Source organism: Desulfobulbus sp. (assembly GCF_030824455.1).
In the GTDB taxonomy this organism is placed as follows: domain Bacteria; phylum Desulfobacterota; class Desulfobulbia; order Desulfobulbales; family Desulfobulbaceae; genus Desulfobulbus.
Genome location: NZ_JAVBXR010000028.1, coordinates 1 through 54,508 on the forward strand (window position 1 = coordinate 1; position 54,508 = coordinate 54,508).

General features: G+C 57.8%; 50 protein-coding genes. 24 read left to right on the forward strand and 26 right to left on the reverse strand.

What is annotated here, in order from left to right; translation table 11 throughout:
- Positions 1-49: 49 nt before the first annotated feature.
- The 8 genes from RCH93_RS04675 to RCH93_RS04710 form a co-directional block, all read right to left on the reverse strand.
- Positions 50-724: a hypothetical protein gene (locus RCH93_RS04675; protein ID WP_306547159.1), complete on the reverse strand. Its 675-nt coding sequence runs from the start codon at positions 722-724 to the stop codon at positions 50-52.
- A 45-nt stretch (positions 725-769) separates the two neighbouring features.
- Positions 770-901, reverse strand: coding sequence for an NAD(P)H-dependent oxidoreductase (locus RCH93_RS04680; protein ID WP_306547160.1), 132 nt, complete (start codon positions 899-901; stop codon positions 770-772).
- Between the two features lie 120 nt (positions 902-1,021).
- Positions 1,022-1,444, reverse strand: coding sequence for a PaaI family thioesterase (locus tag RCH93_RS04685; RefSeq protein ID WP_306547161.1), 423 nt, complete (start codon positions 1,442-1,444; stop codon positions 1,022-1,024).
- A gap of 284 nt (positions 1,445-1,728) precedes the next feature.
- On the reverse strand, positions 1,729-1,989 hold the full coding sequence (locus RCH93_RS04690) for a Txe/YoeB family addiction module toxin (protein ID WP_306547211.1): 261 nt from the start codon (positions 1,987-1,989) through the stop codon (positions 1,729-1,731).
- Positions 1,989-2,231, reverse strand: a complete 243-nt coding sequence (locus RCH93_RS04695) for a type II toxin-antitoxin system Phd/YefM family antitoxin (protein WP_306547162.1) — start codon at positions 2,229-2,231, stop codon at positions 1,989-1,991. Before RCH93_RS04695 ends, RCH93_RS04690 begins: the two co-directional genes overlap by 1 nt.
- Before the next feature lie 216 nt (positions 2,232-2,447).
- Entirely contained in the window at positions 2,448-3,233 is a 786-nt protein-coding gene (locus RCH93_RS04700; protein ID WP_306547163.1) for an ABC transporter permease, read from the reverse strand.
- A gap of 103 nt (positions 3,234-3,336) precedes the next feature.
- Positions 3,337-4,272: an ATP-binding cassette domain-containing protein gene (locus RCH93_RS04705; protein ID WP_306547164.1), complete on the reverse strand. Its 936-nt coding sequence runs from the start codon at positions 4,270-4,272 to the stop codon at positions 3,337-3,339.
- 11 nt (positions 4,273-4,283) lie between these two features.
- Positions 4,284-5,330: an acyl-CoA thioesterase gene (locus RCH93_RS04710; protein ID WP_306547165.1), complete on the reverse strand. Its 1,047-nt coding sequence runs from the start codon at positions 5,328-5,330 to the stop codon at positions 4,284-4,286.
- Positions 5,331-5,823: 493 nt separating this feature from the next.
- Between RCH93_RS04710 and RCH93_RS04715 the strand changes: the two genes are divergently transcribed.
- The 3 genes from RCH93_RS04715 (at position 5,824) to RCH93_RS04725 (ending at position 14,611) form a co-directional block, all read left to right on the forward strand.
- Positions 5,824-11,028, forward strand: a complete 5,205-nt coding sequence (locus RCH93_RS04715; RefSeq protein WP_306547166.1) for a RecQ family ATP-dependent DNA helicase — start codon at positions 5,824-5,826, stop codon at positions 11,026-11,028.
- A 304-nt stretch (positions 11,029-11,332) separates the two neighbouring features.
- Entirely contained in the window at positions 11,333-11,938 is a 606-nt protein-coding gene (locus tag RCH93_RS04720) for a superoxide dismutase (protein WP_306547167.1), read from the forward strand.
- A gap of 258 nt (positions 11,939-12,196) precedes the next feature.
- Positions 12,197-14,611, forward strand: a complete 2,415-nt coding sequence (locus RCH93_RS04725; protein WP_306547168.1) for a diguanylate cyclase — start codon at positions 12,197-12,199, stop codon at positions 14,609-14,611.
- 243 nt (positions 14,612-14,854) lie between these two features.
- Here the strand turns inward: RCH93_RS04725 and RCH93_RS04730 are convergent, their stop codons facing one another.
- From RCH93_RS04730 to RCH93_RS04745, 4 genes are all read right to left on the reverse strand, one after another.
- On the reverse strand, positions 14,855-16,309 hold the full coding sequence (locus RCH93_RS04730) for a GGDEF domain-containing protein (protein ID WP_306547169.1): 1,455 nt from the start codon (positions 16,307-16,309) through the stop codon (positions 14,855-14,857).
- A gap of 202 nt (positions 16,310-16,511) precedes the next feature.
- Positions 16,512-17,420 (reverse strand): hypothetical protein, encoded by a 909-nt coding sequence (locus RCH93_RS04735; protein ID WP_306547170.1) that lies wholly within the window; start codon positions 17,418-17,420, stop codon positions 16,512-16,514.
- A complete protein-coding gene (locus RCH93_RS04740; protein ID WP_306547171.1) occupies positions 17,318-18,712 on the reverse strand; it encodes a DUF3999 domain-containing protein in 1,395 nt (464 codons plus the stop codon). Before RCH93_RS04740 ends, RCH93_RS04735 begins: the two co-directional genes overlap by 103 nt.
- Positions 18,709-21,441 (reverse strand): DUF2339 domain-containing protein, encoded by a 2,733-nt coding sequence (locus RCH93_RS04745; protein WP_306547172.1) that lies wholly within the window; start codon positions 21,439-21,441, stop codon positions 18,709-18,711. Before RCH93_RS04745 ends, RCH93_RS04740 begins: the two co-directional genes overlap by 4 nt.
- Before the next feature lie 244 nt (positions 21,442-21,685).
- Between RCH93_RS04745 and RCH93_RS04750 the strand changes: the two genes are divergently transcribed.
- From RCH93_RS04750 to RCH93_RS04775, 6 genes are all read left to right on the forward strand, one after another.
- On the forward strand, positions 21,686-22,762 hold the full coding sequence (locus RCH93_RS04750) for a DUF2157 domain-containing protein (RefSeq protein ID WP_306547173.1): 1,077 nt from the start codon (positions 21,686-21,688) through the stop codon (positions 22,760-22,762).
- Positions 22,759-23,604 (forward strand): DUF4824 family protein, encoded by an 846-nt coding sequence (locus RCH93_RS04755; protein ID WP_306547174.1) that lies wholly within the window; start codon positions 22,759-22,761, stop codon positions 23,602-23,604. The genes RCH93_RS04750 and RCH93_RS04755 overlap by 4 nt, the downstream gene beginning before the upstream one ends.
- Before the next feature lie 63 nt (positions 23,605-23,667).
- Positions 23,668-24,306 (forward strand): LysE family translocator, encoded by a 639-nt coding sequence (locus RCH93_RS04760; RefSeq protein WP_373693257.1) that lies wholly within the window; start codon positions 23,668-23,670, stop codon positions 24,304-24,306.
- Positions 24,307-24,386: 80 nt separating this feature from the next.
- Positions 24,387-24,962: a flavodoxin family protein gene (locus tag RCH93_RS04765; protein WP_306547176.1), complete on the forward strand. Its 576-nt coding sequence runs from the start codon at positions 24,387-24,389 to the stop codon at positions 24,960-24,962.
- 242 nt (positions 24,963-25,204) lie between these two features.
- Complete coding sequence (locus tag RCH93_RS04770; RefSeq protein ID WP_306547177.1) at positions 25,205-25,387, forward strand: zinc-ribbon domain-containing protein; 183 nt, start codon at positions 25,205-25,207, stop codon at positions 25,385-25,387.
- A 98-nt stretch (positions 25,388-25,485) separates the two neighbouring features.
- A complete protein-coding gene (locus RCH93_RS04775; RefSeq protein ID WP_306547178.1) occupies positions 25,486-26,097 on the forward strand; it encodes a hypothetical protein in 612 nt (203 codons plus the stop codon).
- 76 nt (positions 26,098-26,173) lie between these two features.
- On the opposite strand, the gene rlmN is transcribed toward RCH93_RS04775, so the two are convergent.
- Both rlmN and RCH93_RS04785 read right to left on the reverse strand, forming a co-directional pair.
- Complete coding sequence (rlmN, locus tag RCH93_RS04780; RefSeq protein WP_306547179.1) at positions 26,174-27,274, reverse strand: 23S rRNA (adenine(2503)-C(2))-methyltransferase RlmN; 1,101 nt, start codon at positions 27,272-27,274, stop codon at positions 26,174-26,176.
- A 71-nt stretch (positions 27,275-27,345) separates the two neighbouring features.
- Positions 27,346-28,215 carry a radical SAM protein gene (locus RCH93_RS04785; RefSeq protein WP_306547180.1) on the reverse strand — a complete coding sequence of 290 codons (870 nt, stop codon included), beginning with the start codon at positions 28,213-28,215 and terminating at the stop codon, positions 27,346-27,348.
- Between the two features lie 429 nt (positions 28,216-28,644).
- Here RCH93_RS04785 and RCH93_RS04790 point away from each other — a divergent pair, with 429 nt between their 5' ends.
- Entirely contained in the window at positions 28,645-29,652 is a 1,008-nt protein-coding gene (locus tag RCH93_RS04790) for a DUF4268 domain-containing protein (protein WP_306547181.1), read from the forward strand.
- A 286-nt stretch (positions 29,653-29,938) separates the two neighbouring features.
- On the opposite strand, the gene serC is transcribed toward RCH93_RS04790, so the two are convergent.
- On the reverse strand, positions 29,939-31,021 hold the full coding sequence (gene serC, locus RCH93_RS04795; protein ID WP_306547182.1) for a 3-phosphoserine/phosphohydroxythreonine transaminase: 1,083 nt from the start codon (positions 31,019-31,021) through the stop codon (positions 29,939-29,941).
- 49 nt (positions 31,022-31,070) lie between these two features.
- Complete coding sequence (locus tag RCH93_RS04800; protein WP_306547183.1) at positions 31,071-31,535, reverse strand: tRNA (cytidine(34)-2'-O)-methyltransferase; 465 nt, start codon at positions 31,533-31,535, stop codon at positions 31,071-31,073.
- Positions 31,536-31,823: 288 nt separating this feature from the next.
- Here RCH93_RS04800 and RCH93_RS04805 point away from each other — a divergent pair, with 288 nt between their 5' ends.
- The 11 genes from RCH93_RS04805 (at position 31,824) to RCH93_RS04855 (ending at position 43,170) form a co-directional block, all read left to right on the forward strand.
- A complete protein-coding gene (locus RCH93_RS04805; RefSeq protein ID WP_306547184.1) occupies positions 31,824-33,065 on the forward strand; it encodes an aspartate kinase in 1,242 nt (413 codons plus the stop codon).
- Between the two features lie 4 nt (positions 33,066-33,069).
- Complete coding sequence (gene cimA / locus RCH93_RS04810; RefSeq protein WP_306547186.1) at positions 33,070-34,665, forward strand: citramalate synthase; 1,596 nt, start codon at positions 33,070-33,072, stop codon at positions 34,663-34,665.
- Positions 34,646-35,173, forward strand: a complete 528-nt coding sequence (locus RCH93_RS04815; protein ID WP_306547187.1) for a helix-hairpin-helix domain-containing protein — start codon at positions 34,646-34,648, stop codon at positions 35,171-35,173. Before cimA ends, RCH93_RS04815 begins: the two co-directional genes overlap by 20 nt.
- Positions 35,170-36,123 (forward strand): tRNA (adenosine(37)-N6)-dimethylallyltransferase MiaA, encoded by a 954-nt coding sequence (gene miaA, locus RCH93_RS04820; RefSeq protein ID WP_306547188.1) that lies wholly within the window; start codon positions 35,170-35,172, stop codon positions 36,121-36,123. The genes RCH93_RS04815 and miaA overlap by 4 nt, the downstream gene beginning before the upstream one ends.
- Complete coding sequence (gene recJ, locus RCH93_RS04825; RefSeq protein ID WP_306547189.1) at positions 36,086-37,900, forward strand: single-stranded-DNA-specific exonuclease RecJ; 1,815 nt, start codon at positions 36,086-36,088, stop codon at positions 37,898-37,900. The genes miaA and recJ overlap by 38 nt, the downstream gene beginning before the upstream one ends.
- Positions 37,901-38,086: 186 nt before the next feature.
- On the forward strand, positions 38,087-39,529 hold the full coding sequence (gene purB / locus RCH93_RS04830) for an adenylosuccinate lyase (protein ID WP_373693258.1): 1,443 nt from the start codon (positions 38,087-38,089) through the stop codon (positions 39,527-39,529).
- Positions 39,529-39,798, forward strand: coding sequence for a DUF4911 domain-containing protein (locus tag RCH93_RS04835; RefSeq protein ID WP_306547192.1), 270 nt, complete (start codon positions 39,529-39,531; stop codon positions 39,796-39,798). Before purB ends, RCH93_RS04835 begins: the two co-directional genes overlap by 1 nt.
- Positions 39,799-39,826: 28 nt before the next feature.
- On the forward strand, positions 39,827-41,188 hold the full coding sequence (miaB, locus tag RCH93_RS04840) for a tRNA (N6-isopentenyl adenosine(37)-C2)-methylthiotransferase MiaB (RefSeq protein ID WP_373693256.1): 1,362 nt from the start codon (positions 39,827-39,829) through the stop codon (positions 41,186-41,188).
- A 30-nt stretch (positions 41,189-41,218) separates the two neighbouring features.
- Positions 41,219-41,875 (forward strand): histidinol phosphate phosphatase domain-containing protein, encoded by a 657-nt coding sequence (locus RCH93_RS04845; RefSeq protein ID WP_373693259.1) that lies wholly within the window; start codon positions 41,219-41,221, stop codon positions 41,873-41,875.
- Between the two features lie 26 nt (positions 41,876-41,901).
- Positions 41,902-42,771, forward strand: coding sequence for a radical SAM protein (locus RCH93_RS04850; RefSeq protein ID WP_306547196.1), 870 nt, complete (start codon positions 41,902-41,904; stop codon positions 42,769-42,771).
- A gap of 132 nt (positions 42,772-42,903) precedes the next feature.
- Entirely contained in the window at positions 42,904-43,170 is a 267-nt protein-coding gene (locus RCH93_RS04855) for an RNA-binding S4 domain-containing protein (protein ID WP_306547197.1), read from the forward strand.
- Positions 43,171-43,186: 16 nt separating this feature from the next.
- On the opposite strand, the gene RCH93_RS04860 is transcribed toward RCH93_RS04855, so the two are convergent.
- Positions 43,187-44,080, reverse strand: a complete 894-nt coding sequence (locus RCH93_RS04860; RefSeq protein WP_306547198.1) for a phosphoribosylaminoimidazolesuccinocarboxamide synthase — start codon at positions 44,078-44,080, stop codon at positions 43,187-43,189.
- Between the two features lie 172 nt (positions 44,081-44,252).
- Here RCH93_RS04860 and RCH93_RS04865 point away from each other — a divergent pair, with 172 nt between their 5' ends.
- Complete coding sequence (locus tag RCH93_RS04865) at positions 44,253-44,711, forward strand: Hsp20/alpha crystallin family protein (protein WP_306547199.1); 459 nt, start codon at positions 44,253-44,255, stop codon at positions 44,709-44,711.
- Between the two features lie 11 nt (positions 44,712-44,722).
- Positions 44,723-45,121, forward strand: coding sequence for an Hsp20/alpha crystallin family protein (locus RCH93_RS04870; protein ID WP_306547200.1), 399 nt, complete (start codon positions 44,723-44,725; stop codon positions 45,119-45,121).
- Between the two features lie 7 nt (positions 45,122-45,128).
- On the opposite strand, the gene RCH93_RS04875 is transcribed toward RCH93_RS04870, so the two are convergent.
- The 9 genes from RCH93_RS04875 to RCH93_RS04915 form a co-directional block, all read right to left on the reverse strand.
- The gene (locus RCH93_RS04875) at positions 45,129-45,989 is read right to left on the reverse strand and encodes a DUF3108 domain-containing protein (protein WP_306547201.1); all 861 of its coding nucleotides are present in this window, start codon (positions 45,987-45,989) and stop codon (positions 45,129-45,131) included.
- Between the two features lies 1 nt (position 45,990).
- Entirely contained in the window at positions 45,991-46,848 is an 858-nt protein-coding gene (locus RCH93_RS04880; protein ID WP_306547202.1) for a UbiA-like polyprenyltransferase, read from the reverse strand.
- A gap of 2 nt (positions 46,849-46,850) precedes the next feature.
- Positions 46,851-47,423 (reverse strand): UbiX family flavin prenyltransferase, encoded by a 573-nt coding sequence (locus tag RCH93_RS04885; protein WP_306547203.1) that lies wholly within the window; start codon positions 47,421-47,423, stop codon positions 46,851-46,853.
- A 1-nt stretch (position 47,424) separates the two neighbouring features.
- Positions 47,425-48,144, reverse strand: a complete 720-nt coding sequence (locus RCH93_RS04890) for a ubiquinone/menaquinone biosynthesis methyltransferase (protein ID WP_306547204.1) — start codon at positions 48,142-48,144, stop codon at positions 47,425-47,427.
- Positions 48,145-48,188: 44 nt separating this feature from the next.
- Entirely contained in the window at positions 48,189-49,013 is an 825-nt protein-coding gene (locus RCH93_RS04895; protein WP_306547205.1) for a menaquinone biosynthesis protein, read from the reverse strand.
- Positions 49,014-49,029: 16 nt separating this feature from the next.
- Positions 49,030-50,256: an amidohydrolase family protein gene (locus tag RCH93_RS04900; protein ID WP_306547206.1), complete on the reverse strand. Its 1,227-nt coding sequence runs from the start codon at positions 50,254-50,256 to the stop codon at positions 49,030-49,032.
- Positions 50,256-51,314, reverse strand: a complete 1,059-nt coding sequence (gene mqnC / locus RCH93_RS04905) for a cyclic dehypoxanthinyl futalosine synthase (protein WP_306547207.1) — start codon at positions 51,312-51,314, stop codon at positions 50,256-50,258. Before mqnC ends, RCH93_RS04900 begins: the two co-directional genes overlap by 1 nt.
- 9 nt (positions 51,315-51,323) lie before the next feature.
- Entirely contained in the window at positions 51,324-52,418 is a 1,095-nt protein-coding gene (gene mqnE, locus RCH93_RS04910) for an aminofutalosine synthase MqnE (protein WP_306547208.1), read from the reverse strand.
- Between the two features lie 81 nt (positions 52,419-52,499).
- Entirely contained in the window at positions 52,500-53,819 is a 1,320-nt protein-coding gene (locus RCH93_RS04915) for a sigma-70 family RNA polymerase sigma factor (protein WP_306547209.1), read from the reverse strand.
- A 248-nt stretch (positions 53,820-54,067) separates the two neighbouring features.
- Here RCH93_RS04915 and RCH93_RS04920 point away from each other — a divergent pair.
- A partial coding sequence (locus tag RCH93_RS04920) for a 4-alpha-glucanotransferase (RefSeq protein ID WP_306547210.1) occupies positions 54,068-54,508 on the forward strand: 441 nt, incomplete at its 3' end.

A 54,508-nucleotide genomic window follows, 5' to 3' on the forward strand; every position in this document is an offset into this window, starting at 1 on the left:
AGACGCCAATGTCGCCGTAGCGTGCGGGTCATGCCAACTTCGGGAGTTGTCACTCCCTGAAAAACGACTTAACCGAACCATAAAAGGGAAATCCGGCCAAGACTGTCACTGATTCAGGTTTTATTATTTCCTCTAGCAAGTTCCCTGGCTTAGTAGTCAAATGACCTCCATTCACATCTTGGCATAATTTATACATTTCTGTTACTAAGTCATACTCTGCAAAATTTTTTGTGTTTTCTGGTCTGCCTGGTTTGAGAGTAGCTAAGTGAGCACCACATACGAAACTTATACTCTTTAATTCTTTAAGGACTTTCAGTGATGCTGACGGTTGTGTCGGATCTTTAGCAAGGCTAAAACTGTATTCTGCGCCAAAGTGCTTTTCGGCCATATTCAAAAAAAAGTGCTGCAATTTAGGTTCTTTTAGAATCTCTAATAATGAATCAGATTTTTCTTTAATCAGCTTAAATTTTTTGTTTAATTCTCCAATAGATAGTTCTCCGAAGTATTGTTTTTTAACACAGTAAATTGTTGCTATTGCGTTTACGCGATTAAAGTTCTCTTCGCCTAACAATTTAATAATGCTTTCCTCGTCTTCAGTGGAGAACTCAAAATCAATTGATCCGTTAAAACCACGTGGCCAAGTCAATTGTGAGCCAGATTGTGGTTTGCGAGTTTTTTGATCGCCAAAAGTTAGCGTGATTGTAGAAATATTTTTTTTAACCATCGATAACTGACTAAATGTAGTTCAAGATTTGTATCATACCTATTTTTAAGGCATTTCATACAGGTCGGAAGTCTTCACCTCATGCCCTGCTCCGGCAAGCGTCTCACAAGCAGTGCGAAACATAGCGCTGTTGAAACTTTGGGGCTCTGGATGCCAATAAACCACGAATACTTTCATAAACAACCTCCTTGTTTTGTTGTCTAACGTACCGCGATGAGCGCGCAAGGTCCGGCCTAACGGTGCGATAACAGCCCGGCCGAGGGACTACCCACCTTTTAAGAACGCGGCATTGGCTTGTTATGCTGTTCTTGTAGAAACCCTATCCAGAACTAATTGGGTCTGGGTTACCACCGCGCAAAGTTTTCCTTCATTGTTGCGGATTGTGGTTTGCCAAACCATAGTAGTGCGGCCTCGATGTAAGGCAACACTTTCTCCGGTTATTTTGGTGTTAACTTTTGCAGGTGCAATGAATTTTGTGCTTGAATCAGTAGTTGCTTGGCGCTTGCCTTTGTTGAGATTTAGCCCCGTTCCAACTGCACCAAGAGTGTCAGCGAAGGCCATATATGCGCCACCATGGAGGATTCCTTCTGAAGTACAGAGGTCAGGACGAACTTCAAGCTCTGCTGTAACTCGATTTACTGCAAGTTCGACAAAATGAATTCCCATCAGGCCCGGAAAAAGTGGGGCAAGAAGTTCATGGAGAGCGGCGATGTCTAGCATACGATTCCTCTGGGAAGCATAACGTTTGAATTCACCGGCCTACGCGGCTTTTGGCGCAAGAAGTGGCTCAGTTCGTTCGGGCAGTTTTCTCTTTTTTTAAGTGGAGTCGGGTATGACCAATCAATGGCTCAAGTGTCAAGGTTTGCGGTCTGTCAAAGATCTGCGGGTAAACATCCATGGCCCGGCTACGGCTCGGTAGCTTTGGGGAACCACCTGGTGCGGACCCGCATGCCAGGTGGTGTGGGGGCTGAGGGAGAGATTCCCCCGGCTACCCGATTATGTCGTTATTCGTAGTGAGTCCAAAGTCTTAACACTTTGACAGCATGCTCTTCTTCAATGATTTGGTAGACTAGCCGATGTTGGATATTGATGCGACGAGAGTATGTGCCAGCCAAATCACCTACCAATTTTTCGTAGGGTGGTGGTGTTTGAAATGGATCAACTTTTAATATTTCAAGCAAGCTTTCCGCTTTGCCCTTGAGACCAGTCGCTTTTAATTTTTTCCCGTCTTTCTGGGCCTGTTTCGTGAAATACAGCGTCCACATCACCAATCAAGTTCCTTGGAACACTCATCAAGGTTTTGGGTGAGCCCTTCTTTTATAGATTCTCTCATTCCAGGCACAGACAAAAGGTAGAGAGTTTCATTAATAGCGCTCCAGTCTTCTTCAGACAGGAGTACCGCATTGTATCTTTTCCCAGTAATAACAATTGGTTGATGCGTCTCTGCGGCTTGGTCAATCAGGTTGTAAAGTTTGGCGCGTGCTTCCGTAGCGTTTAATGTAGTCATTTTACTACCTCCGTGGATTAAACGTACGCTATTTCGTACTTGTGATCAAGGCTGAATTTGAGACATAACGTTGAGCTCAAATGCCGCCGAGCGTAGCGAGGGAACTTGGAGCGTAAGCGACAAGAGGTCAGCTGAAGCGATTGGTTCTGAATTATTTGACCCGTGGAACAAGGTCCGCTTGCATGTAAACCGCCCCCAGTCCCGCCCGTTGCCGCTTCACTTGATCAGCCGACGACGCATGGTGGTCAGCCCCAGCACCAGAAAGCAGAGGGTGAACACAATCAGGTAGCCCAGGCTGAGGAGCGGGTTGGTTTCCACCAGCCCCAGGCAGCAGGCGCGGGACAGTTCCACCAAATGATACAGCGGGAAGATTAGGGCTGCGGTCTGCGCCCATTCGGGCAGCCCGGAAACCGGGAAAAAGGTGCCGCTAAAAAGGAACATCGGGGTGATGAAGAGAAAAATCGGCAGGTTGAACATGTCGATTGAAGGCGTGATTCCGGTGAAGAACATGCCCACCGCGCCAAAGGCCAGCCCGCCGAGAAAGGCTAGGGGCACAATCAGCAAGCCCTGGGGAAAATTGACAAACCCGAACAGCCCCAGCACCAGGGTCATCACGGCGGCGGCGGCCGTTGCCTTGGTGGCGCCCCAGACGATCTCGGCCAGGATGATTTCCTCCAGGCTGAGCGGCGTGGTCATCATGCCGTCAAAGGTTTTTTGATAGTACATGCGCACAAAGGAGGCGTAGGTGGTCTCGAAAAACGAGTTGTACATGATAGAAATGGCAATCAGGGCTGGGGCCATGAATTGGGTGTAGGCGAGCGCCTTGCCGCCGTAGCTGAGCCCCTGCACCAGGCCCTGGAATCCCAGGCCAAAGGCAAGAATATAGAAGGCCGGCTCCAGCAGCGGCACCAGGAAATTGACCTTCCAGATCTTCCGGTAGACGATCAGGTTGCGGCGCCAGACGCTCAAAAAACGCCAGGAGATGTTGCTCATCCGAATCATGGTCGTTCTCGCCAAAAGCCGGGAGAACGGCGTTTCCCGCTTCGCAACGCGCTGTATGTGTGCTGCATGGTTTTCCCACCTATGTTTTTTGCCAAGGTTGTCGTCATTCGCGCAGCTCCCTGCCGGTAAGGCGAAGAAAAACGTCCTCCAGAGTGGCGGACCGGAAGGTGCATTGCCGGGAGTGAAAACCAGCGCGAACCGCCTGCTCGATTTCGGCGTTGCCCTTGTTGTAAATCACCAGCCGGTCGGCCATCCGGTCGAACTCGACCTTTCGCTCAGCCAGAAAGTCCACCAGTTCCTGGTCCGCGCCGCTTACTTCGATGATCGAGCTGCCGACATGGGCCTCAATCAGGCCAGTCGGCGCGCCTTCGATCAAAATCCTGCCGTGATCCATAATCACCAGCCGGTCGCACAGCTGGGCCGCCTCCTCCATGTAATGGGTGGTGAGGATGAAGGTCTTGCCCCGGGCGCGCAGGGCGTGCAGTTTTTCCCACAACAGATGCCGCGACTGGGGATCAAGGCCGGTGGTCGGTTCGTCGAGGATAATCAGTTCAGGGTCGTTGATCAGGGCTCGCGCCAGGGTCAGGCGACGGGCCAGGCCGCCGGACAGTTCGCCTACCTTGGCCTCCCGTTTTTTCTCCAAGGCAAAGAAATGCAGCAGTTCCTCGGCGCGCTCGCGGGCCTGATCCGCCGGAATTTGAAAATAGCCGGCGAAGATCAACAGGTTCTGCAGCACCGAAAGGTCCGGGTCCAGGGTGTTGTCCTGCTGGCAGACGCCGACCCGCGAGCGGATGCGTCGCCAATCGTCGGCCACATCCAGGCTAAAGACCCGCAGGCTGCCGGAACTGGGCGGGGCAAACCCGTAGATCATGCGGATTGCCGAGGTCTTGCCCGCGCCGTTGGGGCCGAGCAGGCCAAAGCATTCGCCGGCCCGCACCGCAAAGGAAATGCCGGCCACCGCGCTGACGCCGTTGTAGTGCTTGCCCAGGTTGTCCACCTGCAAGATGATCTCCCCGGCTGCGGTTGGTTGTTGGTCCATGGCGTGCCGGCTCAGATCCGGTTCTCGTGGCGCAGCAGGGACTGCAGGCTGCGATGGGCCGCAAGATAGCGGGCGTCCTCGGCGTAGGTGGTCGGGTAGACCGTGGGAACCGGGTGGTGCCTGAGTTCGCCGTCGACGTTGGCAAAGGTGAACAGACAGGAGTTGGACAGGGCCTTGGCAGTCCGGTCGCGGCTGATGCGCTCGATGCCCGCCTCAACGCAGATAAACGAGTCGCTGGTGTAGACAATCCGGGAGGTGAAGTGCAGTTTGTCGCCCATGCGCACCGGATGGAAGAAATTGATCCGGTTGACCCCGGCGATGATCGAGCGGTTCGGCGCCGCCAGTTCGGAGCAGATCGAAGAAAGCTCAAAGGCGCGGCGGATCAGGTAGCCGCCGAAGATGGTAAAGGGCACGTTTTCCTGGTCCGGATAGGTGCGCTCCCAGGCGTCGGTGGTCAGGCGGCGGCAGAGATGGCCAGCAAAGCCCGGTTCGTCCTGGGCCAGGTGCAGCGCGGTCAGCATCTCGTATTCTTCCCGGCTGGGCGGCTCGTGCAGGGCCGCCTGCATGTGGCGGTATTCCTCGCGCCGGGCCAGGGCCTTGCCGGCCCGCCGTTTTTCGATGGGCTCCACATAGTCGAGCGGCGGCAGGGTCACGCTGGAGACGTCCTCGCCGTAGCCGGAGCGGGCCACCATGGTGAAATAGCAGGAGGCGATGTGCAGGGTCGGATCGCCGGGCTGCTCGATCCGAATGCCGATTTCCAGCGAACTACGGCCGATGTGGTTGATGGTGGCGGCAAAGGTCAGGTCGCGGGTTACGTCCACGGCGTGACGGACCACGATGTTGTCGATGGCGGCCGTCACCACCCGGGCCGTGGGATGGAACTGATTGACGTAGCGCAGGGCGGCCTCTTCGGCCACCTTGTCGAGGATCTCAAGCAGCAGGCCAAAGCGCATGTTGCCCTGCAGGGGTTCGTCCACCACCATGAAACGGCGGCGCAGGGCAGGATCGCTGCCCAGGGCCAGGGTCCGGTGGTAGAGGGTTTCTTGTGGCTGAGTCATGGGGCGTCTCTTATGGGAAAAATGAGGGGGAGATGAGTTAGATGCGGGGAAACAGTAAAGAATGTGCCGTTGTTTGGCAAGGGATGAAACAAGGCGCACGGGGAGAAACGGCCGCGCCGGCGGGTTACAGGCGAGCGCCGTAGGCCGTTTCCTTTGTAAAAATGGCGCGTGTTTGTTTTGTCGTTTCCAACCCGTAGCCTGGATGCAGCTTGCGGAATCCAGGGTTTAATGTGAGGTGTTCCCGGATTCCGTTGCACTTCATCCAGGCTACGGTCGGCCATCTCTAGTTCTCTGATTTTTCAGAAAAATATTGTGAGGCGTTGGTTGCCTTGCTATTTTGAAGGGTAGGGCAGCCGCACCTTGACGACCGGATCGGCTTCAGCGCGATCATTGCACATCACTCTTGGCCAAGGATTCTCCATGGACCATCACTCACTCCTCACTCTCCCTATCGGTTGCATGCTTTCCCGTCGTCAGGCAAACCCCATGCCGCATGATGCCTAAGGAAACCCTACAAACCCCGGCGGAACCGGATCCCGCCCGCGCCTTCCTCGACCATTGCTGTCTCCTCGACATTGAGACCAACGAAAACGGCGTGATCTATGCCCTGGGGGCTGTCTGCGGGGAGGCCCATTTTTCCCTGCAACCTGGTCAGCGCATCGGCGCCGCGCAACTGGCCGGGTTGGACGAATTTGCCCGGAATGCGGATTTTCTTCTTGGGCACAACATCCTGAGCCACGATCTTCCCCGTCTCCGCCTCCAGTTTCCCGGGCTGGCGCTGCTGGCCAAACCAGCGATCGACACCCTGTATCTCTCGCCGCTGGCCTTTCCGGAAAATCCCTACCACCGGCTGGTGAAAAATTATCAGATTGTCCGCGACAGCATCAACGACCCGGTGGAGGACGCCCGTCTGGCGGGCAGGGTGTTTGTCGAGCAGTGGCAGGCCTTTGGCGAACAACTGGCGCGCGGGTCGGACGCGCCTCTGGCGTACCGGGGCCTGTTTGCCCGTGATCCGCAATGTGCGGGCCTTGCCGCCGCTTTGGGGGCCATGGGCGTGCCCCTGCTGGCGGGCGACGACCTGATCGAGGTGCTGGTCTGGCTGATCCAGGATGTGGTCTGCAGCGAGGCTTTGCAACGGCTGCGGGACCAATGGAGCGACGGCAAAGCCGGCGGCGTGGCTCTTGCCTATGTGGCGGCCTGGCTGACCGTGGCCGGCGGCAACTCGGTGTTGCCGCCCTGGGTGCGGCATCATTTTCCGGAGGTGGCGCCCACGCTCCATCAGTTGCGCGAACAGCCCTGCGCCAATCCCAGTTGCAGGTATTGCAGCGAGCACCACAATCCCCGCCGTTTCCTCCAGCAGTTTTTCGGGTTTGACGATTTCCGCCCACAACCAGCAACAGCAGAGGGCGCAAGCCTGCAGGCGGCGATTGTTCAGGCGGCGGCCCGCAACCGTTCGCTGTTTGCCACCCTGCCCACCGGCGGCGGCAAATCGCTCTGCTACCTGCTGCCCGCCCTGATGCGCTATCAACGGCGCAACGCTCTGACCATCGTGGTTTCACCGCTCCAGGCCCTGATGAAGGATCAGGTCGACAACTTCAGCCGCCAGACCGGAACCAACATTGCCGCCGCCCTCTACGGCCTGCTGACCCTGCCGGAACGCGGCGAAGTACAGGAGCGCATCCGCCTGGGCGACGTCGGGGTGTTGTACGTTTCGCCCGAGCAACTGCGCAACGTTTCTTTTGTCAGCCTGATTGGCCAACGCGAAATCGGGGCCTGGGTGTTTGACGAGGCCCACTGTCTGTCCAAGTGGGGTCACGATTTCCGGCCTGATTATCTTTACGCCGTTCGGTTTATTCGCGAATTCGCCCAGAAAGAGCAGACCCGGATTCCGCCGGTGCAGTGCTTCACCGCCACGGCCAAGCGCGACGTCCAGGGCGAAATTGTTGACCTGATCCAGGGCGATCTTGGCCTGCGGGTCAATCTGTTCGCCGGTGGCCATGAACGGACCAATCTCCATTACGAGGTCTGGCCGGTGGCTCCGCACGAAAAACAGCAGGTCATTCTGGGTTTGCTGCGCGAGCGGTTTGACGGCAGCGGCTCGGCGGTGATTTACTGCGCCACCCGCAAACACACCGAAAATCTGGCTGATTTTCTCCAATCCGAGGGATTGGCGGTCGAGGCTTTCCACGCCGGGCTCCAGTCCTCGATCAAAAAGCGGATTCAGGACGAGTTCATCAGCGGCGCGATTCCGATCATCTGCGCCACCAACGCCTTTGGCATGGGGATTGACAAGGAGGACGTGCGGCTGGTGATCCACGCCGACATCCCCGGTTCGCTGGAAAATTATCTCCAGGAGGCCGGCAGGGCGGGGCGCGACCGCAAAGAGGCCGAGTGCATCCTCATTTTTACCGAGCAGGACATTGAAGGCCAATTTCGCCTCAGCAGCAGCTCGCGTCTCAGCCAGCGCGACATTGCCCAACTGCTGAGCGGCATTAAAAAGGCGGCCAAGACCCGCAAGCGCGACCAGGTGGTGCTGACCCCCGGCGAGCTGGTGCGGTCCGAGGCCACGAGCCTTGATCCCGAGGAATTCACCGATCCCGACACCCGGGTGAAAACCGCAGTGGCCTGGCTGGAACGGGCCGGCTTTCTCACCCGCAACGAAAACAACACCTTCATCTTCCAGGGGCGGGTGCAGGTGCGCAACCTGGAAGAGGCAATCGAGCGGATGAACGCGCTCAATCTCAGCCAGCGGCAGCAACAACGCTGGTGCGACGTCCTGTCCGCCCTGATCAACAAACCGCCCAATCAAGGGTTCAGCGCCGACGAACTGGCCATGGCCGGTTCCTTTGCCTCGACCGGCGACGACCCGCCCCTGGAAACCGAAACCCGGCGGGTGATCCGCACCCTGCACGACATGGCGGAGCAGGGGCTGTTGACCAAAGAAACCACCCTCTCTGCCTTTGTCCGCTCCAAGGTCAAGGACTCTTCCGACCGGCGCTTGCCGCTCATCTGCGCACTTGAGCGCGATTTCCTCGCCCTGCTGCGGCAGAACGCGCCTGAGGCTGAGCTGTCCACCGAGCTGCATCTGGACCTGCGGTTGGTGAACCAGCAGCTGATCGACCAGGGGCACGCGGCCAGTAGCCCGGAGGGATTGCGTAAAATCCTCTACGGTCTGAGCCGCGACGGCAAGGGGTTGGCCGGCCAGAAGGGCAGCCTTTCGATTGCGCCCAAGGGCGGCAACTGCTTCACCCTGGCGCTGCACCGCGATTGGCCCTCCCTGGAGAAAACCGTGACCATCCGCCAGCAGGCGGCCCATGTGGCGCTCGGCGCTATTCTTGCCGCGGTTGATCCCTCGACGCCGGCCGGCAACGCGGTGCTTTCGGCCTTTACCCTGGAGCAGCTGGTGGCGGCGCTCAAGGCCGATCTCCTCCTGTTGCCCAACCTTAAAGATCCACTGGCCGCCGCCGACCGGGCGCTGACCTTTCTTCATGAGCAGGGCGTGATCGAACTGCAGCAGGGGCTGGCGGTGTTCAGTCAGGCCATGACCTTGTCGCTGTTGCCTGAAAGCAAGGGCCGACCCTACCGCGACAAGGATTTTAAGCCCCTGGCCACCCACTACGGCGAGCGCACCTTCCAGATCCATGTGATGAACGAGTATGCCCTGCGCGCCCTGGAAAAGATCAGCCAGGCCATGCACCTGGTGCGCTCCTATTTCAACGACGACAAGGAAGATTTTGTTCGCCGCTTTTTCCCGGGCCGGGAAAAGATGTTGGAACGGTCGACCAGCGAGCAGTCCTTTCAACGCATTGTCAAGGATCTGCGCAACAGCGAGCAGGAACGGATCGTCACCGCGCGAGTCGACGCCAACCTGCTGGTGCTGGCCGGGCCGGGCTCGGGCAAAACCAGGGTGGTGGCGCACCGTATTGCCTGGCTGCTGCGGGTGCAGCGGGTGCGGCCCACCGGCATTCTGGCGCTCTGCTTCAATCGCGGCGCCGTGTTCAACCTCCGCCAGCGGCTGCGCGATCTGGTGGGCAACGACATCGCCGGGGTGACCACGCTCACCTTCCACGGTTTGGCCCTGCGGCTCACCGGCCGTTCTCTGGCGCTGAACAACGGGGCCAAAGAATCCTTTGACGTTGAACAAATCATTCCCGAGGCCATTGCCCTGCTCAAAGGCGAGCGCGAGATGATCGGTTTTGCCGCCGACGAGGCCTGCGAAACGCTCCTGGCCCGCTACAGCCACATCCTGGTGGACGAGTACCAGGACATCGACAGCGACCAGTACCAACTGATCTCCCTGCTGGCCGGACGCACCCGCCAGGAAAAAGAGGCCAAGCTCTCGATCCTGGCGGTGGGCGACGACGACCAGAACATTTACCGCTTTCGCGGCGCCAACGTTGATTTCATCCGCCGTTTTCACCGCGACTATGAGGCCGAGATCCATTACCTAGTTGAGAACTACCGCTCCTCCGCTCAGATCATTGCCGCCGCCAATCAGTTAATTGGCCACAACCGCGACCGGATGAAAACCGAGCACCCGATCCGGATCAACCGGGCGCGCGCCAGCCTGCCTGCGGGCGGCAACTGGCAGATCCTTGATCCCCTGGCCCAGGGGCGGGTGCAGGTGCTGGAGGTGGACGACGAGCGCTGCCAGGCGGCTGCGCTGGTCGAGGAATTGCAGCGGCTGCAGCGGTTGGGCGAACAGTGGGATCTGAACCGTTGCGCCGTGCTTGCCCGCCACTGGAGCGAACTGGACGCGATCCGTTCGGCCTGCGAAGCCGCCGACGTCCGAGTTTGTCTCCACTGGGGACGAAGCAGTTTTTCCGGATTGCACCGCATCCGCGAATGCGTCCGCCTGCTGGACGATCTGAGCCGGCAACGCGGCGGCCTGCTCGACGGCCCCGGCCTGCTGGCCCTGCTGCCCGAAGACGCGGCAACAGACAATCTGTGGCAGGCCAATCTGCGCCGTCTGATTGCCGAGTGGATCGAGGAGACCGGCGGCCTGGCGCAACCGGTGCGGCAGATTGAGGAGCATCTTTACGAGTCGCTTGCAGAGCAGAAACGGGCGCGCAGTCTGGGCGACGGCCTGCTGCTGACCACAGCGCATTCGGCCAAGGGGCTGGAATTTGATCATGTGTTTGTGCTTGCCGGATGGTCAGGCGCGAGCGCGGAGAGCGAGGCGGAAGAGGAGCGGCGGCTGTATTACGTGGCCCTTTCGAGGGCCAGGGAAACCGCGCAGGTGTTTCGAATCAAAGGGCAGGCCTATGAACATGCGGACCTGCTGATCGGCAACCACTGCATCCGGCGCGAACCGGTTGCAGCCGCAGGCTCGGTGGATTTCTGCCATTACGACCTGCTGGGCAACAAGGAGCTGGACATCGATTTTGCCGGCAGATTGCCCCCGCGGCATCCCCAACGGCTGGCTCTGGAGCGGGCGCGGCCCGGCGATGCGGTGGATCTGGTCGAGGAGGGCGGACAGATTGTTCTGGTCAATCAGGGCGTCAAGATAGGCCGCCTTGCCAAGCAGGCCGCGCCTTGCTGGCGGCGGCGGTTGCCGCTAATCGTTGCGGCGCGGATCGTGGCCGTGTTCCGCCGTTCCCGCGCCAACGTCGAAGAACCCCAATATCTCGCGCTCTGCCAGGGCGAGTGGTGGGAGACGCCGCTGATTGAGGTGCGCTGGCGGCGTGATGCGGTCTAAGCGGCCTAAGCGGTCTAAGCGACCCGAAGCAACACACGCCAAGAAGATTTGTGGCCCTGGGAGAGTAGAATATTATTACTTTAATTTCATCATGTTGTGCTGGTAACTTGTAAATTATTTATTCCTATTATTTGACAATTATAGTTTCAGGTTTAACGTCTTCGGAAAGCAAGGAATCAAGGCAGGCGCGACCGCGACCGGTCCCTCCGCTTCCCCATCCGGTCCTTGATTCGTTGCCCCTATCCGAGGGCCTTTGCGCTGTGCGGCCCTCGGCGTCATTCAAACCCATTGGAAGAGGTACGCCATGGAACATATGCTTCCCAATCTCCCTTACGTTTTCGACGCCCTGGAACCCTTCATTGATGCCCGCACCATGGAGATCCATCACGGAAAACACCATCAAGCTTACGTCGCCAACCTCAACGCGGCGCTCAAGGATCAACCCTCCCTGAGCGCCATGAGCGTGGACAAGCTGCTGCGCAACTTGAACGAGGTCCCGGAATCCATCCGCACCGCAGTGCGCAATCACGGCGGCGGTCATCTCAACCACAGCTTTTTCTGGCCCACCCTGAAGAAAGACGTGGCCGCCAAGGGGCCGGCGATTGACGCCATCGTCAAGAAATTCGGCAGTTTCGAAGCCTTCAGGGAGCAGTTTTCAACCACTGCGGTCAAGCTTTTTGGCAGCGGCTGGGCCTGGCTGGTGGTCGACAACGGCGAGCTGGCCCTTGTTGCCGCCCCCAATCAGGACAACCCAATCATGACCGGCAAGATCCCGGTGCTGGGCATTGACGTCTGGGAGCACGCCTACTACCTGCTCTACCAAAACCGACGGCCCGACTATGTCTCGGCGTTTTTCAATGTGATCAACTGGGAGAAGATCAACGAGCACTATCTTGCCGCCGTCAGCTGACGGTTGTTCTCAACCAACCTCCAGATCCCCGGCCCCTGCTCTTTCCTTGCGAAAGGGCAGGGGCTTTTTTGTGGATTGGTCGCTTCCTACTTGCGGATGGCGCCCAGCAAAAGCGTAGAATATACCGCAAAACTGAAAGCCATTTGGAATATTGCTGCAAAAACGCTAAAATTGACCCCAAAGCGATCCATTGACGGATCGAACAAGGTTTTGCGCCAACGTCGGGTTTCCCTCTCTCTTTCGAGGTCTCGCAGTCTGATGCAGCAGCGTTCCTGGCTCCTCTTCTTCCTTTGCCTCCTCACTGGCCTTGTTCCGCCAACCCTCCGGGCCGACAACCGGCTGGAAACCGTGGCCCTGCAGCTCAATTGGACCCATGCGTTTCAGTTTGCCGGCTATTATGCCGCCCTGGAAAAAGGGTTTTATCGAGAGGCCGGTCTGAACGTGCTCCTGTACGAGGGGTATCCCGGAATTGAACCTGCAACCGTGGTTCTGCGCGGCGAGGCCCAGTACGGCGTCGGCTCCACCGGCCTGATGTTTCTGCGCAACCAGGGGCAACCGGTGGTTGTGCTCGGCGTTGTTTTTCAGCATTCGCCCCGAGTCATTCTGGCCCGAAAAACCGGGGAAGCGCAAGGCATCCACGATCTCATCGGGAAACGCCTGATGCTTGAGCCGCAGATCGACGAACTGACAGCCTATCTCAACAAAGAGGGGCTCAAGGGCAAAGTGACCCTGGTTGAGCACAGCCTCGACCTCCGCCTGTTGCTCGACGGCACGGTCGACGCCATGGCCGCCTTTCTCTACGACCAACCGCGCCAGTTGGACGATTTGGGCTTTGCCTACGACCTGTTCAGTCCCCTCTCCGTGGGCATCGATTTTTACGGCGACAATCTTTTCACCATCGAGGCGGAGATCAACAAACATCCCCGTCGCGCCGAGGCCTTTCGCGCCGCCAGCATGCGCGGCTGGCAATACGCCATGGATCATCCCGAAGAGATTGTCAATCTCATCCTGGCCAAATACCCCTCCAAGCAAAACCGCGACGCGCTCCTTCACGAAGCCCGTCACATGATGGCCCTGATGCAGCTGGATGTGATTGAGGCAGGTTACATGAACCCCAGCCGCTGGCGGCACATCCTCGACATCTATGCTGAACTGGGCATGCTGCCCAAGGATTTTGATCTGGACGGGTTTCTTTATCAACCCGCCACGCCGGTGCAGTACAGACTGCTGATCAAGTGGGGCGCCGGCGGTGTACTGGTGTTGAGCTTGGCTGGATGGTTGATTGTCCGCTTTTCGCGGATTGCCCGTCAGGCAAGGGAAAGTGAGGAGCGGCACCGACTGCTGGCCGACCATGCCACCGATGTGATCTGGGTGGCGGATATTCACGGTCGATACACCTACATCAGTCCCTCGGTGGAAAAGCTGTGCGGCTTCACGCCAGAGGAAGCGATGCGACTGACCCGTGATGAGGAGTTTACCGCGCAGTCGGCGCTGATCGTTAAGCAGGAGATAGAGAAACTATTGACGGCGGCGCGAGCCAACCAGGAGTTGCCGCTGTATCGCGGCGAGTTGGAAATCTGTTGCAAAAACGGCGGAACGGTCTGGATCGAGGCCAGTTCTGCGCCGCTACTCGATGCGGATAGAAAATTCATCGGCATCGTCGGCGTGACCCGCGACATCAGCGAACGCATGCGGATGGAAGAAGAACTGCGGAAACTGGCGACCACCGATCCGTTGACCGGGGCTCACAACCGCCGTTTTTTGTATGATCGGGCCGCGCAGGAACTGGAGCGAGGTCGCCGCTTCAACGAACCCTTGAGTTTTCTTCTTTTGGACATTGACTGGTTTAAGCGCATTAACGACGTCTACGGTCACGACGTTGGCGATGAGGTGCTCAAGGCCATGAGCGCGGCCTGCATGGGGATGGTGCGCTCCATCGATCTGTTTTGTCGCCTCGGCGGCGAGGAATTCGGCATTTTGCTGGTCAACACAACCCAGCAGGGCGGGCGCGCCTTTGCCGAACGACTGCGCGGTTACCTGGCCACCCTACGCATCGATTCCCAAACCGGGCCGGTCCAGTTTACGGTCAGCATCGGTTTGTCCGAGACCGGTAAAAAGGAATGTTCGGTGCAGGATTTGATCAAACAGGCGGATCTGGCCCTTTACATAGCCAAGGCCAACGGTCGCAACCGGGTGGAAACAGCCAACGCCTGCCGCTTTCCGCAGGACGCCGACACCCAGGTTGGCCAGCTTCTGGGGCTGATCTGGGACGATTTGATGTGCTGCGGCCAAACCACCATCGACACCCAGCACCGGCGTCTCTTTGCCCTGGCCAACACCTTGCTTGACGCCGAATGGGACGTGAACGGTCAACCACCCGACACCGCCCCGGTGCAGGCCTTCCTGGACGAGGCGGCAGCCCATTTCCGCGATGAGGAGGCCTTGCTGCGGGCCGCCGGTTATGCCGAGGTTGAGCAGCACGCCGGCATGCATCGGGCTTTGCTCACCCAGGCGAACGACCTGCTTGCGCAGTTCAAGGCCCGAAGCCTCCCGCCTGGCGCTCTGTTTCGCTTCATCGTGCAGGATCTGATGCACGATCACATGTTGTGCGACGACGCCAAATTTTACCCCTTGTTTGCTGAAACCGACAGCGCCAAGCAGCAGGAGCGCTGAGCGGAGGTCCTTTCATCGCTCAATCGAACTCGAAATCCGCCGTTTCTACATCAAGCGAAGCATGATGGTCACGGCAAAACCTCGTCGCCGAAAGTGTGTCATATAAAGGCGAGATCTCTCCCTTACGGTGCTCGTCGAGATGACGAACAGCCGCGCCTCCTTGCTGCGGTCTGATGCCGCCGCAAGGAGCATCCGGTTTCCGTTGCTTTTCGTCCTGAGGTTGCAACCGGCTGAGCGCATTGTTCAGCCCGCATCCTCGCCGCAACACCGCCCTCCTTCTGTTTCAACCCGATTCCGCCCATTCTTCTTCGCCGCATACGCCAATTCATCCGCGACTTTGAGCACCTGGTTGATTTCCGACTCCGGGCCGAATTCGGCTACGCCAAAACTCGCCGTCACCTGCATTGCATCCCCATTGATGTAAAACGGGGTGTTGGCGATCCGGCCGCGAATTTTCTCCGCCACCAATCGCCCGGAGCAGAGTTCCGTCTCCGGCAACAGGATAACGAATTCCTCTCCGCCCCAGCGGGCAATGGAGTCCTGGCTGCGCAACATGCTTTTCATCCGCACCCCGATCTCGATGAGGATACTGTCGCCGGCCTCGTGCCCTCGGGTGTCGTTGATTGCTTTGAAGCGGTCCAGATCAATGGCGATCACGGTGAATGGAATATGACTTCGGTGACAACGAGCAACCTCGTGCTCAAATCGTTCCATCATGGCGCGACGGTTAAACAATCGGGTCAGCGGGTCGACGGTGGCCGCTTCCAGAAGCGCGGTTTGGGCAATGATGCGTTGGGCAATTTCATTGCTGAGTTTGTTGTTGACCTCATTGAGATCGGCGGTTCGCTGCAGGACCCGAATCTCAAGTTCGTCCCTGGAGCGCCGGAGCGCGGCGAAGGCCTCCTGCTTCTTCTGTTCTGCCAGCGAAAGCGTGGTCGACATGTGGTTGAACGCCTCCAGCAACTGGTCGAGTTCGTCGCCGGTGCGCGCACTGATTTTTCTCTCCTCAAGATTTCCAGCGGCAATGGCCGCGCAGCGGTCAATGACCAGGCGGATCGGGCCAGTGAACCGCGCGGCCAGATATTGGGCAAACAAAAACGCTAGGGCAATAGAGGCAATCAACGAACAAACCCCTGAAATTCTCAGGTTTTTTGATTTGTTGCGAACCTTGTCGGCCCGCATGTCGAGGCCGACTAAAAATTCGCCTCTACTGTTTTTGATCGGCGCATATCCCGAGAGAAACGATCCCCACTCGTCGGTCACAATTTCGGCGTCCACTGAAAGGCCAGTAAACCCTTTGATCAGGTTGGGAATGTGATGCGGATATTCTGCGCCCGGAAGCGCCTGTTGCTCGGTTTCATCGGAATCGACCACAAAGAGAATTTTCTCGCCTTCTTGCCGCATCACATACAAAAAAGCGATGTCAGGGTTCATTCGCCTCAAGGCGCGTAATTTTTGCAAGGCCTCGGTGTATCCAGGCTGTGCAATGTCCGCTGCGCTTTGAACGGTTCGCAGGGTGTTGGCGTCAAGCGTCTGACTGATCAGCGCCGCGCTTGCCTGGAGCCGTTCCTTGAGTCCGTCCATCAGGCTTTCGGCGGCGCTGGTGTAAAAATAGGTGCCGATGCTGCCGGACACCAGGAGCACGGCCATGACGTGACTCAAAAAAAGTTTAGCCCGAATGGGCATGCGAAAATTCATGCTACTCCAAAATGAGATGCTTGTAGGTCAGGAAATGCTGTTCAGCGGAAGAGTATAACCAGGAGAGTCTTGATGTCGAGCCTTCCCGTGCCTGGCGGGTGCATTTGCCGGGATGCGGCTGATCATTTTGATCATTTTCAAGGGGCCGGAGTTTTGCGCGCCCGACAAGCCGTTGCAATCGATTGTGTCGCTGGGCGGATGGTCACTTTTCCAGGGCGAGTTGTTTATAGCGTTCAATGACGCCTTCTTGTTTCATGGTTTTCAGGACTTCAGCGACCTGGGGAACAAGCGCGGCGTGTTTTTTATGCAAATAGACATAGCTGTAACCGGTATACATGACCCCCGCCTGATACAGGGAGGAGGCATCAAATACGCCTGTGTCTAATTTCTTGAGTGTTTCCAGTGCGACAGCTTCCTGTTCGATATAAATGTCCGTGCGGCCCAAGATAAGCTTTTCCAGCCCCTGCTCCGCTGTCGCGATGGCGGATAATTTTTCCGGTTTGACGACGGCCGGCAAGGCGGCTTCGGGGACCTTGGCCCCTCGCCGGTACTCGACCGCATAGTCGGTGTTTTTCAGACTTTCCCATCCCTGCAAAGCGATCCCGGGTTTGGCGGCATAGGCGACATACGAGAGCGAAAAACTCGGTTCTTCCACCCTCAGCAGATTTTTGGCGATCTTCCCATAATCATCCGGGCGGTGGATCTCTCCATCCACTGCGCCGTTTTCGGCCAGAACCGGCGCGCGGCCACCCGGGTGGCCCTGGTATTGAAAGGCATAGCCAAGCCGTCGAAAGGCTTCGGTATAGATCAAGTCCAACCATTTGCCGTACAAGGAATCTTTGGTTTCCTGCGAACTGACCAGAATGATGGTTTCAGCGGCCTGACACGGTTTGAGCGAGGCTGCAGCAAACAGCATCCCGAGGACACACAGGCGGAACAGACGGCGAATTTTGATGGGTTGCATAGACTCGACTCGCAAAGGTTGTGGAGTGGGTTGGCGGGTGCGCTTCAGGATTGTTTGGCCCGCATCTCCCGGTACATGGTCCGGGTCATCAAGGCCAGCAGAACCACGCCGGCGATCAGCGCCGCCCAGAGCAGCAATTTTTTCCAAGATGCGGCGGAAAGGCGCGGTTTCAGAGCCTGTTCGCCGCCGAGGGTCTGCACCGGGCCGGGTTCGACCCGTTGGATCAACGATTCGGATTGGGTGTCGCGCAGAGCCGCCAGCACCAGGGTTTCCTGGGCATTTGGGATGGTGGTTGAGGCGCTTTGCGGCTCGGTCATCGCAGCGTTGCCAAACGCCAAGGTATAGGGGCCGGCGCCACGACCAAGGAAGATCAATTCCTCCGGCCGCCAGCCCAGTTCAAGCTGCGGCGTCTGGCCAGCTGCAGCGTCGGCGCTGACGCTGATTCGCCAGAGCGGATCCTGGTTGGGGGCGCAGTGGGCCATCGGGTTGACCAGCGATTTGTCGTGCAGATCGAGGCGGTAAAAATCGGCGCGGGTTACCGGACGCCAGGAATCGGAGCTGGTCGACCGCGATTCGATCAACGCCCGCACCAGGGAGTTAGCCGCCGGAAATCCGAGTTGCACGGCGGTGACCGGCGCCTTGGCGGGCATGCGGTACTCAATGGTTCGTTGCCCCGCTTGCTCGCTCACCTGGGCGGCTGGCAGCCGCAGCCATTGCCACTGGTCCGGGGCGGGCGCGGTTCCGGAAAGGGCGGTCGCTGCGCGGAGTTGCAGGGGCTTTTTGTGATCGGCGCAATCGAGGCAGTCGAGGCGGACATAGGGCAGCGCAGCCCTGGGCAGGGCGATGCGGCGGGCGGTGACGGCGCCGCCGTTGGCGCTGAGATCGGCCAGCACCGCCTTGTCGACCAGCAGCGACCAGTGGGCCAGATCGCTGCTGTGGGTCAGGGAAACGGCAAAGAGGCCGGAGGGGCCGTCCCATTGCAGTTCCAGTTCCGTCGGCGGAACAGCGAGGCCGGAGAGGTCGAGCAGGTAGGAGGCGGGCAGCGGTTCCTGGCCAATGTTTTCCGTCGCGTCCACCGTGACCACCGCGCCCTCTGCGGACCGGATCACCCGTAGGGAAAGATCGGCTGTCAGCGGCCGCCGCGCTCCGGGCAGGGGAAAAAAGGGCAGGGAAGTGCTGGTTTCCTTGCGTTCCTCGGCGATGCGCCGGACCGCATGGGGGACCATCTCGCCGGCGGCGTTGAAAACCCGCAGATCGCCAAGATCGGCGCGCAGCGTCTTTTCATAGACCGCAAGCGGCAGCGACGCGCGGTAAACGCCTGCGCCGCTGGTCGCGGGCAGGGCGCAGCCATAGGCAAAGTCGCCAGGGACGAGCGGGGCGGCGGCCGCGGTGTGAATGCCGCCGAGGAGCGAAAGCAGAATCAGAATGCAGGATTTCATCGGGCGGATTCCTCGGATTGGGGCGGCAGAGGCGCAAAAAAACCGATGATAAGCATCAGCAGGCCCACCACCAGGAAGGAGACGATGCGGCCAATGGCCCCGGTCCCCGAGAGGTCAATGAGAAAGAGTTTTGCGACCACCAGGGCGAGCAGGGCCGCGCCAACCAGCCAGATTCTCCGCTGCTGTTTTCTGGCCCCCCAGATGGTCAGGGCCAGGGCCAGCACCGACCAGAGCGCGGCAATGGCCGCCTGGAAAATGGTTGAGTTAAAAAGCTGGTCCATGCTGTACCACGTGCCGGTGAAAAAATGGACGCTACGGCCGACGACCACGTTCATCCAGGCAAACAGCAGCGCTGCAGTCAGGATGGCGCGGCCGGTTTTGACTGGTCCGGTTGCCGGACGACGCATGGTGCGAACGACGCGGATTGCCGCCAGCAGCAGGATGGCCAGTTCGATCAACTCCAGGGGATTCAATATCGGAATGTAGGGCAAGGGCGCCGGATCGCCGGCAACGGCAAACGAGGCGAAACACCACAACAGCAGCGCCAGCAGCGGCAGGTCGGTGGCCACGCCGTGATAGGTTGCGGCAAAGCGAGCCACGGGCCAGCGCAGCCGGTCGCCGCGAAATTCCAGGGCAAACAGCAGCGCCGTGGGCGCAAGTCCCCAGCAGGCAAGCGACCAGGCCTCGGTGAGTCCGGCAATCCGCCCTACTCGCCAGGCGATTTCCACGGTGACGGTCAGAATCAGCAGCCAGAAACTGAGGCTGTGCCACAACGGCAGGGCCTGTTGCGGCAGTTGCGTCTCAAAGCGGGCGAGCAGCGCATACTGCAGCGCAAAAGCCAGCGGCCAGGCCAGCCAGCCGACCCCGATCAACACCGGGCCGCTGTTCCAACCCACCGTTTGAGCAGCCAGGCTGAAGTACATGATCGGCAAAAGAATCAGCAGGGCGGTGGTGAGCCTCCGCCAGGCAAAGCGATGAACCAGCAGGCCGAGGCAGATTGCGGTCGCGCAGGCGTAGAGAAGAAAGGCGGGCGGTTGCGCCTGCCACTCGAGGTGGCGTTCCAGATCCCGATAGCCGCCGCCGTGCCACCAGATCAGGCCCCAGGCGAGCAACAACTGCGGCAGGGCGGTTTCCCAGCGCCGCGCCTGATCGCGATTGCAATCCAGCCAGAAGCTGGAAAAGAGCGCGCCCACCCCAATCAGGGCGCTGCCAAGGAAGGCCCGGTTGGCAAACAACAGGCTCTCCGGTGGCAGATAGACATGGTCCAGAAAGGGAACCGCAGCCCCGGCTTGCAGCAGGAGGCCAAAGACGCGGGCCGCAGGGCGATTCTGGCGCACGCCCACCCAGACCATGGCCGCGCCCTCCAGGGCCCAGGCGGCGGTGGTCCAGTGCGGGTCCAGACTGAGCGGAATGGCCAGACTGGCAAAGACCACGCCCAGGGCCAGGAAGGCTTCGGTGAGCAGCCGCATCTCGTCGGCCATCCGGTTCCACAACAACCGGGCCAAGCCAATGTACCAAAAGCCAAGGACCAGGGCGCTGAGGCCCATGCCGTAGGGCACGTCGCGCACCAGATACGCCTGAAGGCCGCTGGCGACAATCGGCAGGCCAAAGACCAGCGGCCCGTCGATGAAACCGCGCAGCCGCAGGGGCTGGCGATGGGCAAACAGCACCGAGATCAAACAGTACATCAGGAAAAAGAGGATCAGAAAGGGCTCGGCAGTGGCAAAATGTTGCGGGCTATAGGCCGAGGCGCCCCACAGCCCGACAATGCTGAACGTGAACAGAAACCCGACCAGGTTGAGTTCGCGCCAGGACTTGAACCAGGCAATGCCGAGGATGCCGCTGTTGAGCAGGGCGTAGTAGGAAAAGAGCATCACGTGACTACCGGCGCCGGTCGACATTAACACCGGAGCGAGAAAGCCGCCGATGGTCCCGGAAACCGCCAGCCCCTTGGCGTCCTGCAGCACCGCCAGGGCGCAGGACAGGCCAACCAGACCGATCATCACTGCCAGGGCCAGCGGCATGGGCAGGAGATAATAGAGCTTGGCTGCGGCGTAGACTGTCAGATAGAGAATACCGATGCCGCCGCCTTCCAGCCCCAGGCCGTACACGGCGTGTTTGCGCCGCAGCTTCCAGCCGGCGACCAGCAGAGCCAGCCCGCCGCAGACCACCGCCAACAGCCGCAGCTCAATGGGGATGAGGTTGCGCTGGGCCGCGTATTTGAGGAGAAAGGCGACGCCGAAAAACAGCACCACCACGCCAATTTTGAGGATCGGATTGCCGCTGGTGAAGAAGTTGATCAACGGCGCCGTCAGGCGGGCCAATGTGCCGCCAGCGTCTTGCGGCCGTGGTGAGGCTTGCCGATCTTGCGCCGCTGCCCCGGTTGTCGCCTGCAAGGGGGGCGCAGGCGGAGCAGATTGGGCAAACGGCGCCGCAGGTTCCGGCGTCTGCGTTTGCGTCCAGGGCTCTTCGCTGCGCGAGGCTTCGACGGCTTCCGGTTCCCAATCAAAGTCAAGAACCGGAGACGGCGGCGCGGCACTGCGCTGTTCCTTGGCTTGTTGCGACACAGCCTGTTCCAGCTTGCTGATCCGGCGGCGCAGGGCAAAAAACTCCAGCAGCAGATAGACGATCACTCCGGCCAGGATGCCGTTGATTGGACTGTGAGGGTAGGGGATCATTCCCGCGCCGATGGCCAGGAGCGCCGCCAGGAGAGCTAGGGCTGTTCGCATGAGAAATCCGTGGTGTTATTCTGGAGGGAAAGAAACGCCCGCCAGAGGAGGGCCTTCCAGTGTGCAGGTTGATGACGGCACGCTGTAAGCAACCATCGGAATCGACCTGAAAATTATTTCTACTCAAATTGAATTTAGCAAACCAGCACCCCCGAAGCAAGGATTGCGGCCCTGTCGTGGAATTTCAAGCGAAACAGTCGTCGCCTCTGGCGGGTTTGGCTAAAATCAAGTAAGGGAAAATATCATGCAAATACGATCAAAAGCCGAGGCGCAACAGCGGGCCGATCAGATTGGAGCCTTCCGCGCCGAGTTGGACATCATCGAACAGGAGCAGGTCGTGGCCCTGGAGCCCGAGCAACACGCCGAGGTGCGCCGGTATCACGAGCAGATGCTCAACCAACTGGCCGCCGGCTTTGACGTCGACGTCACCAGCAAGGAAAAGCAACTCAGCCTGGGGATGCGGATCACCTCTTTCCTGGGTTCCATGGCCTTGGCGGCCAGCGTCTTCTTTTTCTATTTTCAGTACTGGGGCGGCCTTGCCGTCAAAACCCAGGTATCCATTCTGGTGGCCATGCCGTTTGTCGGCTTGCTGTTCACCCTGGGCGCGGCACGGTGGGAGAAATCAGGGTATTTGGCCAAGCTTTTTGGGCTGTTGAGCCTGGTCTGTTTTGTGCTCAACCTCTCCATGCTCGGCCAGATTTTCAACATCACGCCCTCATCCGGGGCCTTTCTTCTCTGGGCGGTCTTCGCCTTTATCCTCGCCTATGCAGTCGACTCTCGTCTGTTGCTGGCCTGGGGCATTCTCAGCTTTTCCGCCTTTCTTTCCGCCCAGGCCGCGACCTGGAGGGGGTGCTACTGGATTTCCTTTGGCGAACGCCCAGAGAATTTTTTTCCCGCCGCAGTGCTGCTGTTTCTCATTGCGCTGCTCCCGCATCGACGATACACCGGCTTTGCCGCGCTGTACCGGGTGTTTGCCCTGCTGCTTTTTTTTCTGCCAGCGCTGCTGCTCAGCAATTGGGGCAGCGTCAGTTATCTTGATTGGCCCAAGGAAAACGTCGAGGCCTTGTATCAGACAGCCGGCTTTGTCGTCAGCGCGGCCGCAATCGCACTCGGCGTCGGCAGAGGCTGGCCCGAGGTGGTCAATGCCGGCAACACCTTTTTCACCCTTTTTCTGTACACCAAATTCTATGACTGGTGGTGGGAGTGGATGCCCAAATATCAGTTTTTCCTGATTATCGGCCTGACGGCGATCCTGATGCTGCTGATTCTCAAAAGAATGCGCACAGTGTCCATCCAGCGCAAAGCGGAGGCGCCGGCATGAACCAGACCTGGGTTGCCCGCCTGCTCTTTGCCGCCGGATGCATCCTCCTGGCGGTGGTCAACTACACGGTGCTCTCACGGGTGGCCGACAACCGACAGGGCCAAACCGACGCCCACTTGTGGCTGACGGAACGGGAGCTGCCCAAAATTAGCTGGTTGGCCCAGGAAAACAGCGGCGTTGAGCTGCGGCTGGTCTGGCGGACGTTGGCCAGGGAGGAAAACGAGGTCAACGACGGCAAACCTTCCTGGCTCAGCAGCAAGAAATTGGAGGAACTGGGATTTCAATTTGCCGATGCCGTGCCCACCGAGGAGCAGCGGGATAGAGCGGCGCTGTCGCGCGAGGTCTTTCTTGTGCTTGAGTACAACGGCGGCGCGTATCACAATGCGCTCAGGCGGGCGGAACGGGCGGTGGAAAAAGAGGAAGAGGCCCTGCGGCTAAATCCAGCCGATAAAGGCTTGCAATCGGCGCGGCAACAGGCGAAAAGGAGGCTGCGGATGGAAGAACTCTCGCAATCGCGGTTGTTTGTCGTCGACGCCGGAACCGATCCCCAGCGCCTCAGGGAAAGCTACAGCGACGCCACCCGCTTCATTGTCGCCCGCGGGGTGGTCAAGCTGGCCTACCGCAACGAAAACGGTCGGGCATGGGCGACCGGGCAGATTGACGCAATCAGCGTTGACGAGGTGCATGTGCCCCTGGAACATCGTCTGGCGCTTGAACAAATCATCCAGCAGGACAAGCCGTCCCAGGGCGAAGGCAAACCGCCGCGTTATCAGGTGGAGTTGCTCTACGGCAGCCGCTATGAGCCCTGGATTGGCGCCATTCGTCCCTTGGAAGCGCCATAGTGGAATTTTTGATGTATTTTTGCAGCAGACGCACGCATGCAGGTCTGTATTGAGGAAAAAATGATGGACGATTTTTCGTATTGGCTTGTTTTTTTCACTACCGCCCTGGCCTTAAATCTTTCGCCCGGCCCGGATCTGATGTACGTCCTGTCGCGCACGGTCGCCCAGGGAACCAGGGTGGGCCTGGCGTCGGCCGCCGGCGTCTCGACCGGGGCATTGGTCCATGTTGCCGCCGCCTCTGTCGGGCTTTCAGCGCTTTTGGCCACTTCAGCCGCCGCCTTCAGCGTAGTGAAGTACGTCGGCGCCGCCTATCTGGTCTATCTTGGCGTCCAGGCCTTGCGAGCCAAGGGCTCGGCGCTGCAGACCTCCGAGCGCAAAATTGCCGTTGTCAAACCCTGGCAGGCCTTTCGCCAAGGGGTGTTGGTCGATGTGCTCAACCCCAAGGTGGCCATCTTTTTCATGGCCTTTCTGCCCCAGTTTGTGCGTCCCGGTCACGGCAGCGCCTCGCTGCAGTTGTTGCAACTCGGCGTGCTGGTGATCGTGGTTGCAGTGGCGGTGGACTCGACCTTTGTCTGTGTCGCCGCCCGAACCACCGAATATTTACGCCGCCGTCCCAGGGCGTCGGTGTGGCTTGATCGCCTGTTGGGCTCGCTGTTTATTGGTTTAGGCATTCGTCTGGCGTTTTCCGAGCAACGCTCCTGAGCGCAGCCGACCCAAACGCTGAAGGATTTTGGTGAGCGCGCAGCCGTCGCGTTCTGTATCAACTCGTCAGGAGGTGTGAAATGAAAGTTGTAGCCTTTAATGGAAGCGCCCGGAAAAACGGCAATACCGCCATGATGATCGCCGCCCTGTTCAAAGAGCTGGAAAAAGAGGGCGTTGAGACCGAGATGGTGCAGTTGGCGGGCGAACATCCCCACGGCTGCATTGCCTGTTACCAGTGTTTCAAGAACAAGAACGGCCGCTGCATTGTCGACCTCGACTGCATCAACAACTGCATCGAAAAAATGCTGGCCGCCGATGCGATTGTTCTCGCCTCGCCCACCTATTTCGCCGACGTCTCGACCGAAATGAAGGCCTTAATCGACCGCGCCGGCATGACCTCGCGCGCCAACGGCGACATGTTCAAACGCAAACTGGGCGCCGCCATCGTCACCCAGCGGCGGGGCGGCGGCATCCACGCCTTTGACACGATGAACCATTTTTTCACCATCGGCCAGATGATCATTGTTGGCTCGTCCTACTGGAACATCGGTTTTGGCAGGGAAAAGGGAGAGGTGGCGGACGACAAGGAAGGCCTTAACGTGATGTGTGATTTGGGCAAAAACATGGCCTGGCTCTTGCGAAAACTGCACAAATAAGGTGCGGGCAGGGGGGCTGGCCAGACGCTGTTTTCCGATGGTTGAGACGGAGGGTCTGCGCCTGCTCTGGCCTCCCAGCTTTTCTCTGTGGCGCCGGCAGGTTGCAAGCCGACAACTTCTTGATTTGTTAAAAATTAATTTGACCGATAGCCGAGAAAACCCTATAACAGAGCAAGGCGGAGGGCGCGGGACGACCGCGTTCTCTGCATATTGACGGAGTTACTGCAACCGGGAGAGAGGCAATGCTGGCTATCTGCGAGGAATGCTCAAAAAAATACAATATCGACGAATCCAAAATGAAGGGACCGAAAGCACGTTTTTCCTGCCAGGAATGCGGTCACATCATCGTGGTGATCAAGAATCCGTCGCCGCAACAGGACGCTCCCGGACACGCTTCGCCCGGTTTCAAGGACGGCAATTCGTGATGCACCGCGTCAAGCGTCGCCGGTTCAGCATGGCCCTGTTGCCGGCGCGCGCGTCTTCCCTGTCCTTTCTACTGAACCACGCGGCGTAATCCGGTTCCATGCTCATTCCACGGGAAAGGCCTTATCTGGAAGGTCTCAACAGTTATTACCTGCATCTCGAGAAATTCATTGAACACCTGCAGGGGGAAATTGGTTCCGGCGGCGTATACTGCGCCTCGCCCAACCTGGAGATGTTCATTTTTTTCAGTGAGCAGGAGGTGATCAGCAGTCTGTTGCAGGAAAAGGGCGCCGCCGCCCATTTTGCCCCGGCCTATGAACTGGTTCGGGGGGCCTTTTACGGCGGCAGCTTTGCGGCCAAAGTGTACCAGCTCGACCCCCACGCCATTTTTTTCTGGGCCCAGATGCCGCCGTTTCAACGCGCCAAATCAGCCCTGCGCTCCACTGAAATCCCCTTGCCCGACTTGATTTTTCGCTTGCGAATGAAACAATTTTCCGGATTTATCGATGTGCAACTTGCCAAGAAAAACGAGGGCGGCCTGCTCTTTTTTAACGAGGGCGACCGCATCGGCGGCTCATACACCTGGGGCAAAGGGGGTATGAGCACCTCGGATGAAGACTACAACTCGCTGCTCAGCCGGGTGCAAGCCGGAGAGGGCGTGTTCACCTTCGGCAGTTTCGCCAAAGAGGGCAAAACCGCAGCAGCGGAATAACGCCCAGCCTCGGTTTTCGACCGATTCCCACCTTGTTTGTTATTTATCGTTGCGCCGGGCCGGAAACAGCCGCCCGTTATGCAGCCTCGCCGTCTGTCGGCGCTCCCCCTAACATTGTTGCCTTTTTCGCATCCCATCCCTGGCCGGCCAATTGACCGCAGGCTGCTGCAATGTCCTCGCCCCGACTGGTGCGGATAAACACTGTGAATTCGCGGTCGCGCAGGATCTTCTGAAAGCGGAGCACGCGTTGTTCGCCGGGGCTGCGAAAACGGTCGCCGCCACCCGGATTGACCGCCAACAGGTTGATTTTGCAAGGAACGTCGCGCAGTAAATTCGCCAGTTGCACCGCATCCGCATCGGTGTCGTTGACGCCTTCCAGCAGGGTGTATTCAAACATGATCCGCTTGCGCCGCTTCTGGCGGTAGGTGCGGCAGGTCTCGATCAGTTCGGCTATGGGATAGCGTTTGTTGATCGGCATCAGACTGGTGCGGACCGCGTCGTCGGCGGCATGCAGCGAAACCGCAAGGTTGACGTCGGTCTCGTCGCCCAACTGCCGCATCTGGGGCACTAGGCCGCAGGTGGACACCGTGATCCGGCGGTTGGAAAAGTCAAGCCCGCGCTGCTCGGTGAAGATGGATATGGCGTCGAGCAGATTGTCGAAGTTGGCCAGCGGTTCGCCCATGCCCATGAACACGATGTTGGTCAGCGGCCCTTTGTCGTGGGCCAGCGCCCAATCCCGGACCGCGCAGACCTGGTTGACGATCTCTGCGGTGGTCAGATTGCGGCGAAAGCCCATGGCCCCGGTCAGGCAAAAAGTGCAGCCCATGGCGCAGCCCACCTGGGAGGAAACGCAGAGGGTGTTGCGGTCTTCCTCGGGAATCAGCACCGATTCAATGACCTCGCCGTCGTCAAGGCGAAAGGCGAATTTCACCGCGCCGTCGCGCGAGCACTGCACCATGGAGTCGTCAAAGCGGCTCATGGTGGCGGATTGGGCCAGGATGGCGCGAAATTCCTTGGCCAGATCGGTCATCTGGTCAAACTCAGTGACCCCAGGCCGGTAAATCCAGGCCAGAATCTGGCGGCCGCGAAAAGAGGGCTGCCCCAGGGATTCGACAAAGCGCACCAGTTGCTCTTGGGTCAGGTTCTTCAGATCAGTGAGCGCCGGAAACGTATTCATGCGTATATTCAACTTTCCTTGTTAACAATTTGATGTATTGATCTTTTAACCAAACCTGTTCGCGGCGCTGATCACAGCGCTCGGCGGGGCTCCGGTTTCAGGGGCACGAGGCCGGCCAGAGCCTGGTCAATAGTGGCCGACATCCGGTCGCGATCCTTGGGCAATCGGCCGCTGAGCGAAAAATAGTTAGAGGCGTGATTGGCGTGGAACTGGGAGCGGAACGGGGCTAAACCCGCCAACAGGCTGCGCAGTTCCAGGAACAACTGCGCCTGATCCGGCAAGGCAAACCGCCCGGCGCGCATCTGTCGGTACAGGGGCGTGTTGGGCAGCACCATCAGGGTGAGCACCGCGATCTGATGCGGCTGCATCCGGTTGAGCGCCGCAGCGGTGGCCAGTGCGTGTTCCTGGGAATGTTCAACGCCGGCAATCCCCAGCAGGCAGGTGACCGAAAGAAAGATTCCGGCGGCTCGCACCCGCTGCCCGGCCACAATCATGGCCTCGCTGTCCACGCCCTTGGCAACGGCGGCAAGGGTTGGATCATGGCCGCTCTCCAGGCCCATATACAACCGGCTGAGACCAAGGCTTTTATAGTGCGCCAGTTGTTGGTCGTCTTTGCCCTGGATGTTCTGACAGGAGGCATACGAACTGACCCGGCGAATCCAGGGCAGTTTTTCCCGGATGCGATTCAGCAGGGCGGTCAGCAGCGCATCGGGCAGGCCCAGGGCGTCGCCGTCGGCGAGAAACAAGGTGGTGTGGCGGCCGCACCAGGCGGCGGCAAAATCAAGGTCGGCCTCAATCTGCGCCCAGGGTTTGATCTGAAAAGGTTTGTCGAGGTATGCCCCGCAGAAGGTGCAGCGGTTGTGGGAACAGCCCGTGGTTGCCTGGAGGATGAGAGAGAAGGCCTCGCTGGGGGGCCGGATGATGTCGCCTTGGTAATCCAAAAGATTGAATAATTTCCTTGAAAATAATTACTCTGTGTTGATAATTATTCAACAAAAACAATGAGTTGAAGTTTCGATCGACTATCTTGAAAGACATTTTGTGGCACTCCAAATACAACCTTTGAATATTGAATTCCACAAACGAGTCCACAAGCTCGGGTGGTAGAAGCGGATGTGAGTTCACCGGATCAAAGGCAGATTTTCTAGGAGGTGTCACTTATGTCGCAGCGCTATAAGCATTTGAGAATCACATATTACGGAGTATATACATTCAGACAACGTGTACCGCAAGAGTTAGTGCCTCGGAATGAATTTCTTAGAGAAACATCCATTCACAATCGATAGCAGAAGACAGGTTGTTTTGTGGCGGTGACGTACTGCGTGTGTTGAAGCAGTTTTGAAATCAATTCTAGTTCCGGAGAAGTAGATATGGCTGCAACTTTCGGCTTGCTTGAAAGAGTGACAAACATTCGCGCACATTGGCCACGTGAAGACACAGATTTTACGCCTTGGTTAGCGGCAGAAGATAATATTGGTATCCTTGGTGACGCGATAGGCATTGAGCTTGAGGTGTTGGATCAGGAGAGAAACGTTGGTCAATTTCGGGCTGACATACTTTGCAAGAATTCAGCCGACAATACTCTTGTTTTGATAGAGAATCAGTTCGCGAAGACAGATCATAGTCATCTCGGTCAGCTGTTCACTTACGCCGCTGGACTTGACGCGGTGACGCTGATATGGATTGTAGAAACATTTACGGATGAACATCGAGCGGCTCTTGATTGGTTGAACCGGATAACCCATGATAAGTTTCATTTCTTTGGTATCGAAATAGAGCTTTGGAAAATCGGTGATTCACCACCAGCACCGAAATTCAATATCGTTTCAAAGCCGAATGAATGGGCTAAAACCATAAAAGAGAGCGCTGAGGCGAGTCATTTAACATCGCTGACACCATGGCAGGAGCTCCAGTTTGAGTTCTGGAAACAGTTCGGCACATTCATAACGGCAAATAATTCAGCATTCAAACCACCGAAGCCAGCAGTCACTAGTTGGATGGGCTATGGAATCGGAAGAGCATATACGACTTTAATTGTCACGTACTCGAAAAATGAAGCATGGGTTTATGTACAGCTTGATAACAAAGAACGTGCAACTTGGTTCAGATTGCTTCAACAAGATCAATTAGCAATTGATGCTGAATTTGAGGAGGAGCTTATCTGGGAAGAAAGACCTGATCTGAAATACTCTCGAATCCGGATGTCTATTGTGATCGACATGACAGATCAAAATAATTGGACATCAGCCTTTAGTTGGATGCTGAAGAATATGACGAAAATGAAGGCTGTTTTTAAGCCGAGGATAAAAGCGATCTCAGGTGAGATTGCTATGTTACCGGATGATAACGGCGAACAGCTAATTACGGCTCAAATTTAACTACGCGGCCGAAAGGGCAATCAGTGGCCAGGTCAGCGTGCTGTGATGCGGTAAATTAACAACGGAGAAAAGAGCTGGCCGGTTTGAGGTAGGGCGCATGCTGACCGCAAACCGAGAAGCGAAGCGTTAGAGCTCTTACTCTTGGAGCCAGTTAAAGAATATTCTTTTTAAAGAACTATTTCCTTGACATGTCATAGAGCACATATCATTTCGCCTTGGTAATCCACAGGCAAAAGCAGGGCGACTGCCCGCGATGAAACGGTCGCGGGCAGTCGCAATAGGCAGATTATCCGTTATTCTTAGCAAAGTCGGTCATGAACGAGACCAACTTCTCCACGCCTTCTTTGGGAAAGGCGTTGTAGATCGAGGCGCGGCAACCGCCCACCGAGCGGTGACCCTTGAGCCCGTCCAGACCGGCGGCCGTGGCCTCGCCAATGAACTTGGCCTCCAGTTCCTTGGTGGGCAGGTTGAAGGGCACGTTCATGGTCGATCGGGAGTCTTTCTCGGCGTGGCCGCGATAAAAATCGGTGCTGTCAATCATCTCGTAGAGCAGGGCCGCTTTTTCGCGGTTGAGTTTCTCCATGGCTGCGGCGCCGCCCACCTGCTTGAGCCATTTCATCACCAAACCCACGCAGTAGATCGAGAAGCAGGGCGGGGTGTTGAACATCGAGTCCTTCTCGGCGTGGGTCTTGTATTTGAGCATGGTCGGCACCTTGTCGCCTACCCGGTCGAGCAGATCGTCGCGGATGATCACCACGGTCACACCGGCCGGCCCCATGTTCTTCTGCGCGCCGGCAAAGATCAAACCAAACTTGCTGACGTCCACCGGCCGGGCAAGGATGTCCGAGGACATGTCGGCGATCAGCATCGCCTCCTTGTTGGGCATGGTGGGGAACTGGGTGCCGTAGATGGTGTTGTTGCTGACAAAATAGAGATACTCGCTGTCCGGGGCCACGGTGTATTCGTCGTCGCGCGGCACCCGCTTGAACCCGGTTTCCTCGCTGGAATAGGCCACTTCGACCTGGCCGAAAAGCTTGGCTTCTTTGATCGCTTTTTTCGACCAAACACCGGTGTTGAGGTAGGTGGCCTTCTGGCCGGCTTGCAACAGATTCATCGGCACCATGAAGAACTGCGAAGACGCGCCGCCCTGGAGAAAAAGCACCTTGTAATTGGTGGGAACGCCCATCAACTCGCGGATCAGGGCCTCGGTCTCGTCGGCCACGGCCATAAATTCCTTGGAACGGTGGCTCAGTTCAATCAGGCCAATGCCTTTGCCTTTGAAATTGACTATGTCAACCGCCGCCTCCTGGAGGACGGAATAGGGCAGAACAGCGGGACCAGGACTGAAATTAAAAATTCTCTCAGGCATTCTTTTCTCCTTGGGTGCAAACGTACATGGTGTGAGGACGTGATGTTGTTTATGGGCGGATTTGCCGCAGGGCTTCATACAGCACGATACCCGCGCTCATCGCCAGATTGAGGCTGCGGATATGGGGATTGCTCATGGGGATCGTCAGGCAGCGGTCACTATACAGCGTGAGAATGTCTTCCGGCAAGCCTTTTGTCTCCTTGCCAAAGATCAGCATGTCACCGGGAGCAAATCGCGCCTCTGTATAGGATCGGGTTGTTTTTGTGGTCAAAAAAAAGAGGCAGCGCTCGTCTTGACCACTCAGAAAGGTCTCGAAATTCTCCCAGTGGTTGATTCGGACCTGGGGCCAGTAATCAAGCCCGGCCCGTTTGAGATGCTTGTCGTCGACCTGGAAGCCAAGCGGATGCACCAGATCCAGCACCGTGTCGGTTGCCCCGCACAGCCGGGCAATGGACCCGGTGTTGGGCGGTATTTCCGGTTCAACCAGAACAATATGCAGGGCAGAGTCGGGCATGTGGCAACCATTGCGTGAGAGTGATAAAAGTGTTCCCGTATGTACAGAATATGGTTTGAGGTTGCAAATTTAAAAATACGTCTTACATTCGATCCTCCGCTTTTGGTTGCCGGATTCGGCTTTGGGGCGGACTTCCACGGATGGACCGCTCGTTTTTTCCTCGCTCTCACCCGGAACTCGTGGAACTCGTCGAGATCCCGATGCAGGATGGTCTGAGTCGTTGCTGGGCAACCGGCCCGTTGTTGCTCCACGAACTCACAAACTTCTTTTCTTTTTGCGGACACGATCATGGCGCTCATTGTTCAAAAATATGGCGGAACCTCGGTGGGTTCCACGGATAAAATCAAGGCCGTGGCTCAGCGGGTGATCAACAACCACAAGCTGGGCAACCGGATGGTGGTGGTGCTGTCGGCCATGTCCGGCGAAACCGATCGTTTGACCGGGCTTGCCAACGCCATTCAGCGCATTCCCACTCCTCGCGAGATGGATATGCTGTTGGCCACCGGCGAGCAGATCACGGTGGCCCTGTTTGCCATGGCGGTCAAAGAGGCCGGTTTTGACGCCGTCTCTCTGCTGGGCGATCAGGTGGCGATCCATACCGACAACATGCACACCAAGGCCCGGATTTCCTCGATTGACTCGACCCTGATCAACACCTATCTCGATCAGGGCAAAATCGTCACCATTGCCGGGTTTCAGGGCGTGACCGACCGGGGCGACATCACCACCCTGGGCCGGGGCGGTTCCGACACCACGGCCGTGGCCCTGGCCGCCGCCATGCAGGCCGACGCCTGCGAAATTTTCACCGACGTTGAGGGCGTGTACACCACCGACCCCAACATCTGCCCGCAGGCGCGGAAAATTGACCGCATCAGTTACGACGAGATGCTGGAACTGGCCAGTCTGGGCGCCAAGGTGCTCGACATCCGTTCCGTGGGGCTGGCAAAACGATTTGGCGTGCCTGTGCATGTCCGTTCAACTTTTTCTGAAAATATTGGGACCTGGGTCGTCGAGGAGGAGAAAATCATGGAATCCATGTTGGTGTCCGGCATTACCTACAGCAAGAAAGAAGCTCGAATCACCATCAAAAAGGTGCCGGATCAGCCTGGAATTGCGGCAAAGATCTTCCTGCCCATCTCCGATGCCGGCATTCTGGTGGACATGATCATCCAGAACACCCACGACGGCAAACTGACCGACATGACCTTCACCGTGCCGCGCGCCGATTACGACCGGGCCATGGACATTTTGAAGAAAGTGGCGGTGGATATCAGCGCCGAGGCGGTCAGCGGCGACAAGGACATTGCCAAGGTTTCGATTGTCGGCGTCGGCATGCGCAACCATCCCGGCATTGCCTCGACCATGTTCCAGATCCTGGCCAAAGAGGGCGTCAACATGATGATGGTGTCCACCTCGGAAATTAAAGTTTCCTGCATCATCGCCGAAAAATACACTGAACTTGCGGTCCGGGCGCTGCACGACGCTTTTGCCTTGGACAAAGAAAACATGCCGCTTGAAGAAGCAGAGTAACCCCATGACCCGAGTCATCGAACTGTACGACACCACCCTGCGGGACGGTTCCCAGGCCGAGAATTTCAATCTCTCGGTGGACGATAAAATCAAGGTCTGCCGGCAACTCGACCGGATCGGCATTGATTTTATCGAGGGCGGTTGGCCCGGTTCCAACCCGCTGGCGGTCGAATTTTTCAAGCAGATGCAGGGCGTGCAGTTAAAACAGGCCAAGCTGGCCGCCTTTGGCTCGACCCGGCATTTCCAGAAAACGCCCGAGCAGGACGCCAACATCCAGGCCCTGCTGGCCGCCAAAACCCCGGCGGTGACCATCTTCGGCAAGAGCTGGGACATCCATGTAATCGACGCCCTGCGCATCGCACTGGAAGACAACCTGCAGATTATCGAAGACTCGCTGGCCTATCTGCGCCCTAGGGTGCAGCATCTGATTTACGACGCCGAGCATTTTTTCGACGGATTCAAGAACAACCGGGAATACTGTCTGGCCACCCTGGGGAAGGCGATTGCCGGCGGCGCCGAAACCCTGGTGCTGTGCGACACCAACGGCGGCGCCCTGCCGCATGAGATTCCGGCGATCATCGAGCGCGTGCATCAATACTGCGCCGAACAGAACAGCCAGGTCAAAATCGGCATCCATTCGCACAACGACTCGGAAACTGCGGTGGCCAACGCCCTGATGTGCGTCCACCTGGGCGCCACCCAAATCCAGGGCACGATCAACGGTTTTGGCGAGCGCTGCGGCAACGCCAACCTGACCTCGATCATTCCGGCCCTGATTTTCAAGATGGGGCTGGAGTGCAAGGTCGGCAAACGCATCGACCAGTTGTACACCACCGCGCGCATGGTCAACGAACTGGCCAACCTGCCGCACAACCGCTATCAGCCCTATGTCGGCGAATCCGCCTTTGCCCACAAGGGCGGAATCCACGTCAGCGCGGTGCAGCGCAACCCCATGACCTACGAGCACATTGCCCCGGAAAAAGTGGGCAACGCCCGGCGGGTGCTGATTTCCGACCAGTCCGGCAAAGCCAATGTGCTGATGAAGGCGCAAAAATACGGCCTCAACATTGATCAGGACGACCCCTTGATGGCCTCGATCATCACCGAGTTGAAGGAACTGGAAAATCAGGGCTACCAGTACGAGGCGGCCGAGGCCAGCTTTGAGTTGCTGATGCGCAAGGCGCTTGGGCTGCAACGGCAGTTTTTCCAGCTTGAGGCCTTCCGGGTGATGAACCACAAGTACGACATGGGCCAACAGCCGATCACCGAAGCCACCATCCGGCTCTATGTCGACGGCGCCGAGGTCCACACCGCCGCCATGGGCGACGGCCCAGTCAACGCCCTGGATCGGGCGCTGCGCAAGGCTCTGACCCGGTTTTACCCCAGCCTGGAAGACATGGAGCTGACCGATTACAAGGTGCGCGTGCTCACCGGCGAATACGGCACCGGCGCCAAGGTGCGGGTGCTGGTGGAGAGCAAGGATCTGGAAAACAGCTGGGGCACGGTCGGGGTTTCGGTCAATATCATTGAGGCCAGTTGGCAGGCCCTGGTGGACAGCATTAACTACAAGCTGATGAAGGATGAAAAGACCGACTCCTGAGCCATACCCCGCCCCGGACGAGGCCGTGCATTCCAAGGACAAGCGTACGCTTGTCCTTTTTCTTTTCGGCTTGCTGGCGCTGGCGCCCCATTTTCTGCCAACGGCAGAGCCAGAACAGGATTATTTCTACGGGCTGCTGCCCGAAAAAGCAGGGAGTTCCTGGCAGATTATAAAGGCGCCAAAGGTCAAAGACAGCGGCGCGTCGACCCAGGTAGACCAGGGGGAATTGGCGGAATGGACCGAAAGCCTGCCGCTTGATCCGCTGCAGGAGGTCCCGGAATCTTTTCCCGCGAGGCTTTCGCTGTTTCTCAACCAACCCTTGCCGATCAATCGAGCCAACCAGCAGAGCCTGGCCATGCTGCCGGGCGTGGGTCCGCATCTGGCCGCCGCCATTGACCGCGAACTGCAGCGGCGGGGAAGGTTGTCTGGTCCCGACGATCTGCTGGCCGTGCCGGGCATCGGGCCGCACAGTTTGCAGCGCCTTCTGCCCATGGTGAGCTTTCAATGACGTCCGAATTTGCGCCGATAACGTCGCCGGTTGTCGTCCTGGTAGGGCCCACGGCCATCGGCAAGACCGAGCTGTCGTTGACCATGGCCGCCGAATTTGGCTGCGAGATCATCTCCATGGATTCGATCCAGGTTTATCGCCACATGGATATCGGCGCCGCCAAGGCAACTCTTGAGGAACGGCAGCGGGTCAGGCATCACCTGATTGACATTGTCGATCCGGACGAGCAATATGACGCGGCCCGATTTGTGACCGACGCCCTGGCCGCGATTGCGGCTATTTGTGCCCGGGGCTGCATCCCCTTGATCACCGGCGGCACCGGGCTGTATCTTTCCGCCTTACTCAACGGGTTATTTGACGAAATTAAAGGAAGCGCTGAGATTCGCGACAGCCTGCGGCAACGGTTGCAGGACGAGGGCAGGGAAGCGCTGCACCGGGAATTGTGCCGGATCGATCCGGAGAGCGGGGCGCGGATTCATCTCAACGACACCCAGCGACTGCTGCGCGGCCTGGAAATCTTCCTGGCTACCGGCGTACCCTGGTCCGAACATCTGCGGGGGCAGACGCGGCATCCGTTGCCCAATCGTTTTCCGCACCTGCTGCAGCTTGGGCTGTCCTGTGAGCGCGAGCTACTGTACGAACGGATACAAATGCGTTCTTTTAACATCATGCAAGACGCCTTTCAGGCAGAGGTTGAATCCTTGCTTGCAATGGGGTATGGGAGGCATCTGCCGTCCATGCAGTCCATCGGCTACCGCCACATGGGCAACTGCATTGCCGGCGTCTGGGACAAAGAAACCGCAACCGAGGCCCTGGTTCAAGACACCAGACGCTACGCCAAGCGCCAGTTGACCTGGTTCCGCCGCCTTGCAAACATCCAGTGGCGGGACATTGGCCAGGCCGACGCAGCCCTTGCCGACGTCGCCCAATTTCTCCACCAAATCCGTTAACGCATCGGCCAGCACCGTGTCCCTGCCCATACAACCCACCTATATTTTTCCCCCTCAGGCCGGCAGTCCGCAGGCCAAGCGGTTTGGCGAGATGATTGCCGGGGAGTTCGGCCTTGCGTCGCAACTGGGCGAACTCATGCATCATCGCGGCGTGCAGACCCTTGACGCTGCCCAGGAGTTTCTCTACCCGCAGTTGTCGATGCTGCCTTCGCCGGCGACAATGAAGGGCATGGTCCAGGCAACGGAGGTCATCCTGGAGGCCTGGAAAACGCGGCAAACGATCTTCATCCACGGCGACTACGACGTGGACGGCATCACCGCCACCGCCTTGCTCACCGCTTTTTTCAGAGAAATCGGCATATCCGCAGTTTTTTACATCCCCAATCGGTTGGAAGAGCGCTACGGCCTGTCGGTCAGCTCGATCAACCGGTTGCTGGCGCAGGCGGACGGGGCAAGGGGAGGGGTGCTGATTACCGTGGACTGCGGCGTTTCGGCGGTGCAGGAAGTTGCCTACGCACGGAGCCAGGGGTTGCGGGTGATTGTCACCGATCACCACGAACCGCAAGCCGTGCTTCCCGAGGCCGAGGCCGTGCTCGATCCCAAGCAGCGGGACTGCGGTTTCCCCTTTGCCCAATTGTCAGGGGTTGGAGTCGCCTTTTTCCTGGTGATGGCGCTACGCAAGGCCTTTGCCGAACAGGGCTTGCCAGGGGCCGCAGCGCTCAATCTCAAAAAATATCTCGACCTGACGGCCCTGGGCACGGTGGCCGACGTGGTGCCGCTTATCGGCGTCAACCGCATCCTGGTTCGCGCCGGACTGGAGGTGCTGTCGGCCCAGAACCGTCTAGGGTTGCGATGTTTGTGCGAATGTTGCAGCCTGGCCGACCGGGAAATCCTGGCCGAAGACATTGCGTACAAGCTCGCGCCGCGGATCAATGCCGCCGGACGTCTGGGCTTTCCCCGCCTGGGGGTTGAGTTGCTGCTGGCCGAGGACCGGGACAGGGCAGGGCAGTTGGCCGCTGAACTGGAGCGGATGAACGCTGAGCGCAAACAATTGGAACAGCAGTCGCTTGCAGCGATTGAAGAACAGTGCGCCCAACAGATCAACGCCGGCCGGGATGGATTGGCGGTGTATCAGGCCCAATGCCATCCCGGCGTTCTCGGCATCCTAGCGTCGAGAATTGCGGAGCGCTTCAATCGGCCCGCCATCATTTTCACCGATGAGCACGAAGGGGACGGCACGGCGCGCCTGAAAGGTTCGGGACGTTCAGTGACCGGCGTCCACCTGTTCCAGGTGCTGGAGCAGTGCGCGCCGCTGCTGGAGCAGTTCGGCGGTCACGCCATGGCCGGCGGACTCACCATCGACAAAGCCAGCCTGGAATCGTTCGCCGACCTCTTCAACCGTCAGGTGGCGCTGTACAGCGCAGTGTTCGCCCAGGTGCGCGGCATTGAGATTGACTGTTATCTTGATGATAAATCGTTATTAAATAAAAAATTTGCACGAGCCTTGCAGATGCTGCAGCCGTTTGGCGAGGGCAACCTAGAGCCGACCTTTCTTTTGTCCGGCGCCAAATTGGCGCAACCCCTGGGCGTCAACGGGCATCTGCGGTTTCAGCTCCGCGTGAGCGATCAGGAATTGTTTCCGGGCATCGGGTTTCGCCTAGCCAATGACACGCAGGATTTTCAGGCGCCGCTGGATCTGGTTTTTCACCTGAAACGCTCCTGGTTCAGGGGTACGGAGCGTGATCAGGTTCAGGCGCTCCATCTTATACCTCTTTGAATTCACACATTATAAAATTTAACATAATATATATTATGCGACGTTTGGTAGAGTTGTTTTTTGACCTCATCGATTCCAGGCACGTCGCAGGCAAGAGTACGTTTTGCGCAGCATCGCATTGAATTAATCGCGGAAACACGCTAAACACCACACACCTCATCCATGAACATCACCAAGAGCATCTCCATGAATCGCGACATCTATCAGGAACCATTGGTTTCCCGCTACACCAGTCGGGAAATGCAGGAACTTTTTTCCGAGCGTTTTAAATTCACCCACTGGCGCAAATGCTGGGTCGCCCTGGCCGAGGCCCAGCACGAACTCGGCCTTTCCGCCGTGACCGCCGAGATGGTGGCCGAACTCAAGGCCAACACCGAAAACATTGATTACGAGGCCGCAGCCGCCAAAGAACGGGAAATACGTCACGACGTCATGGCCCATGTCTTTGCCTACGGCCAGCAGTGCCCGTTGGCCGAGCCCATCATCCATCTCGGCGCCACATCCCAGTTTGTGGTCTGCAACACTGATTTGCTTATCCAGAAACGCGCCCTGGGCCTGGTTAAAAAATCGCTGCTCAAGGTGATCGCCAATCTGGCGGAGTTCTGCGCTCGTTATAAGGATTTGGCCACTCTGGGGTTCACCCATTACCAACCGGCCCAACCGACCACCGTTGGCAAGCGCAACACATTGTATCTTCAAGATTTACTGATGGATCTTGATTACATTGAGCAGTTGGAGGGCCAGATCAAGGCGCGCGGAGCCAAAGGCACTGTCGGCACCCAGGCCACCTTCATTGAACTGTTTGCCGGCGATCACGCCAAGGTGCGCGAACTTGACCGGTTGGTATCGGAAAAAATTGGCTTTGATCAGGTGTTTGCGGTGACTGGCCAAACCTATCCGCGCAAACTTGATATGAAAACTTCAGAAACCCTGGCCGGGATTGGCGCATCTGCCCATAAATTTGCCGTTGATCTCCGCCTGCTTTCCAACCTCAAAGTGCAGGAAGAGCCCTTTGAAAGCAAGCAGGTCGGCAGTTCGGCCATGGCCTACAAGCGCAACCCGATGCGTTCGGAACGAATGACCGGGCTGGCAAGAAAACTGATGGGGCTGCCGGCCAATTTTGCAGCCACAGCGGCCAACCAATGGTTTGAGCGTACCTTGGACGACTCCGCCATCCGCCGGATGGACATGGCCCAGGCCTTTCTGCTTACCGACGCCATTTTGAAGCTGTACATCAATATCACTAACGATATGGTTGTTTATCCTAAGCAAATTGAACGCCATCTCAAAGAAGAACTGCCGTTCATGGCCACTGAAAAAATTCTGATGGCCTGCGTTGAACGCGGCAAGAGCCGGCAGGAAATGCACGAGGTGATTCGCGAGCACTCGGTGGCCGCCGGATCTGATGTAAAAAATCAAGGACTGCGCAATAACCTCTTGGATCGACTGGCCGAGGACGAGCGCGTGCCTTTTGATTACCAGGAACTCAACGGCCTGATCGGCGACTATCAGCAGTTTACCGGCCGCGCCGCCGTGCAGACAGAAGAATTTCTCCGGGAACAAGTTGCGCCGGTGCTGGAGAAACACCAGCATCTTCTGGGAGACGTCGACGCCTCTCTGACCGTCTGATGTCCCCTGCCCCCTCTGCTACGCCTGCAACCGCACTGCCGCGCCTGGTTGAATGGCATCTGCGCATCCGACCGGAGAAAATCAGCTGGCTGCGCTTTATCTTGGAAGGGTATGACGGGCTGGCCGTTCTTTCCACTGTCTCGGCCAAACAAGGTCTGGTGCGGATGCAAACCCTGGATTGCCGATTTATCGAAACCATGCGTCTGCTTGAGGCCCTGGCCGGTGATCTGACGCTGTTTCCCCGTGACACACCAGGAGGAAATACATGAATTTTGGACTGAACGTCCCTGTGAATCCGTGTTTATGAGCAAGAATCTGTATATCAAGACCTTTGGCTGCCAGATGAACGAGCGGGACTCGGAAATCATCGAGCAGTTGCTGGCCCAGGAAGGCTATGTGCCGACCGACTCCGCCGTCGGGGCGGACGTTGTTCTGATCAACACCTGCAGCATCCGCGAAAAAGCTGAGCAAAAGGTGTTCAGCCTGTTGGGACAACTGCGCGAGGAAAAAGCCAGCAATCCTAATCTGCTGATTGGCGTCACCGGCTGCGTTGCCCAGCAGGAGGGCGAACATATCCGGGAACGGATGCCTCATGTTGATCTGATCGTCGGCACCCAGCAGATCTATCGGTTGCCGGAGATGCTCGACCGCTTGACCCAGCGGGTGAGCGCCAGGGAAATCGCCACCGACCTGGAGGCTTCCTTTGCCATCCCACCCTTCCAGAAACTGCTGATCAATGCGCCCCCCTCCCCTACCCCGCATGGTTTTCGACGTTTTGTCACCATCATGCAGGGCTGCAACAACTACTGCAGCTATTGCGTGGTTCCCGGCACCCGAGGCCGCGAAATCAGCCGGCCGGTGGCGGACATTGTCGAGGAGGTGGAAATCCTTGCCAGTCAAGGCGTCAAGGAAATCACCCTCTTGGGACAGAACGTCAATTCCTACGGACTGACCAACAAGGTGGCGGAGACCGAGGTCGGTTTTGCCCAATTGCTGCGTCAGGTGGCCGCAATCAAAGGGTTGCGTCGACTGCGGTTCACCACCTCGCACCCCAAGGACCTCTCCGAACCCCTGATGCGCTGCTTTGCTGAGATTGACATCCTTTGCCCGCATTTCCATCTGCCGGTTCAGTCCGGCTCGAATGCGGTGTTGGAGCGGATGCATCGGAAGTACACGGTGGAAAGTTATCTCGACAAGGTGACCAAACTGCGCCAATTGCAACCCGACATCGCCCTAGCCACCGACATTATTGTCGGTTTTCCCGGGGAAACCGAAGCGGATTTCCAGGCCACCCTGGACCTCTTACGCACGGTTCGTTTCCATGGCTCCTTTTCCTTCAAATATTCGGATCGTCCCCACACCCGGTCTGCCGATTTCACCGACAAAATTCCGGAAGAGATCAAAAGCAGGCGTTTGCAGGAATACCAAACGCTGCAGGACGAGATCTCTTTAGAGCGAAACTCCGAATCCATGGGCCGTGAAGTTGAGGTTATGGTTGAAAGCGGCGACCATGCGGCGTACCGGGGACGAACCCCGGTCAACCAGGTGGTGCATTTTGCCGCCGACGGCCAATCCTTTGCGCCCGGCGATCTGGCCAGGGTGGTGATTGACCAGGCCGGCAAACATTCCCTCAAGGGCCGGCTGCGCAGCGAACCTTAACATTGGCTTTCAACTCACTGAAAAATCATGATGATTGATCTCCATACCCATACTTTTTTCAGCGACGGCGCCCTGGTGCCGTCCGAGCATGTCCGTCGGGTTGAACACCTGGGCTACGCGGCCATTGCCATTACCGACCATGCTGACTCTTCCAACATTCATATCCTGATCCCCAACCTGATCAAGGCGGCCCGGGATTTGAACCCGGTCAACACCACCCAGTTGATCATCGGCGTGGAACTGACCCATGTGCCCCCTGCCCTGATTGGCCCGTTGGCGGCGCAATCGCGGGCCTTGGGCGCTCAGTTGATTGTGGTTCACGGCGAGACCCCGGTGGAACCGGTGCTGCCCGGAACCAATCGCGCCGCTCTGGACGCCGATGTTGATCTGCTCGCCCACCCCGGTTTTATCACCGAGGAAGAGGCTGCCCTGGCGGCAAAAAAAGGGATTCTCCTGGAACTCTCGGGCCGCAAGGGCCACAGTCTCACCAATGGGCACGTCGTCCGGATGGCGGAAAAAACCGGGGCATTGCTGGCTATTAACGCCGACGCCCACGCGCCCGGTGATTTTCTCACTGCGGAGATGGCGGAAAAGGTCGGCCTGGGCGCGGGCCTGAGCGCAGATCAATACCTGCAAGTTCGTCGCAACATGGCGGAATTGGTTGCACGACTTAAACCACTTGCTTAATCTTTTATTTTTTGACGTCCGCCTCCATGCACTATCAAGGAACCATCTACCGGCCGCCCAGCGAGGCCAACAGCATCCTGTTGCAGGCGACCACCGGCTGCTCCCACAATAAATGCACCTTTTGCGGCATGTACAAGGGGCAGCGTTTTTCAATCAAGTCCGACGAGGTCATCTTTGCCGACATTGATTATGCCGCCGAGCATTTTCCCCATGCCCGCCGGTTGTTTCTCTGCGACGGCGACGCCCTGATCATTCCTCAGAAACGGCTACTTGCCATTCTCCAGCGGATTGAAAACCGACTGCCGCAGATCACCCGAGTGGGCATATACGCCAACAGCAAATGTCTGCAACTCAAGACCGTTGAGGATTTGCGGGAATTGCGTCGACACGGGCTGGGCATCGCCTACATGGGGTTGGAGAGCGGCGACGACCCCACCCTGACCTGGATGCGCAAAGGCGCCACAGCCGAACAGATGATTGCCATGGGCCAAAAAGCCAAGGCCGCAGGCATCCCCTTGTCGATCACGGTGCTGCTGGGCATTGCCGGGCCGGAGCGTTCGGCCGTCCACGCCGTTGAAACCGGACGGGTGTTGAGCGCCATTGACCCCGAATTCGTGGGGGCGCTCAGCCTGATGCTGGAACCAGGGACCGCGCTCCATGCCGAAATCCAGGCCGGCCGCTTTGTTCTCCCCGAACCGTTGGCCGTGTTGCGGGAACTGCGCGCCATGATCGCCGCCACCAACCTCAACAACGGCCTCTTCCACGCCAATCACGCCTCCAATTATCTGCCCATCCGGGCAAAATTGCCCGAAGACAAAGCGCAGACCCTGGCCTTGCTTGATCAGGCCTTAGCCGGCGCCTTGGCGCTCAAACCCGAATTCCTGCGAGCGCTGTAAATCCGGTTTACAGATCAAACGGTCTCGACCATCCCAAGCTGGCGGCGCCTTTTTTCCCACGACGACATCCAAACCAATCGTCGTAGCCGGAACAGCATTCCCAATCCCCTTTTTCCCTGAGGTCAGCATACTGTGCACAACGATGGCGACGTAACCATTGCGGTGGTGAACACCGACTATATTGAATTGGACAAACTGCTCAAGCGCGAAAATCTCGCCGCCAGCGGCGGAGAGGCCCGGTATCTGATCAGTCAGGGGTTGGTGCAGGTGAACGGCGTGGTGGAAACCAGAAAACGAAAAAAGCTCTATGCAGGCGATGTGGCGACGTACAACGGGGTGGCGATACGGGTGGCGGTTCAGCTCTCCTCTGCCGACGACGGCTTGGCAGAGGAGAGCTGAACAACGCGGACAGCGCTTAGAGGGTCAGCTTGTGCTGCGCCTCGAGGTAGCGGCTTTGGGTTTTTTCAAGAATTTCAGCCGGCAGCGGCGGCGGCGGCGGCTGTTTGTTCCAGTCGAGCGAAGAGAGGTAGTCGCGCAGGAACTGCTTGTCGAAACTCGGCTGCCCCTGGCCCGGAGTGTACTGATCCAGCGGCCAGAACCGTGAGGAGTCCGGGGTCAGCACCTCATCCACCAGCAACAGGGTATTATCGTTGTCCATCCCCATTTCAAACTTGGTGTCAGCGATGATAATCCCCTTGGTGCGGGCGTAATCGGCGGCTTGTTGATAGAGACGGACGCTGACCTTGGCCATGGCGTCGGTGAGTTCAGCACCCACCAGCTCGCGCATCCGCTCAACCGAAATGTTTTCGTCGTGCAGCCCCAGATCCGCTTTGGTGGACGGGGTGAACAGCGGTTGGGGAAACTTGTCGGACTCACGCATGCCCGCAGGCAGGGCAAACCCGCAAACCGTGGTGTTTTTTTGGTACGCGCTCCAAAAGGAACCAGAGAGATACCCGCGGACGATGCACTCAATCGGCACCACCCTGGTCCGCTTGACCAGCATGGACCGACCTTCCAACTGATCGCGATATTGACGGCACACCTCGGGAAACTGGTCGACCTCGGCGCTGATCAGGTGATTGGGGACAATGTCGCCCAGCAATTTAAACCAGAACAGGGAAATCTGGGTCAGCACCTTGCCCTTGCCGGGGATAGGGTCGGCCATGACCACATCGTAGGCGGAAATCCGATCGGTGGCCACCATCAGCAGTTTGTCTTCATGGCCCGGAATTTCGTACATATCCCGGACCTTGCCGCGATGCAGCAGGTGCAGATCCGGACAATTGGTGGCGATTACAGCCTCACTCATTTTTCACTCCTCAAACATAAGAATTCAAGACAACGGCGTTTACGGATATTGTTGTCGTTTTGCCCTGAAAAAGCAACCGCCTTTGCAGGTGCGGTTCTCGTCCTTGACAACTTCTTTCAGCGCCTTACTTTTCCCATCATCACAAACCATTGACCCCACAAGGAGGTGCAGCATGGCATTCATACGATTTGCAGATCGACCGGCCTTCCGCAATCCCTGGGCCGAATTTGAACGGATTCGTCAGGGGCTCGACGAACTTTCCCGCTCCTACGTCGACAAGGGCAAGGTCCAAAGCCGGGCCAACGTCTACCCGGCGCTCAACATTTATGAAGAAGCCGACCGGGTGATTGTGACGGCGGAATTGCCTGGAGTCAAGGCCGAAGACCTGGAACTGTCGATTGAGGGCGACACCCTGACCCTCCAGGGCAAGCGCGACAGCCGCCTCAGCGAAGCCGGCGTGTCGTACCATCGCCGTGAAATCGAATCCGGCAGTTTCAGCCGGGCTGTGGCCCTGCCGATCAAGGTCGATTCCGAGCATGTCGGCGCAAAGCTCAACAACGGCATCCTCACCATCACCCTGATGAAGGCGTCCGAACTCACTCCCCGTCAGATCAAAGTCACCGCCGAATAGGAGGGAACAAGATGACCGAGCAGGAACTGAAAATCCAGGAGAAAAAGACCGCGCCGCCAAACGGTGAAACCACCAAAACCGAAACCTACTTTGCCCCGCATGTCGACATCTTTGAAACCGAAAAAGACGTGACTGTGATTGCCGACATGCCCGGCGTGAGTCCCGAGGGCATTGACCTTTCCCTGGAAGACAACATTTTGACCATTCAGGGCCATCGCCCGCTGCAACAACAGACAGGCCGGCTCATTTTGGAGGAATACGAAAGCGGTCAGTACATGCGGCGGTTTACGGTGGCGGAAACCATTGATCAGGACAACATCGAGGCCTCCCTGGCCGACGGCGTGCTCAAGGTGCGGCTGCCCAAGGTCGGGCCGGCGCAACCCAAAAAAATCGAAGTCAAGATCGGCTAGATCGGCTTCACCTCATTGTTTCCTGAGGTCGGCCTCCGGACGTTGTTTTCAATTCAGGGCAGGCGGAATTGGCGTAATCGACCAGTTCCGCCACCAACGATCCCACCACAATCTTGGAGTGAATCTCCACCGGAACCCGGCACCGATCATCGGTCAGCCAGAGGATGGTGTCGCCGCTCTTGTCGTACAAACCCTTAAAGTGCATCTTAGGTTGCACTTTAAGGGTTTGCTTGTCGCCAAACACCGTTGCCCGTTTTTCCCGTTCGATCACCGAAACCCGCACTTCATGGCGTTTTTTATCGGCAAAGGTGGGCACCACAATCTCCTCGCCTACCCTGAACGCCAGCGCCCTGGTGATGATGAACGAGGCAAATTCGTTGTACGCTTGACCGGCCAAGGCAAAGGTCTGCGGTTGTTCCTTATTTTTTTGATACCGCACCACCCGCGCCTGCTGGTCAAACAGGGTCAGGCGAGTGGTTTCCCGGCCATAGCCTTCCTTTTGCTCGACTTCATAACGGTAGGGCAGTTTCATCGGGCCGCCGACCAGACAGCGGAAGGCGTCGTCCACCGGATAGAACACTGCCAGCGGTCCATAATCCTTGACCTTGGCGGCGATGACGTAGGCGTTTGGCTGCGATTTTTCCGGGCGAATGCTCAGATAAATGTCGCCAATCTTGACGCCGCCGCTCCAGGAAACCGCGTAGTGCATGGTTTCGTCGCCGGAAAAGATGGCGGCCAAGGTGGCCGCGTGCACCTGGGCGGCCTGGAGTTCACTGACGGCGCCGACGTCGGCGGATTGCGAGGTCGCACTGCCGGCGCACAGCAGACAACACGACAGGGCTGCGAGCCCGGAGCGGAGCGTTTTCATTTCAGGAGGCCGTTGCCAACGCCAGCCAAGTGGCGCAAAAAAGCGTCAGGGCAATCAATCCGTTCATGGAAAAAAAGGATTGGCGAATGCGGGAGAGATCTTTGGGGGTGACGATGAGATGCTGGTAAAACAGGGCTGCGCCGGTGACGGCAAGTCCGGCGTAATACCACAGGTTAAGTCCCTGGTGGAGCCCGGTCAGGGTGAAGAGGACAAAGGCCAAGACGTGAAAAAAAACGGCAATGCGAAAGCCGTTGCGGCGGCCAAAGATCGCCGGCATTGAATAGAGCCCGGCTTCTCGGTCGAAATCGGCGTCAAGGCAGGCGTAGATGCAGTCAAAACCAGCCACCCAAAAAAGAACGCCCAGCGACAGCACCCACGGGTAGCCGTCAAGAGTTGCGGCTGCGGCCACCCAGCCGCCCAGCGGCGAAAAGGCCAGCGCCACTCCGAGCACCACATGGCAGAACCAGGTGAAACGTTTGGTCAGGGAATAGAACAGCGTCAGCGTCAAGGCGGCCGGAGCGATCTTCAGCGTCAGCGGATTGAGCATGTAACAGGCGAAAATAAAGAGCGCGCTGGCCGACAGCACCATGCCCCAGGAGGCCAACAGCGTCACCTCGCCGGCGGGCAGGGCGCGTCCGGCGGTGCGCGGGTTGGCGGCGTCAAAGCGCAGGTCCGCGATGCGGTTAAATCCCATGGCGCTGGTCCGCGCCCCCACCATGGCCAGAATCACCCAGAAAAACACCGACAGATTTGGCGCGCCCCGCTGGGCAAGAAAAGCGCCCATCAGGGCAAAGGGCATGGCAAAGACCGTGTGCTTGAATTTGATCATCTCAAGCAGGATGGCGATTTTTTTCCACATAGTCAAAATCCCTGCCACCGTTTAATGGACCCGGCGGGCACGGCCACGCCGAGAAGATCGCAGATCCGGGCGGCAAAGTGCAGGGCCATCTCGTCCATATCCTTGGGGCGATTGTAAAATGAGGGCATCGGCGGACAAAGAATGGCGCCGGCCTCGTGGGCGGTCAGCATGTTGTTGAGATGGGTGCGATTAAGCGGCGTTTCCCGGACGGCAAGCAGCAAGGGACGTCGTTCCTTGAGGGTGACGTCGGCGCAGCGGTGCACCAGGTTGCCGCAATAGCCGCCGGCAATCGCGGCCAGGCTGCCCATGGTGCAGGGTAGCACCACCATGGCGTCGTAGGGGGCGGAACCCGAGGCCGGCGGCGCGGTGAAATCGTCGGGCGCAAACCAACGGGTCACCTGCGGCAATTGCTCCGGGTCAAGCCCCAATTCAAAACGCAGCACTTTGCGGCCCGAATCTGACGCGATGCCGTGCACCTCAATGTTTTGCGCCGCCAGCAATTGCAGCAGGGCCGGGACATAGAGCATGCCGGTGGCGCCGGTGATTCCCAGGATGAGGCGCTGACAATCGGCCATGTTATCCCTTGACTCCGATGTAGATGGACACAATGCCAAAGGTCAAGGGGATGCGCTGCACGGTGGCAAAACCAGCCTCACGCATCAAGGCCAACAACTCTTCCGGCTCGTAAAAGGCGGCAATCGAAGAGGCGAGGTATTGGTAGGCTTCCTTGTCGCCGGAAATGAGCCCGGCCACCGCCGGCAAAACCCGATTCAGATAAAAACTGTAAATCGGCTTGATGATCGGATTGGTCGGCCGGGAAAATTCAAGAATCAGCAATTTGCCGGAGGGCTTAAGGATGCGGTGCATCTCCTGCAAACCCTGCAGGGTGCGGGACAGGTTGCGCACCCCAAAGGCCACGGTGCAGCCCCAGAAGCCGCTGGTCGGCGCTGGAATGATTTCACCGTCGCCGCAGACCGGAAAGATGCGGGGTTTACGATGATCGGTGGGCAGCGCTTTGGCTCCGGCCCGCAACATGTCTTCGCAAAAATCAACGGAAAGCACCCGGCGGTTTGCCGCTTGTCGGGTCAACTCCAGGGACAGAGGCAAGGTGCCGGCGCAGAGATCAAGCACCCAACCGTCGGGAAATTTTTTCAGCAGACGAGTGGTCCGCCAGCGCCAATAACGATCAATCTGCAGGGAAAGCAGTGAGTTAAGCAGATCGTAGCGCCCGCTGATCGAAGAAAATTTCTCTTTAACAAATTTTTTCTTGTCGTCGGGAAGCGTGATGTTTTTCATAAGTATATGCGAACAACTGCCTGATAAAAGGATACTAACCGAAGTTAGCTGAAAATTTTCAATGGCAGGGCAGCCGGCGAAGCCTCGCCTCGATCCACCAGATACTGGAAGAAACGCTCTAGAGCCTTAATTTTGATCGGGGAAAGATCGTGCTCAATGCCCATGAGATAACGGGAGCAGGTTTCGCAGTCCATGGGAATGCGGCGGGCCACCCGGTCGCAGATTTCGGCCATGCGTCGAGCGCCCTGTTCGCGGCAATCAACCAGCGTCTGCCCGATCGCCCTGGCCGTTTCGGCATGCTCGGCAAGAAAGGCCTCGCGGACTGTGCACACCGAGAAAACAAAGGGAAGTCCGGTGGATGCGTGCCAAATCTCACCTAAATCCAACTGCACCGGATACTGTTTGCGGGCGTTGAGCCGCAGGGCGTCGTCGCCAATCGCCAGTACGGCGCGCACTCCATCGGCTTTTCCCTGTTCGTCGCAGACGTCGCCCACCGTATACCGGGGCTGCACATGATAGAACTCTTCGAGGATGATTTTCACTAACCGAATCGAGGTGTCCGATTGGCCGGTCAGCATAACCAACTCGCCGTCCAGGGCCTCTGGCGGCACATGGGAAAAAAGGAAAACGCTGCCAACGGGCCCAGTGGCGCTGATCGAAAGATCGGCCAAAATCTGATAGCTCTCGGGTTTCACCGCATAGGCGTAGGAAGAGACGAAACCCATGTCGATGCGGTTCTCAGCCAGCAAATTGTTCAGCTGGCTGGGTTGACCTTCGACGATTTCCCAGTCGGCCGGCAAGACGCGCTCTTTCCACACCTCGTAGATTGGAGCCATATTAATGTAGTTGACCATGCCGATGCGGGCCATAGCGTGTCTCCTCTGTTCAGTGTTCGGCGCGGGTGGGGTGGATGGCGGCGCCGGCGGAAATCAAATGGCCGTAAACCTGCGCGACAGTACGTGTTGCCGCAGGCAGTGGAACAATCAGCACATCGGCGTCCTTGCCCGGCTCCAGCGCGCCAAGACAATCTCCCAATCCCAGAGCCTCGGCGCCGCCCCAGGTGGCCATGGCAAAAATAGCGGCAGGGTCAATGTCCGGCTGATCTTCGGTCAGCAGTTGCATTTCCCGCCACAGGGAGAGTTGGGGGTTGCTGGCCAAGCTGTCTGTGCCTAGGGCCGGAAGGATGCGGTGTTCTAAATACTGGCGGACCGGGGCCGCGCCGACGCGCAAGAAACGGTTGCTGCCCGGACATAGGCAGACTTTGGCGCCCTCGCCGGCCGCAATCCTGATTTCCTCAGGAGAGACATGGACAGCGTGAACACAGAGCGTGGCGGCGTCGAGCACGCCCAAATCATACAGGTAGTTAATTGAGCCGCCGCTGCCCCGGGGGACAAAGGCGCCGTCCCAGAAACCACGGGTGCGGACAAAATCAACCATCGCTCCCCTGCCCTCCCGGATCAATTCGCCTTCGGCAGCTGATTCAGCGGTGTGAATGGGAAACATGTGCCCCAAGGAAGCGGCTCGCGCCTTCAACTGTTGCAACAAGCGGCCATGGGTGGAGTACGGGGCGTGGCCGGAGCAGAGAACGCTTTCAGGTTCCTGCTCCAGGCGATTGAGATTTTTATCGAGCGTGAACGCCGCCAGACCCAGATATTCCTTAAACGGGAACAAACGTCCTGGAAAGGCACCGGCCAGGTTGCGGCCCATGGGGGTGTTGCCGATGTCGGCCAGAGCGCTGACGCCGCTCGCATACTGTTGCGCCGCCACTCGCTCTGCCGCCCGTTGCACCTGATCTCCTGTCGCGCCCAGACTGTCGCGGAGTTGCAGCAATTGGCTGATCCAACCGGTGAAGCTCGTCTGCAGGGGGACGGCGGCAAGTGCGGCCAGATGCGACAACTCAAGATGGATGTGGGCATTGATCAGGGCCGGAGTCAGGGCGGCTGCGGAATGATGGATGTGCTTGGCCAGAGGGAATTGCTGCTGCAACCGCGGCAGAACGTCAACCGCGACAATTCGCCCCTGGGCAACCGCCACGCCGCCGTCCGCAATCATCGGACGGCTGACCGGAACGACCCAGGGCGCGCTGTGGATGCATATCAGCTCCGCAGACATCAGACCGGGGTGTAGTCCATCAACCGCTGTTGCGGCTGAAATCCGGCGTCGCTGACCAGTCGTCTGATTTCTTGCTCCGAGAGCCGGAAATTGACGCCTGCGGCGGCCACCACGTTTTCTTCAATCATGGTGGAACCAAAGTCGTTGGCGCCGAAAAAAAGCGACAGTTGCGCAATTTTGGGCCCTTGAGTAACCCAAGAGGCCTGGATGTTGCGCACGTTGTCCAGGAAGAGACGACTGAGCGCCAGCATGCGCAGGTAGCTGATTGCGGTGGTTTTTTCAATGGTACGCGCTGCAGCCAGCGGCGTGTGATCGGGTTGGAACGGCCACGGGATGAAGGCGGTAAACCCGCCGGTTCGATCCTGGAGATCGCGCACCCGCTGCAAATGCTCCAGCCGTTCCTCCAGGGTCTCGATGTGGCCAAACATCATGGTGGCGGTGGTGCGCAGGCCCAGGCAATGGGCGCCCTCCATGATCGCAATCCACTGATCGGCGCTGCATTTTTTGGGCGCCGTTTCTTCCCGGACCCGGTCGCAGAGAATTTCCGCGCCGCCGCCGGGGATGGAATCAAGGCCGGCGGCAATCAATCGCTTGAGCACCTTGGTCACCGGCAAACCGGACAGTTGGGAAAAATGATGGATTTCTGGGGGTGAAAAACCGTGGATATGGATGCCGGTTGTTTTCATGAACCGAAGCATCTCTTCGTAAAACTCGAGAGGCTTGTCTGGGTGCAACCCGCCCTGCAGCAAAATTTGCGTGCCGCCGAGGGCCTGGGTTTCGCGAATTTTTTCAGCCAGTTCCTCTCGGGTCAGCACCTGGCCGGCAGGATCCTCCGGGGCTTTGAAAAAGGCGCAGAATTTACAGGCGGAGATGCAGATGTCGGTGTAGTTGATGTTGCGGTCAATAACGTAGGTCACCACCGGTTCCGGATGGAGCCGCTGGCGCACCGCACCGGCCAGAAAGCCCAACTGATGCAGACTTGCCTCGCGGGCCAGACGGAGAAAATCGCTGCCGTCAATCCGCTCCCCAGCCTCGATTTTTGCAATGGTTCCGTGCATAGCGTGCGCTCAGAAGGTGGCCAGGACGTTGTAGAGGGTGTCGCGCTGCACCGGTTGGCGGCCAGCCTCCTGGATTAGACGGATCAGGGTTTTATGGCCAAGCGCCTGTTCGGTTTCCGCGCCGGCCATGTGGGTGATCACCTCTTCCTTGACCGTGCCGTCCATGTCGTCGGCTCCAAAGGCCAGCGCCACCTGGGCCAGTTTGGGGCCAATCATCACCCAATAGGCCTTGATGTGCGGAAAATTGTCGAGCATTAGTCGGCTGACCGCAATATTTTTCAGATCATTGATGCCGGTGGTGTTGGAGTGCTCCGCCATCTCAGTGTTTTTAGGATGAAACGCCAGAGGGATAAAGGCCAGGAAACCGCCGGTGGCGTCCTGAGTGCGACGCAGGGCGTCTAGATGCTCCAATCGTTCGTCCACGGTCTCGATGTGCCCGTAAAGCATGGTGGCGTTGGTGCGCAGCCCCAGTTTATGAGCAATTTTTGCCACTTCCAGCCAACCCTCGCCGGAGAGCTTCCGCTCACAGGTCAACTGGCGAATGCGCGGGCTGAACACCTCGGCTCCGCCGCCGGGCAGCGACCCCAGACCAGCGGCCATCAACTCGCGCAGAGTTTGCTCAACCGATTTGCCGGCCAGCTGGGCCAGGTGATGAATCTCCACACAGGTAAACGCCTGGATGTGGACCTCGGGCCTCACTTCCTTAATGCCGCGCAACAGGTCAAGATAATAGGAAAACGGCAAATCAGGATGGATGCCGCCGACCATGTGAATCTCACTGATCGGTTCGTCGAGCCGTTGCCTGACCTTGTCCTTGACCTCGTCAACACTCATCTCATAGGCAAGCGCATGTCCTTTTTCCCGGCCAAAAGCGCAGAATTTGCAGAGATTGGTGCAAACGTTGGAATAGTTAATGTGCTGATTGTAGATGAAAAACGCCTGGTTGCCGTTCTTGCGTTCCCGGACAATGTCGGTAAGGGCGCCAAGGGCGAGAATATTGGGGTGCTGGTAGAGTTGCCGCCCATCTTCCAGGGAAAGGCGTTCATCGTTTCGAACCTTGGCTAGAATCCGGCCAAGACCGGCTTGCTCGATGTATGCATCCATATTGCTTCCAGCATGCTCCAATGTGAAAAAAAGAAGCCCCTCTATGCAAGGGGCTTGAGTCCGTTTAATGAGCGAGATGTTTTAATCAAGGAAAAAACGAAGCTTTTCCCGGCGGCTTGAATGCCGCAACCGGTTGAGAGCTTTTTTCTCGATTTGGCGAATGCGTTCCCGCGATACGTTGAACCGTTTGCCAATCTCTTCCAGCGTGTATTCCGCTTTTTCGCCAATGCCAAAGCGCAGCCGGATGATTTTTTCCTCGCGATCCGTCAAGGTCGACAACACCTCAGTCACCCGATGGGCCAGTTCCCGGTTCTGGACTGCATCGTAGGGCGACTCCGACTCCTGATTTTCAAGAAAGTCGCCCAGTGTGGAATCGTCGTCCCCCACCGGAGTTTCCAGGGAAATCGGTTCGCGTGAAGCCTCCAGGATCGCCAGGATCTTGTCCATGGGCAGATCGGTCATCTTGGAAATTTCAACCGGGGTCGGTTCGCGCCCCAACTCCTTGAGCAGGGAGTAAAAGGCTTTGAAGAATTGGCTGCGCAACTCGAGAAAATGCACCGGCAGACGGATAGTCCGGGTTTTGTCGAGAATGGCCCTGGTGATGGCCTGCCGAATCCACCACGAAGCGTAGGTGGAGAATTTGTTGCCTTTTTTGTAGTCAAAACGGAAAACAGCCCGCATCAGGCCAAGGTTGCCTTCCTGGATCAGGTCGGCCAGCGTCAGCCCCTGGTGCATGTAGCGTTTGGCGATGGAGACCACAAGCCTGAGATTTGCCCGGATCATGGAATCCTTGGCAAAATCAATGGAGCGATGGTAGGCTTCGATTTTGGTCGTCAACTCAAACAGCTCACGCTTTTCCGGGTAGTTGCGATGGGCAATGCTGGCGCAATGCCGCATGTAGTTGAGTTGCTGTTTTTTGGGCTTCAGGGTCGGGTCGCGACGTTGCCAAAGATCAATGCGATCAACTAGCATCTTGATTTCGGTGACCCCGGAGGTGTCCAGGCGGATCGCCTCAATAATGGCGTCAAATCCCTCGCGGATGGTCTTCGAATATTTGGCCTCTTCCTCGGGGGTCAGCAGATCAAACTGTCCCATCTCCCTGAGGTAGGTGGTGGTGGTTTCCTCGGACTCATGCTCTTCGCTGTCCGGCAAACTGTCGGCAGAGCCGTCGTCCTCACCGTTTTTCTTGCCGGTCCATTCTTCGCCGGACAGAGTTTTTCTTTTTCCCGATTCTTCTTGGGTGACAATCTCAATATTATTTTCCCCAAGAAAATCAAAGAGTTCTTCAATTGCCCCCGGATCTTTCACCTGTTCGGGAAGCAATTCGTTGAGATGTTGAAATGTGATGCATCCCTCATCCTTTCCGGCCTCAAGAAGGTCATTTTTTATACCAGCAAGCACCTGCCTTCTCCTTTATTCTGTGCATAAACGCACAAAGTGATTTTATGGGCAAAAGAATACTATAGTCTAATCTCTCAAAGGAAAAAAGCAATCAAAGAGTGTGATTCATGCGAAAAAAGCGTATATAAGGGTGAGATGGGTGGAAAATTGTTGCATGAAAGCGAGTAAGCATCGCGCCTCAGAGGGAGTTGATTACAATGGACAATGCTACATCGGTAAACATTCTCCGGCAAAGATCAAGCGGAATTTTGCTTCCGGTTTTCTCCCTGCCAGGACCCTTTGGCATTGGCGACATCGGGCTCTCGGCACGCAATTTTATCGATTTTTTGCAAAAGAGTCGGCAGAGCAGTTGGCAGATTCTGCCCATCGGGCCAACCAGCCCGATGTTTGGCAACTCTCCCTACATGAGTTATTCCGCCTTTGCCGGCAATCCGTTGCTGATCAGCGTGGAAGATTTGGTCGAGCAGGGGTTCGTTGGCCAACAGGACCTTGCCAACCTCGGTTTTTCCGAATACCAGATTGACTACCAGCGGGCAGCCGCATTTAAAAACAACCTGCTTCAAGCGGCTTGGCGACGTTTTGGGGCCACCCCCAACAACAGGGACTTGCTTGACGAGTTTGCCTGCGCTCACCCCTGGGTTGGAGAGTATGCGCTCTTTCTGGCCCTCAAGGAACACTATCAAGGCCGC

Coding starts and splice junctions, on each gene's coding strand:
- RCH93_RS04860 (WP_306547198.1), bottom strand. CDS start 44,080: ATGAGTGAGGCTGTAATCGCCACCAATTGTCCGGATCTGCACCTGCTG.
- mqnC (WP_306547207.1), bottom strand. CDS start 51,314: ATGCACGGAACCATTGCAAAAATCGAGGCTGGGGAGCGGATTGACGGC.
- RCH93_RS04730 (WP_306547169.1), bottom strand. CDS start 16,309: ATGAATTTTCGCATGCCCATTCGGGCTAAACTTTTTTTGAGTCACGTC.
- RCH93_RS04875 (WP_306547201.1), bottom strand. CDS start 45,989: ATGAAAACGCTCCGCTCCGGGCTCGCAGCCCTGTCGTGTTGTCTGCTG.
- RCH93_RS04890 (WP_306547204.1), bottom strand. CDS start 48,144: ATGAAAAACATCACGCTTCCCGACGACAAGAAAAAATTTGTTAAAGAG.
- RCH93_RS04745 (WP_306547172.1), bottom strand. CDS start 21,441: ATGCGAACAGCCCTAGCTCTCCTGGCGGCGCTCCTGGCCATCGGCGCG.
- RCH93_RS04725 (WP_306547168.1), top strand. CDS start 12,197: ATGCAGCAGCGTTCCTGGCTCCTCTTCTTCCTTTGCCTCCTCACTGGC.
- RCH93_RS04740 (WP_306547171.1), bottom strand. CDS start 18,712: ATGAAATCCTGCATTCTGATTCTGCTTTCGCTCCTCGGCGGCATTCAC.
- RCH93_RS04750 (WP_306547173.1), top strand. CDS start 21,686: ATGCAAATACGATCAAAAGCCGAGGCGCAACAGCGGGCCGATCAGATT.
- cimA (WP_306547186.1), top strand. CDS start 33,070: ATGACCCGAGTCATCGAACTGTACGACACCACCCTGCGGGACGGTTCC.
- RCH93_RS04815 (WP_306547187.1), top strand. CDS start 34,646: ATGAAAAGACCGACTCCTGAGCCATACCCCGCCCCGGACGAGGCCGTG.
- RCH93_RS04865 (WP_306547199.1), top strand. CDS start 44,253: ATGGCATTCATACGATTTGCAGATCGACCGGCCTTCCGCAATCCCTGG.
- RCH93_RS04805 (WP_306547184.1), top strand. CDS start 31,824: ATGGCGCTCATTGTTCAAAAATATGGCGGAACCTCGGTGGGTTCCACG.
- RCH93_RS04900 (WP_306547206.1), bottom strand. CDS start 50,256: ATGTCTGCGGAGCTGATATGCATCCACAGCGCGCCCTGGGTCGTTCCG.
- RCH93_RS04760 (WP_373693257.1), top strand. CDS start 23,668: ATGGACGATTTTTCGTATTGGCTTGTTTTTTTCACTACCGCCCTGGCC.
- RCH93_RS04800 (WP_306547183.1), bottom strand. CDS start 31,535: ATGCCCGACTCTGCCCTGCATATTGTTCTGGTTGAACCGGAAATACCG.
- RCH93_RS04845 (WP_373693259.1), top strand. CDS start 41,219: ATGATTGATCTCCATACCCATACTTTTTTCAGCGACGGCGCCCTGGTG.
- RCH93_RS04685 (WP_306547161.1), bottom strand. CDS start 1,444: ATGCTAGACATCGCCGCTCTCCATGAACTTCTTGCCCCACTTTTTCCG.
- RCH93_RS04775 (WP_306547178.1), top strand. CDS start 25,486: ATGCTCATTCCACGGGAAAGGCCTTATCTGGAAGGTCTCAACAGTTAT.
- RCH93_RS04755 (WP_306547174.1), top strand. CDS start 22,759: ATGAACCAGACCTGGGTTGCCCGCCTGCTCTTTGCCGCCGGATGCATC.
- RCH93_RS04885 (WP_306547203.1), bottom strand. CDS start 47,423: ATGGCCGATTGTCAGCGCCTCATCCTGGGAATCACCGGCGCCACCGGC.
- serC (WP_306547182.1), bottom strand. CDS start 31,021: ATGCCTGAGAGAATTTTTAATTTCAGTCCTGGTCCCGCTGTTCTGCCC.
- RCH93_RS04675 (WP_306547159.1), bottom strand. CDS start 724: ATGGTTAAAAAAAATATTTCTACAATCACGCTAACTTTTGGCGATCAA.
- RCH93_RS04880 (WP_306547202.1), bottom strand. CDS start 46,848: ATGTGGAAAAAAATCGCCATCCTGCTTGAGATGATCAAATTCAAGCAC.
- RCH93_RS04790 (WP_306547181.1), top strand. CDS start 28,645: ATGGCTGCAACTTTCGGCTTGCTTGAAAGAGTGACAAACATTCGCGCA.
- RCH93_RS04770 (WP_306547177.1), top strand. CDS start 25,205: ATGCTGGCTATCTGCGAGGAATGCTCAAAAAAATACAATATCGACGAA.
- RCH93_RS04870 (WP_306547200.1), top strand. CDS start 44,723: ATGACCGAGCAGGAACTGAAAATCCAGGAGAAAAAGACCGCGCCGCCA.
- mqnE (WP_306547208.1), bottom strand. CDS start 52,418: ATGGATGCATACATCGAGCAAGCCGGTCTTGGCCGGATTCTAGCCAAG.
- RCH93_RS04710 (WP_306547165.1), bottom strand. CDS start 5,330: ATGACTCAGCCACAAGAAACCCTCTACCACCGGACCCTGGCCCTGGGC.
- RCH93_RS04690 (WP_306547211.1), bottom strand. CDS start 1,989: ATGTGGACGCTGTATTTCACGAAACAGGCCCAGAAAGACGGGAAAAAA.
- RCH93_RS04765 (WP_306547176.1), top strand. CDS start 24,387: ATGAAAGTTGTAGCCTTTAATGGAAGCGCCCGGAAAAACGGCAATACC.
- RCH93_RS04895 (WP_306547205.1), bottom strand. CDS start 49,013: ATGGCCCGCATCGGCATGGTCAACTACATTAATATGGCTCCAATCTAC.
- RCH93_RS04835 (WP_306547192.1), top strand. CDS start 39,529: ATGTCCCCTGCCCCCTCTGCTACGCCTGCAACCGCACTGCCGCGCCTG.
- RCH93_RS04715 (WP_306547166.1), top strand. CDS start 5,824: ATGATGCCTAAGGAAACCCTACAAACCCCGGCGGAACCGGATCCCGCC.
- RCH93_RS04850 (WP_306547196.1), top strand. CDS start 41,902: ATGCACTATCAAGGAACCATCTACCGGCCGCCCAGCGAGGCCAACAGC.
- RCH93_RS04680 (WP_306547160.1), bottom strand. CDS start 901: ATGAAAGTATTCGTGGTTTATTGGCATCCAGAGCCCCAAAGTTTCAAC.
- miaA (WP_306547188.1), top strand. CDS start 35,170: ATGACGTCCGAATTTGCGCCGATAACGTCGCCGGTTGTCGTCCTGGTA.
- RCH93_RS04695 (WP_306547162.1), bottom strand. CDS start 2,231: ATGACTACATTAAACGCTACGGAAGCACGCGCCAAACTTTACAACCTG.
- purB (WP_373693258.1), top strand. CDS start 38,087: ATGAATCGCGACATCTATCAGGAACCATTGGTTTCCCGCTACACCAGT.
- RCH93_RS04720 (WP_306547167.1), top strand. CDS start 11,333: ATGGAACATATGCTTCCCAATCTCCCTTACGTTTTCGACGCCCTGGAA.
- RCH93_RS04700 (WP_306547163.1), bottom strand. CDS start 3,233: ATGATTCGGATGAGCAACATCTCCTGGCGTTTTTTGAGCGTCTGGCGC.
- rlmN (WP_306547179.1), bottom strand. CDS start 27,274: ATGAATACGTTTCCGGCGCTCACTGATCTGAAGAACCTGACCCAAGAG.
- RCH93_RS04705 (WP_306547164.1), bottom strand. CDS start 4,272: ATGGACCAACAACCAACCGCAGCCGGGGAGATCATCTTGCAGGTGGAC.